Here is a 57671-nt window from a genome sequence, read left to right on the forward strand (position 1 = left end):
GCGGGGATGAGGTGGGGGTAGCGGAGAAATTCCAATCGAACCCGGAGATAGCTGGTTCTCCCCGAAATAGCTTTAGGGCTAGCCTCGGAAATAGAATCGTGGAGGTAGAGCACTGATTGGGTGCGGGGCCCGCAAGGGTTACCAAGCTCAGTCAAACTCCGAATGCCATAGATTTAGTTCCGGGAGTCAGACAGTGAGTGCTAAGATCCATTGTCGAAAGGGAAACAGCCCAGACCATCAGCTAAGGTCCCCAAGTGTGTGTTAAGTGGGAAAGGATGTGGAGTTGCACAGACAACCAGGATGTTGGCTTAGAAGCAGCCACCATTGAAAGAGTGCGTAATAGCTCACTGGTCGAGTGACTCTGCGCCGAAAATGTAACGGGGCTAAACACACCACCGAAGCTATGGCTTGATGCAATGCATCAGGGGTAGGGGAGCGTTGAATGCGGGTTGAAGGTGTACCGTAAGGAGCGCTGGACTGCATTCAAGTGAGAATGCCGGTATGAGTAACGAAAAGATCTGTGAGAATCAGATCCGCCGAAAGCCTAAGGGTTCCTGAGGAAGGTTCGTCCGCTCAGGGTAAGTCGGGACCTAAGGCGAGGCCGATAGGCGTAGTCGAAGGACAACAGGTCGAAATTCCTGTACCACCGTAATCCGTTATGAGCGATGGGGTGACGCAGTAGGGTAGTGACGCGGACGGATGGATGTCCGTCTAAGCAGTGAGGCTGGTGTGTAGGCAAATCCGCACATCGTTAAGGCTGGGCTGTGATGGGGAGCGAAAATTATAGTAGCGAAGGTCATGATCTCAGACTGCCAAGAAAAGCCTCTAGCCAGGAGAAGGTGCCCGTACCGCAAACCGACACAGGTAGGCGAGAAGAGAATTCTAAGGCGCGCGGAAGAACTCTCGTTAAGGAACTCGGCAAAATGACCCCGTAACTTCGGGAGAAGGGGTGCCTCGGTAGGGTGAATAGCCCGAGGGGGCCGCAGTGAAAAGGCCCAAGCGACTGTTTAGCAAAAACACAGGTCTGTGCGAAGCCGCAAGGCGAAGTATACGGGCTGACGCCTGCCCGGTGCTGGAAGGTTAAGGGGAGTGGTAAGCCTTCGGGCGAAGCTATGAACCGAAGCCCCAGTAAACGGCGGCCGTAACTATAACGGTCCTAAGGTAGCGAAATTCCTTGTCAGGTAAATTCTGACCCGCACGAATGGCGTAACGACTTGGGCGCTGTCTCAACGAGAGATCCGGTGAAATTTTAATACCTGTGAAGATGCAGGTTACCCGCGACAAGACGGAAAGACCCCATGGAGCTTTACTGCAGCTTGATATTGAATTTGGGTACGATCTGTACAGGATAGGTGGGAGCCGTAGAACTTTGAGCGCCAGCTTGAAGGGAGGCATCCTTGGGATACCACCCTGATCGTATCTAGGTTCTAACTTGGTACCGTGAACCGGTGCGAGGACAGTGTCAGGTGGGCAGTTTGACTGGGGCGGTCGCCTCCTAAAGAGTAACGGAGGCGCCCCAAGGTTCCCTCAGAATGGTTGGAAATCATTCGAAGAGTGCAAAGGCAGAAGGGAGCTTGACTGCGAGACCTACAAGTCGAGCAGGGACGAAAGTCGGGCTTAGTGATCCGGTGGTACCGCATGGAAGGGCCATCGCTCAACGGATAAAAGCTACCCTGGGGATAACAGGCTTATCTCCCCCAAGAGTCCACATCGACGGGGAGGTTTGGCACCTCGATGTCGGCTCATCGCATCCTGGGGCTGAAGTAGGTCCCAAGGGTTGGGCTGTTCGCCCATTAAAGCGGTACGCGAGCTGGGTTCAGAACGTCGTGAGACAGTTCGGTCCCTATCTGTCGTGGGCGTAGGAAATTTGAGAGGAGCTGTCCTTAGTACGAGAGGACCGGGATGGACGTACCGCTGGTGTACCAGTTGTTCCGCCAGGAGCACCGCTGGGTAGCTATGTACGGAAGGGATAAGCGCTGAAAGCATCTAAGCGTGAAGCCCCCCTCAAGATGAGATTTCCCAATTAGTAAGACCCCTTGAAGACGACGAGGTAGATAGGTTGGGGGTGGAAGTGCAGTAATGCATGGAGCTGACCAATACTAATCGGTCGAGGGCTTATCCTAAGATAAAACGCAATGAGTTTCGGATCCAGTTTTCAGGGTGTAACCTTGAAGGTATGTACAAGTGACATACAACAAATGCATGGCTATTCGTTCACACGATATGTCGTGAAGCGAATAACCGTACGATAGAATTTGTATAACAAATTCATGTTTGGTGGCGATAGCGGAGGGGTTCCACACGTACCCATCCCGAACACGACCGTTAAGCCCTCCAGCGCCGATGGTACTTGGACCGCAGGGTCCTGGGAGAGTAGGACGTCGCCAAGCACGATAAAAGTATGACCTCTATATAAAAAACCGCGATAATCGCGGTTTTTTTGTTTCCCAAAAGATGTGTTTGTCAAAAATCCTGTATGAATGCCATAAGTCAAGACAAGTAAGACAAAAGTAAACCCGTTTTGTTTTTGAAAAAAACATGTTAAACTTTTCTCATAAAAATAAATGTACTTTCTGAGGTGAGTTGAAGTGTTGGAACGTTCTATGGAGAATACAAGGGAATTACACAAAGGAAAGGGAGTGATTTGAAAAAGAGAAGGTGATTATAAATGAGCACTTATCAAACAGTTTTTAGTGATGGATTTGAGCTGAAGTATGCTATAAGAGGTAACGGAAGGCCGATATTGGTGATCGGCAGTAGTGTATATTATCCTCGTTTATTTTCAGACCATTTATATAAAAAGTTTCAGTTTATTTTTCTGGATCATCGAGGGTTTGCAAAACCGAATCGAGCTTTAAAACCAGAAGACTATACTTTGGATAAAGTTATTAATGATATAGAAACAGCAAGACAATGCCTTCATCTAAATGAATTTATCATATTAGGACATTCCGGGCATGCCTTTATGGCTTTGGAATATGCTAAACAATACCCGGATTATGTTCAAAAAGTGGTGCTATTAAATTCAGCACCTACGAACAGCCAAGAAAGACAGCGGCAAAGCTCTTCATTCTTTTATGAAACGGCCAGCCCAGAAAGAAAGGAACGTTTTGAAAAGGACATTGTTTTATTAGAGGAAGATATCAAAAGAGACCCAGATAGAAGATTTGTTCACATGTGTATACGAATGGGAGCCCAAACCTTTTATGATTATGCTTACGATGCGGCTTATATGTGGAAGGATGTATACACGAATATGCCTATCATTGATTATTTATGGGGAGAAGCTTTCGGTAACATGAATTTAATACAATCCTTGGCGGATATCCACAAACCTGTATATATTGGTTTGGGAAGGTATGATTTTTTGGTTGCGCCAGTTTCTTTATGGGATAGGGTCGATGACACCTACGAGAACGTGAAAAAAGTGATTTTTGAATATAGTGGGCATAACCCAATGTTTGAAGAACCTCATTGTTTTGATCAAACATTAGCTAAATGGATTAATGAAGATCACTAGGATTTTTGCTAAATCATCTCTTAGATGCTCAGAAGCCCGTAAAATGAGAATCACCTTCATTTTACGGGCATTCTTATTGAGCGTTATTTACCTTTTGCACCGGTGACAAAATACTATGACTTTGTTATTAGTGACTTGACGGTTTAACTAGGTTCTGTATAATAACCGAAAGGTAATAATGTATTGTTAGTTTTTCGTTGTACTACTATCAGAAACAATCTAAGACTCATGGAACTGAACAATAGTCGTAAAGCAATGATATGGAGGTCGTTATGAAATACGAAATTATTTTATTTGATGTCGATGACACGCTGTTTGATTTTAAAAAGGCAGAGAGTTATGCGCTACATAATACGTTTACCCAATTTGGCTTGCCACAAGGGGCCACGGAGTATAAAGCTAGTTATGATGAAATCAACAGCGTATTGTGGCGAGAGGCAGAGGAAGGACATATTACCTCAGCGCAACTGCGTGTGGAGCGGTTTAAGCGATTATTTACTTTTCATGATCTAGACTTTAATCCAGATGCTTTTAGTGCTGCATATTTACGTTATTTGGGTGAAGGTGCTTTTTTAATGGACGGAGCGGTTGAATTATGTGATATGCTGTCTGATTGTCGCTTGGCGATCATTACGAATGGAATCAAAGAGGTGCAAACCTCCAGAATTCAGCTTTCACCGCTGCGTGATGTATTTGAACAGATAATTATTTCAGAGGAAGTGGGTTGCCAAAAGCCACAAGCTGGTATTTTCGATTACGCATTTACTAAGCTAGACATTTCAGATAAGAGTAAGGTTCTCATGGTTGGTGATTCTTTGACCTCCGATATTCATGGAGGCAACAAATACGGAATGGATACCTGTTGGTTCAACCCTGCTGGGAAAACAAACGCGTCTGGCATTCAACCTACTTATGAAATAAAAAGCCTGATGGAGTTATCGAATCGTGTGCTTTCAAAGCGTCCCATCCTGAATCGTACATCGGCGGAAATCTAGATGAATGAGAAATTGGAAATCAGGATGAATAATGTCGAAATCAGAAGACGGAAGTTAAAGACACCGAAAAGTTGAATGAATTGTTTAGAGTTGTGATTACAGACACGTTCACTTAAGAAGGCATTGGTCATATGCTGGAAGATATAGAGGACGAAATTGAGACTAAGCGAGCGTATTTGGTAAGTGACATGGAGAGTCACGGTTAGCAACACGGGCACCAAAGTGATTAAACAAGGCAGGCCGGAAAATCGGTCTGCCTTGTTTTGATTTTTTTATCGTCACTGGCCAGATTCACAATTAGCAGGAAATAGCTTTAAGGCGGAAAGTAGAGCTGGTGAAGTCTCCAGAGAGATCCGAGACAACAAGCCCAATTTTCATTAGGCGGTCGCCTCCAAAAATTTCGCCATCAAACGCTACGCGGAAGGGGGAACCGCCATCTTCCACTAAGGTATTACCCGTATGGACTGCAGTGCTGCCTGTCGCCCCGTGTTCGATTATATACTTTTTATCTGGGCCAAGTCCTTTTAGAGTTAGTCGCCGGATGGGCCCATTTGGTTCAGCAAGTACGCGGAAGTAAGCGACAAACGCTTCGGATTGGTCCTCGCTAACAAACATCCAGGCCGTGTCGCCTCGGCCTTCAAACGGACTAAGAAGTCGATACATATCTCCCTGCTGTACAAGGGAACGGATTTCTTTATACTGGGCAATTTGTTTGGCAGCGAGTTCTTTTTCTTCATTCGTAAATGCAGTAAGGTCAAGTTCGTAGCCAAAATTCCCGCTCATTGCCACGTCGCCACGTATGGCGAGGGAGGTGTTTCGTCCCACCTGGTGGTTCGGCACGTTCGATACATGTGCGCCCATGGTACTGGCCGGGTACACGATGCTTGTTCCATACTGGATAGCCAATCTTTCAATGGCATCGGTATCATCACTGGTCCATGTCTGCGGCATATAGTAGAGCATTCCGGGATCAAATCGCCCACCGCCTCCAGAACAGCTTTCGAACAAGATGTCCGGGAACTGGGAGGTCAGACGTTCCAACAGATCGTAAAGTCCGAGCATATAACGGTGCGCAGTTTCCTTTTGTCGTTCGCTAGGGGCTGTAGCCGAAGCAATCTCCGTCATGTTACGGTTCATGTCCCACTTGACATAAGTGATTGGAGCGATCGAAAATACGGAGCTAAGCGTCTCGTACAAGTAGTCGCATACTTCCTTGCGGGAGAGATCGAGCACCAGTTGGGATCGGCCTTCCGTCCGCCGCCGACCTTCCGCATGCAGGCACCAGTCGGGATGGTTGCGGTACAGTTCACTATCAGGTGATACCATTTCCGGCTCAACCCACAAACCAAACTGTAATCCTTGTTCATTAACCCGTTTGGCCAGGTCAGTAAGACCGCCGGGCAACTTGTGGCGGTCTTCGAACCAGTCCCCAAGCGAACTGTTGTCGTTGTCTCGCTTACCAAACCAACCGTCATCAAGAACAAACAGCTCAATTCCAAGAGGCCCCGCTTCTTTGGCAATCGCCTCGATTTTATCGGCGTCGAAGTCGAAATATGTGGCTTCCCAATTGTTCACGAGAATCGGACGTTCTTTGTCACGGTAAGCCCCTCGGCACAGACGTGTGCGATAGAGTCGGTGATAGGTGCGTGACATGCCCCCAAGACCTTCTTCGGAAAAGACCAATACGGCTTCAGGAGTCTGGAATGACTGACCCGGCTCAAGCCGCCAGGAGAAGTCAAAGGGATTGATTCCGATACTTACACGAGTCTGACTGAACTGCTCTACTTCTGCCTGTGCGACGAAGTTGCTGCTGTAGATTAGACTGAAACCGTACACATCCCCACGATCTTCAGTCACATCAGGCCGAAGCAGTGCCAGAAAGGGATTCATTTGGTGACTGCTGGAGCCCCGTCTACTCTCGAGCCGAATGGAGCCAGGTCCGAGGTCGCGGCGTTGGATATGTCTTTCCCGAACCCAGGCTCCAGGTAAGTAGAGGGCTTGGTAGTTGGAATCGGCGAAGTCGACAGAGGCGCTCATGGCGTGTTCAATATTCATGGTAGCGCTTCCCTTTTGTTCAAAAAGAGTAGATCTAGCAATGGCACTGTGGTTCGCAAATACAGTATAGAGCAGTGTAGTCTTAAGCCCCGAGTATTGATCCTCAAGGATCAAATAGAGGGTTGTGGCTTCATCATCCGATTCGGCATAGACGGAAGGAAGTCCCTCGAGCTTGGGTTTACCCGGTTCAATACGGTAACCACTATATTTTAGCTCAGTAGTTCGAGTTCCGTCCGCAAGTGCAACCTGGTAAGCCGGTTGACGAAAGTCGCTTGTTCCATACTGGGGGTATTCCTGAGGAAGCGTGTCCAAAGAAATTATACGACTGGAAGAAACGGGAGTGGGAGAGAAGGAGCAACGCTCCCTAAGTTCCAATATACTTGCGAGACTTTGGTCATGATGAAGTTGAGCTCCCCAATAGACATGTGCGGGATATCCTTCTACTAGCTGGATAATATAGCTGCAATCCTTGGACTGCAAATGAAACAAACCAAGCGCTTCGTTAACATGAATGTTCATGATATTCACTCCTCAGGGGTTATCATATTGATTGTTTTACGAAAGGATATTAATCAATGACAATAAGACTCTCAAGTACTAATTTTAGCCTTTTTTGCATGAGCTTTCTCGAATGACAAGCTTAGTCCCGATCACGCTATACGCAGGTGGTTCACGCCCCTCAAACCGTTCAGAGAGCAGTTGCACGGCAGCCTTTCCCATCTGTTCGGGATATGCACGGATAGTGGTTAGCGGAGGCTGCACGAAGGCTGCCATCTCAATGTCGTCGAAGCCAACAACAGCCATATCCTCTGGTACCTTGACTCCAAGTCCATGAAGGGCGCGGAGGGCACCAATAGCGAGCGGATCGCTTGCGACGAAGCAGGCTGTCGGTCGTTCCTGTTGGGCTAGGAGTTCGTTCATCATGAGATAACCATCCGCGGTACTCCAGGAACCTATACGGACGAATTGAGGATTGTACAACCCTTGTTCCCGCATGAATCGTTCAAAATAATGCGCCCTTCGCTCACCGTCGCTCTTACCGCCGATAAATCCGATTTGTCGATGGCCAAGCTCAAGTAGATGTCCGAGTGCCTGATCAACAGCTTGTCTGAAATGAAGTCGTACAGAATCATACTCCAACTGTTCATGGTACTGGTCGACAAGGACAATGGTGTTCTTGTCAGGATGAAGCTTGAATACCTCTTCAGGATCAACGCCGCCCACAACAATCAGACCATCCGCCTTCTGTAAGGTGCCGATGGACGAGCGGCCTCGCAAGGTCTGTCCCAACGTCAGGCCAAGCTCTTCACAGCGCAGTTCGATTCCACGGCGGATCGAGGCGTAATAAGGATCGTCTCTTTCCTCCTCAATAGAACACCACAGCAGGAGGGAGACCATTTTCCCGGCCCGTTCCGTATTCTGCTTTAATTGCCTCAGCCGGGTAGGCTTATACCCGAGTTGCTCGGCAACCAAAAAAATTCTGTTTTTGGTGTCTGAGCTTACGGACAGTGACAGATCGTTATTTAAAACCCTTGAAACGGTTGCGGCAGACACACCCGCTTCGCGGGCAATGTCTTTAATGGTTGCCAAAAGAGCTCACACCTTTTTAGTTAATAATTTTACTAAAAATCGACTTTATCCTAACACATCTCTAAAGTACTTTCAAGATGGACGGTTGAATTTTTTAAACTTTATTTTTGATCTACTACTGTAGAGATTGTTTGTGTTAACATGATGGATATTCTCTTGATGACGGAGGGGTTCTAGGTGAATATTCTGTCACTAGCTCGTAAGTGGTTTGGTCGACTTCGCTTTAAAAGCAAGGTTATAGCGGTATTTCTTCCGCTAATTATTGTTTCTCTGCTTATTCTTGGACTATTGTCCAACCAACTTTTCAGCCGTTCTTTGATAGACCAAACTACCAGCAATGTGGTCGATGAGTCTCAGCTTATCTTGTCTAGGACCGATTACATATTCAGGAGTGTGGAGACGGCGGCCAATATTATGGTCACGAATATTAACCGGATGTATGATTCATACGGTGCCAAACCTGATACTGCCATGGAGCCTATTCAGTTTAGAAACTTGATGCAGAGCCGCCTATCCATTGATTTGTCAATCTTTCGTGAGGTGGATGCCGCTGTCTTCATTGATAACGAAGGGAAGATTTTCGCCTCTTATACCGAAAGCGGGGATGATCGCAAGATCTATAGCATGCTTAAGCGGGTAAGGGAATCTGAAAGTTATGGACAGGCCCTCTGGTTTGATATGGAGAAGAGGGATTTCCTAACACCAGATCCGAGCTCTCCCGTTTTGACGCTGGGGAAGACGGTCATTAATATAGACACCGGCGAACCATATGGAACGCTTTTTCTGTTAGTGAAGGAAGAAGGTTTGTCCGATTACTTTCGTTCCAGCGATCCAGATGCGCCTAAATCTTATTATTTTTTAGATAACGAAATGCGCGTGGCTGTGGCAGAAGACAATGAGATGCTGATGAATCCGGTGAATCCGCAGTTGGGTGAGGCCATCCAACGTTGTGCCCCTAATGCATCCCATGGAACGTGTTCATTCGAGTATGAGCGCAACCTGATAACGGTCACTGATTATAACCGTATGGAATGGAAGTTGGTCAATATTGTTTCTCTTAGCCTGCTTACAGCTGATGTCCGGCAAAATGTTAGATTGTCGCTATTAATCGGTGTGTTATGCCTTGTTTTTTCCTGGCTGGGTGCCAGCTTTCTGTCCAGAATGGTCGTTAGTCCTCTCGAACAATTGACTAAGGCCATGCGAAAAGTAGTAACTGGTGATTTGCAACCTGTTGCGACAGTCCGTACTGAAGATGAAATCGGTACCATTGCGGAAGCGTTTAACTTTATGGTAAGACGGGTTCGGGAACTGCTGGATGAGGTAAGGCAGGAACAGAACCGTAAGCGTGAATATGAGCTTGCACTGATAAGCGCCCAAATTAAACCGCATTTTCTGTACAACACTTTGGATACCATTTATGCACTCAATGAGTTAGATCGTAATGAGGAGGCTAGAGATACTACAAAAGCGCTGGCAGATTTTTATCGAATGGTGCTGAACAAGGGACGGGAACTAATCACTTTAGAAAAGGAAGCTCAGATTACTGATGATTACCTGACGATTCTGCAAATCCGTTATCCCGATGTGTTTCGCTATGAAGTGGATATTCCTCCCGAGTTTGAAGGTACACCGATCCCGAAGCTCTCGCTTCAGCCGCTTGTCGAGAATTCGATTTACCATGGCCTTAAGAAGAAAGGAACAAAAGGTTTTATCCGCATTTTTGCCTTTAGACAGGGCGATAAGGTGGTCGTTCGAGTGGAGGACAACGGTGTGGGGATGAACGAAATACAGGTTCAGACCATTATGTCCAGACATTTGCCGGAAGAAGGAATACGATCAATCGGCACCTACAGCGTTCAGCAGCGGCTGAGCCTGTATTTTGGCGAGGAGTATGGGATATCCGTGCAAAGTGTGCTCACGAAGGGAACAACTGTTGACCTGTCGCTGCCGATGCTGCCAAAGGGGAGTGAACACCAAAATGTATAAAGTGATGATTGTCGATGATGAACCGCTGTTCCGAGACTTTCTGCGTATGAAGATAGATTGGGAAATTCATGGTTTTCGGGTTTGCTGCGAAGCAAGGAACGGACAGGAAGCACTTCAGGAAGCCGAGCGGCATCAGCCACATCTCGCCCTCGTAGATATCAATATGCCCTTCATTGACGGAATTGAATTAGCCAAGAGGTTGAAAGTCAAGTTCGAACGCATCGTTATTGTATTCATATCTGGACATAACGAATTTGAATACCTACAGAAGGCGGTTCGAACCGGAGTACAGGATTATTTGTTGAAGCCGTTCAATGCAGAAGAAATGCTCTCGATGTTGGAACGCATTAAGCCGAAGCTACCGGTGCTTCCACAGGAGAGCGAAAGTGCAGAGTTAAGGGGACAGGGCGGCGAAGTGTTGCATAGCAGAGCAGGTATGCCTGATTTGGGCCATCTACGCGATGCGGTTGTGCTTGACCTCCGAATGAAAGACAGTGAAACGCTAGAGGAGGTCCGTAAGGCAATCCGTCAGCTTAGTAAATATAAATGGGGAGACGAATACGCAGATGCGATGCTTATGGGAATCGTATCTTTAGCCCTTTCCTTTGCCAGTGAACGAGGCATTCCTTATGACCGGCTATGGGAAAATGGAGGAGACAATTCTCCTTACGAACGGCTGCGAGAGTTAGATTCCTGGGAGGCTGCTGAAGGTTGGATGCTCGCTCTATACCGCAAGCTGATCCAACTGATGGAGAATATGCGTCCTACGAAGGCTTCCAATTTATTTGTGGCGGCGATCAACTATATTGAGGAACATTATGCAGACTCAGAGCTGTCTGCTGAGCAGGTTTCGTGCGGAGTATTCGTCGATCCCAGCTACCTGCGCCGCGTATTTCGCAAGGAGTCTGGCTTTTCCATAGTGGATCATATTACACACATCCGAATGAAGAAGGCTAAGGAGCTTTTGCTGAAAGGAAATCGGAAGCTGTCAGAAATCGCTGAAAGTGTAGGATACAGTGACCCCAATTATTTTGGCAAATGCTTCAAGAAACGCTTTGGCATGACACCCACTGAATATGAGCAACTCAAAAAAAGGTAGCGCCTGTCCTGCGAGGCAGGACAACTTCGATTTAAGCCTGGCGGTTTTCCTATATACGGAGAACCGCTGCTCTATTTGTCCCGTTTTTTACTGGTTATGCCCGTTTTATTCCTTAATCAAGAATAGAAGCGGCAGTATACTGTAGTCATGCAAATGAAAGCGCAAACATAAAACACACTGCATGAGGGGGATTAAGCAAATGAAAAAAACTTACAAAAGTTGGAGTGCAGCTTTGCTAGTGCTCACTATGTCGATTGGATTGATTGCTTGTGGGGAAGATAACTCGACCTCTTCCAAGAGCGAGGCAGGGGACGGTACGATCAAATTAAAGGTGTATGCACAACATTTTGATGACGATACCATAAAGCCGTTCGATTATGCGGTGGAAGAGCTTAAAAAGAAGATGCCAAACGTAGAAATTGAACTGGATCCTGCCGTACAGGACGGAGGACAGAAGCTTAAAACTTATGCGGCAACGGGCAATATGCCGGATGTCTATTTAGCGGATTGGGCTGTCCTGCAAACTTTCGCAAAATCGAAAAATGTTGAGGTGCTGGACAACTATGACACAACGGCCGAATTCAAGAAGAATCTTAATCCGGGTGTTGAATCGCGTTTAGTAGCTCCAGACAATCATGTATATGCTTATCCCGAAACCGGCATTGAATTCCAAATGATCTATTACAACAAGTCAATTTTCGAGAAGGTAGGAATTAAAACACCGCTTAAGACGATTGACCAGATGACCGATGCAGCGAAAAAGTTGAAAGCTGCTGGTTACGTACCTATGTCAATCTTTGCCAAAGAAAAATGGATTACGACCGCTTTCTATAATGGGCTGGTTACAAGGGAGCAGCCGCGTGGATTTGGAGCACTTGATGAGAAGGGTGTAAAAGCATTGCCGGAAGCATTCGTAACAGCGGCACAGCAGATGAAGCAACTGCAAGCAGCCGGATTATTCGATGCAAACGCGACGAACACCAATTATGATCAGGCTTCGTCCCTGTTTTATCAGGGCAAAGCTGCCATGTTCGTGAATGGACAATGGGAAATTTACAGCTCACAGGAAAAGCTGGGCGACCAGGTCGACTGGATATACTGGCCTGCAAAGGATGAAGCAACCTACGAGAAATCCAAATATTTCATTGACGGCTCAGGTTCTCCGCAGGGCTACGCAGTATCATCAAGTAGCAAAAATAAGGAAACAGCCGTAAAGGTAGCGGCGTTCCTTGCCACAAAGTCAGCCGAATACAGATACACTCAACTTGGAAGCCCAATTGTTTCGCAGAAAGTGGATAAGCCAATCGCCTCCAATGTTCCAGCAATGATGCAGCGAGTTGTCAAAGAGTTGCTGCCAAATGCGCAGGAATATGCTCAACTTCTGAGTAGTACAAAAATTCAGAACACTATTAATGACAATACTCAGAATTTGATGGTAGACAACTTTTCTGAAAACGATTTTGTGAACAATCTGAATAGCACATTGGATAAAGAAAACTGAGAATTCAGGAACTCGGCTGCCCTTGGCGGCATAAGTCGCTAGGGGATGCTGTTCCGAAGATAAGGGGTGGAAGCAAGACATGAATAAATATTTGGGGAACAAACCGGCACTCGCACTGTTTCTCCTCCCTGCTTTGATACTGTATAGCGTAATTTTGATATATCCCGTTCTGCAAACCGTTCTTCGCAGCTTTTATGATTGGGATGGACTGAGTACGCTGACCTTTTCGGGACTGAGTAATTATCGGGAACTGTTCTCCGATCCTCTACTTGCTACTTCGCTTAAGAACGGATTAATATTTGCCATTGTTCTGGCGGTCTTTCAGATCGGACTGGGAACACTATTAGCGCTAATCTGTGCTGACCCGCGCACACGCGGGCGAAAAATACTGAAAACGTCTTATTTTATCCCAGTTGTCCTATCGGTAACCGTGGTGTGCCAGCTGTGGATCGCAATCTATGACCCAACTAACGGATTGATCAACCGACTGTTTGATCTCTTGAACATCCCGTACCAGCAAAATTGGCTGAGCTCCCCGACAGCATCGATTATTGCCATTGCCTTCGTTAATGCCTGGCAGTTTATGGGTTATCAATTTGCGTTGTTATATGCGGGAGTTAAGTCAATACCCGAAGACTACTTTGAAGCCGCCACGATTGACGGTTGCAGCAAATGGAGAGCGCACTGGCATGTCACGCTTCCACTGATGAGGGAAACGTACAAATTCTGCTTCATTATTGCGATTACCTCTGGAATAGGGGCCTTTGTGCAGATGCTGATTATGACAAACGGAGGGCCCGGCACTACAAACTATACATTGACATTCATGATTTACCGTTATGCTTTTATGGAAAGCAATTATGGGTATGCGTGTGCTGTATCCGTGCTGCTTGTACTAATCTCACTACTGGCAACTGTAGTTATCAATAAGCTGTTCGACCGCGGACAAACCGCCTGATAAGGCGTGTATTGAAAAGGAGAACGAAATGAGTAAAACTGCTTTGAGCAAGTTCAGACAAGCTGTTCTGCAGATACCGCTGTGGTTGTATTTTATTGTCTCGGTCTACCCGTTGTTCTGGATGGTTTCCTACTCGTTCAAGAACAACGATGAGATCTTTGTCTCTAACCCATTTGGACTGCCAACGCATTTTCGTTACGAAAATTACATCAATGCGTGGACGCAATTTAATATTCCCCGTTACTTTCTGAACAGTCTGGTTGTGTCAACGATTTCGACTTTGTTCATCCTTTTGCTGGCTCTGATGTTTGCCTTCGCAGTGGCTCGTATGAGATGGAGGTTTCGTTCTGCTGTCCGAACTTATATGATCATAGGAATGTTTATGCCACTGCAGGTTATCATGATACCGCTGGCGATTCTGGTTCGCGATTTTCATCTTACGAATACGTACGGAGCTCTTATTCTTCCTTATATCGCAATTGGGCTTCCTTTCTCGTCAATGATTTTCTATGGATTCCTAACAGCAATTCCTAAAGAGATTGAAGAGGCGGCATGCATGGATGGAGCTAATATTTATAGACTGTTCCTGAAAATCATTATGCCACTTGCATTGCCTGCAATTGCGACGGTAGCCATTTTTCAATTCTTGAACAACTGGAATGAGTTCACTTTGGCCTATATTCTAATTTCTGATGAAAATATGAAAACATTGCCTCTAGGCTTACTTTTCTTCCAGGGTTCCTACAGTACGGATTGGGGAGCCATGGGAGCTGTTATGACTATGGCCTCCTTACCGATGGTACTTGTCTACCTGTTCTTGAGTGAACAAGTGGAGCGGGCGATGACGGTAGGTTCCGCTGTAAAAGGATAGAAAGGATAAACTGCCCGGGGTTGAGAATCAGAAAAAGATTCTCAACCCCGGGCAGTTTTGTTATGTACATACGTTAGTTCAATCCGACGATGGTCTGTAGGTAATCAGAAACCTTACAGCAAAGAAATGTTTTTGTAAGATTCAACTGTTGTTCGTTATGTAGAAGCTAATTATGCTGGTAAATAGCTAGGCAAGGAAAGAAGTGAGCAGTTTGAAAGATCCAAAGCAAAGTTTCAATGAAATATTAAAAAATCGTAAAAGAACTATTATAACAGTCATAGTTGTCGTTATTATAATTACATTGTTAATCACTCTGGTATTTGGCACCATGCATATTATCCGGGGTTCTATATACACTACCACGAAAACCTCTTAAATCTACAACCAAAGGGGATTAGATTGTTGTTATTGCTTGAATGATCAAATAAAGGCATTATAGAGAAATCAGTTGTTAAAAATTCAAGCACTAAGAAGGTAGAAAACACGATGCAAAAGATATTAATAGTAGAAGATGACCCTCAAATCAGCTCCTTGCTCCAATCCTATCTTGAGAAATATGGTTATCAAGGAATTATTGTTTCAAATTTTGATCAAGTTCTGGCTATCTTTGAAGAGGTAAAGCCTGATTTGGTACTACTTGATGTGAATCTACCTCGTTTTGATGGATTTTATTGGTGCAGGCAAATACGGACTCAGTCTACATGCCCCATCCTTTTTGTGTCTGCACGTGATGATAAAATGGATCAGGTCATTGCTTTGCAAAACGGAGCAGATGATTACATTACGAAACCATTTTATCCCGAAGTACTACTGGCCAAAGTAGAAAGTAATTTACGGCGTGCCTATGGTTCCTATGCCGTTGCTCCACCATCACGATCCTTAACGGTGTCAGGCTTGACTTTGTATCCCGACATTATGGAACTTGTATACCATGACAAGCAGGTAGAGATGAGCCATAAAGAAGCGGCCCTACTGGAGCTATTGATGACATATCCTAAGCAGGTTGTAGGGCGAGTTCATATCTTAGAGGCTTTATGGGATGATGACCAATATGTAGGGGAGAACACTCTGAATGTTTATGTCACTCGTGTCCGCAAAAAACTGAGCGAGCTGGGACTAGGGGATATCATAGAGACGGTTCGAGGGGCTGGCTATCGGCTTCACTTGACTGAGGAGGAAGAACGGTGAAGCTTTTTTGGCGCGACCATTTTTCGCTGGTCATTTTTAATATCATCCAACTTTTTCTTGTGTTAAGTATCTATTGGATGGATGGTTACCGTAACTGGTCGACGGCCCTATATTCCGTCTTTTTTGGGTCCATCCTATTGGGGGGCTATTTGCTGTTCCGGTTCGTTATGTATTCTGGTTTATATCGCATATTATCCACTACAAACATTAAAGATTTAGATGAGCTTATTCAGATGAAGGTACTTAATCCGTTAGCCGCTTCTTTACAACATTTGCTTTTGCAATATTATCGATTGTATCAGTCCCGAATTCATCAGTTAGAGCATCAGCAGCGCGATCATATTACGTTTATCAATCAGTGGGTTCATCAGATGAAAACTCCTCTTTCTGTTATTCATTTAATCCTTAAAGGAAGAATAGACCCCGAATCGGATCAGATTCACGATGAGATTGATCGAATGGGAAAAGGACTGGACATGATTTTGTATATGTCACGATTGGAATCCTTTGAACCTGACTTTCATGTGGAGCCTGTTGTATTACGAAAGCTGGTTAGTGATGTGATTTATGATAACAAAAGATTATTGATCCGCAACGAAATTTATCCTTCCAATGAAGTGGACGAGCAGTTGAGTGTGATTACCGATGCCAAATGGCTAAGATTTATCATTAACCAATTGGTGACCAATGCGGTAAAGTACTCTTCAGGTCATGCCCGCAGTCTGAAGCTGATGTCTGACGTAAGAGAGCATGTCATTGTGTTGGAAGTAAAGGATGAGGGGATTGGTATCCCTAAAAAAGACATAGAACGGGTATTTGAGGCTTATTACACAGGTGAAAATGGGCGGAAGTATCGTGAATCAACCGGGATGGGACTCTATTTGGTGTCTGAAATCTGCAAAAGACTGAATCATGATATTCAATTGAAATCGACGGTTGGTAAAGGGACGACGGTTCAAATCCTGTTTTCCATTGGCAAATGAGAAACCTTACAACACATTTAAGGTTTTTGTAATGTTAATCGGTCGCTTCACTTATCTGGATGGATTATGATCATAGCATAGGAAAAGAAAGGAATGAACGATGGAGATTGTACGAATGGATCAAGTTACCAAAATATACTATGGCAAGGTTCCCTACCGAGCTCTTAACAATATCCATTTAACGATCAAACAAGGCGAGTTTGTTGGTATTATGGGGCCGTCTGGTAGTGGGAAGACTACATTATTAAATATGATTTCGACCATTGATATGCCGACTTCTGGCGAGGTTAGCATTAAAGGAGAAAATCCACATCTGCTCAAGAAGGATAAGCTGGCTTTATTTCGCCGCAAAGAACTGGGCCTTGTATTTCAAGATTATAATTTGCTGGAAACCCTCACTTTGGGAGAAAACATACTGTTTCCTCTGATGCTGAATAAAAAAGGGTTAAAGGAAATGGAGCACAAACTGGAAGAGGTAGCGAAAAAACTGGATATTACAGATGTTTTAGACAAACGGCCTTATGAGGTATCGGGGGGACAAAAACAACGTGCAGCCATAGGCAGGGCTATGATTCATTCTCCTTCGCTCCTGCTTGCAGATGAACCAACCGGAAATCTCGATTCCAAGTCTTCGCATGTTGTAATGGAAATGCTGAGCCTTGTCCACCGTGTAGACTATTCTACAATTGTGCTGGTAACACACGGCGCCTTGGAAGCCAGCTATTGCGACCGGGTAATTTTTATTAAAGATGGTGAGTTATATAATGAAATCCGTCGTAGTCATAGTCAGCAAATATTTTTTCAGGAAATCATAGATATGCTCTCCTTTTTGGGGGGAAGTAGACATGCACATGAGCTTTCGTCTGTTAGCATGGAATAATCTCAAACGCAATGCGCGTGCTTACGTTCCTTATTATTTAAGCAGCTCCTTGATGATTACGATTTTTTTCGTATATGCGGTATTTATTTTTCACCCGGATGTCTCGAATGTAATCACAGCAGCTAATGTAAAAAAGGGATTACAGGTTGCGGATTTGTTGATTTTTGTATTTTCCTTTTTTTTCGTATTATACACAAATAATATCTTTGTTGCTGCACGTAAGAAAGAATTGGGTATACTCACCATTTTAGGAGCAAGTCATAGGCAAATTTATTTTTTGATAGCTATTGAAAATCTAATTATAGGCTTTTTATCATTGGTTACTGGTATGATTGGGGGATTTGTTTCAGCGAAGTTTTTTCTGCTTTTGGGCTCCAAAATCACAGGAATATATTTGAGATTTTATTTTCCCTGGAAGGCACTGGCTTTTACAGGAATCGGCTTTATGTTTTTGTTTATATTGATCTCACTTGTGTCTGTTTTCTTTATCCGACGTTTTAAACTACAGCAGCTTTTTAGCAAGGCTCCTCAGCTCAACAAAGAGCCTAAAGCTTCATGGAGTCTGTCCATTCTTGCCGTAGTATTAATCGGAGCGGCTGTATATTTAATGAAGCTTGATTTTTCACCCTACATTTATCTGGCACCTTATCGTTTAGGGACCCTTTCCTTTTATATATTGCACTATTCGGTTGGAGACACCTTTAAATATACAATTATAATGGGATCTCTGGGTATTTACTTATTTTATACTCAATCATGTGTACTATTCATTCAATTGCTTAGAGCTAACAGGAAATGGTCTTGGAGCGGATCGCGTTTGTTATGGTTATCTGAGATCACATATAAAATGAGGAATAATGCCGGGCTTTTTTCATTGATTACCCTCATTTCTATCATTTCCTGTGTAGGAGCCGCATCAACTTTTGACTCCATGCAACAGCAAAAAAGATTTCTTAGGGAGCAATCTTATTCATTTGCATTTACTTCTGATGTTGTAAGTTCTAACGAGCTTGAAAAAGAGATTGACCAAAATCTGTATACGGCTGGAGTGGATTATGGAAAAGGTGAAGTATTAGTCTTCCCTTTTCGGGAACAGATTGCGCCAGTGATGAAACAATCCAACTATGAAGCACTTGCTTCCAAGTTTAAGAAGCTAAAACAGGTACCTACGCTTCGGGAGAATCAAGGTTTTTTCATTATCGATCCAAACGAGATGCCTCTCGAAGAAAAGAAAACCCTTTTTGAAAAAAAGCTAACTTACAAGCAAGGGAAATCTCATATGATGAATCTTGAGATTATGGATACTAAGACGATAGATCATAACCTGAAGTTTGATGGAAATATCGTCTCTGAACTAGGAAGGCTACTTGTTGTTTCTGATCGAACTTACGACTATTTAATTGAACATCGGTATTTCAATGATCCGTTGGCATTTAAATCTACTTATTATTTTGTGCCAAAATGGAAGAATGGCCAGCTTTCCTTAGAAACTTCTGAAACTCAACAAGAGGTATGGTTGTATTCTGTGTTGGCCAATAGGGTGAATAAAGGGGTGCTTAACTCTAGGGCCGTAGACTATTTGACATCGGAGATGGATCTGGTTATTAGTGAATTTATTGGCGGATTTATCGCCATTATTATGTTGGCAAGTACAGTAAGCCTGCTGTATTTCAGACTATATGTAGATCTTCAGCGAGATGAAGAAATATACCGAGCTTTATCGAAAATTGGACTAAACTCAAGGGAAATGAGACAATCGGCTTCCAGACAAATTGCATTCCTGTTTCTTCTGCCATTAGTCGTATCGTCTATGGGAATGGTGCTTTGTTTAGTGATGTCAGAACCATCTGTAATATATGGAGTACCCGTTCATCTTACGCTGATTCAGATTATGCTGTGCTTCTGGGCCATCCAATTTCTTTCCTTTCTTATTGTACGTTCTCTGTATCTTCGTCAATTAGATTTAAAGATACTATAAGGAACGGTACGTTGTGTGTAAAAAGTTGCAGAAGGGCAGGACGGTGTTCCTCCTTTCTGGAATGTGCACCGAATAGAAGGTAAGGTCTCAAGTGGGATACAGAAGAAAACACATAATTCATATAACAACTTATTTAAGAACCGACCTTAGTCGTTACCATATTTTTAAAGTGGGGATATCTATGAAAAAACGTATGTTCATTTTATTGCTGCTCGCCTTGTCGGCCAGTTCTTTATCAGAGTCCTTTGTTCAAGCAGAGGAGGCGCAGCAGCAGGTTACCAAAGCAAGTGTGAAATTAACACTGAGTCAAGCCCAGCAGTGGGCACAATTCAATAGTTTTAGCTTGAAGGAAGCCCAGCAGACGATAGATCGCAACCGGATTATGCTAAAAAATGCAGGCAAGAATCTGGACTTCATTCCGGCAGGTCAAGGCAACGGTGAAGAAGATGCGGCTAGTAGTTCAGCATGGAAGGGGTATGCTTCATCGACAGTTTCTTATTTGGAATCCAAAAAGCAAATCGAACTTGCCCAAGATCAGACAGATTACACTGCAATGAAGAATTATTATGACGTACTTCTGGCTGATAACAAAGTAAAGAGTAGTGAGGATGCACTTTCGCTTGCGCTATTGGAGGAAAAAGCTGCTGAAGCGAAGGCCAACCGTGGAAAAATTTCTCCAGGTGATCGAAGTACGATTATTCAGACTCGTATAGAGGCTCAAAAGAATGTAGACATTGCTAAAGCTGCACTGCAAAAAGCGCAGGATTCGCTTAATACACAAATGGGACAGTCACAAGGAAATTTATATGAACTGGTGGACAGACCCGTTTACCGGAAAATGGATAACACGAATCTGGATACGCTAGTGTCGCGTGCCATCTCAGCGAGTCCTTCGGTATGGAGACAGGAGGAGGCAGTCAAGCTAGCAAAAATGGAAATTAAATATTACACGTGGAACTCGGGAACGGATGACTATGAAATTAAACAGATAGATGTAGATTCAGCACAAGGTGGACTGGAAAATACCAAGGATCAACTGGCAGAAACACTGAAAAGTATGTACTTTAATTTACAGCAAAATGAAGAACAATACGAACAAATGCGAAGTAATCTACAGAACCTTAGTAAAGTGTTGGACATTTCTCGCAAAAGAAAGGCACGTGGATTTGCAACAGGTACGGAGGTCGCCACGAATCAGTTGAAAGTAAAGCAAATCGAACGGAATATGGATGAACTCATTGTTCAAATGACGCTGCTGCAACATGCTTTAAACAAGCCGTGGAGTGTATAGGATTTAGCAAAAATACAATTTAAGGGGATATAACATTGTCGGAAACAGAAAAGAAAGATAAAAATTCATTACAAGTATTAAGAAAGAAAAGAAGAGTGAAAAGGAGCATAGGTATTCTGATCTTGCTCATTATAGCGGGAATTGGCGGTACGCTCTACATGAAAAGGGGCCAGGAAAAACCTGTGGAGGCTCCGGCGAATCAGGTCGTACAGGTACAGAAAGCTAACATAACCGAGTCGCTTAGCGTGACTGGAACCGTTCAGGCTTCCAAGGAAGTAAATATTAATTTTACAAATATCGAGGGTGCCAAGCTCGTCGCTGTCAATGTCAAAGCAGGAGATAGCGTCAAGGCAGGTCAGGTGCTAGCACGACTAGATGATTCAGATGCCAGGCTGCAAATTAAGGATGCCGAATCTAATGTCGCAATTGCAAGGGCCAAACTGGACGAAGCCAAGCGCGGACCCAAAACAAATGATATCGAGCTACAGAAAGCAAATGTCTTAAAGGCACAGATGGCGATTAAAACAGCCAATAACGCGATGGAATTAGAGGAAGCTGCTGCGCAAAAGGAGGCAGCCAAGGTGACTTTGGATAAAGCCCAGAAGGATTATGATGACCAGGCTTATCTGGTTCAGAATGATGCGGCAGCAGAAAGTGACCTGGCGACAGCCAAGCAAAATCTGGATAAGGCAAAACTGGATATGAGCAATGCAGAGCTGCAGTACAAGAAGGCACAGACCAAGCAAACTGAGGCGATCGAAGAGGCGGAAATGGGCTATAAAACAGCATTAATACAATTAAAGGCTGCACAGTCCCCACCTGAAGCTTCCAACATCCAATCTGCACAAGCTTCTTTATTGCAGGCTGAAACGGCATTAGAGCAGAAGAAAAGTGTTCTAAGTAAATTACAGGTTACGGCGCCGTGGGACGGGATTATTTTGAAGGTCAACGGCGATGTGGGCACTAGTCCTACTGCACCTTTTATTGTCATGAATAACTCCAACACAGGGGTTATGAAGGTTCTTGCCAAGGTGAACGAAAGTGATATTGCTAAATTAAAGACCGGACTTCAGGCGACAATGCACTCGAATTCATTCCCGGACAAACAATTTAAAGGCGAAGTACGCTTTGTTTCTCCAGAGCCGGTGACGGAAGCCAATGTGACTACATACAAAATTGAATTGTCTTTGGATAGCCAAAACATAAGGCTGCAACCGGGGATGAATATGGATGTATCTCTACTGTTAGCTGAACACAAAAATGCGCTGTCTGTGCCATTGTTTGCCTTGAGGTCTGAAGGCGGTGTGGATGGAGTATATGTGGCGAAGAACACAGCGAATCCGGCCGATTATGAGTTTAGACCCGTGAAACTGGGTGTCTATACAGCGGATCAGGCCGAAATCAAGTCCGGTGTCAAGGAAGGTGAAACCATTGTTATTCCTCCTCAGAACAGCAGTGCTGACCCGAATGGCAGTGGAGGGGGGCAGACACAATGAGTGAAACTCAATCCAATAACACCGTTATTGAAATTAAAGAGCTGAAAAAAAGGTATGAAGTAGGCGGTCAGGAGATTCAGGCTCTACGCAGTGTGAACTTATCTATTAGCGAAGGGGAGTTTGTTGCTATCATGGGACCCTCTGGTTCAGGCAAGTCCACCATGATGAATGTTATTGGTTGCCTGGATCATCCGGATACCGGTAAATACTATCTGGATGGTTACTCCATATTGGATGCTCGTGAGAACGAACTTTCAGAGATTAGAAATCAGAAGCTAGGATTTGTGTTTCAGAAATTCTATCTCCTGCCTCGTACTACAGCTTTAGCAAATGTGGAGCTGCCTATGATGTATGCAGGTGTTCCTGCCAAGGAGCGTCGGGAAAGAGCTATAGAGGCGCTTCGGATGGTGGGTCTTGCAGAACGGATGTATAACAAGCCTAACGAGCTTTCTGGCGGTCAGCAGCAGCGGGTTTCCATCGCCCGAGCTTTGGTGAATCATCCGGTCATTCTGCTGGCAGATGAGCCTACGGGTGCACTGGACACGAAGACGAGCATCGAGATTATGGAGCTGTTCCAAGGCTTGAATGAGCAAGGAAAAACCATTGTCCTGGTTACTCATGAACTGGAAGTAGCGGAATATGCCAAACGATTGATCAGCTTTCGGGATGGTAACATTGAGCGAGATGAGCCTATTGCAAATAGACGAATTTCATCAAGGGTGGTAAGTCTATGAATCTGATGGAAACGATCCGTGTATCGATGAACAGCTTAACTACCAACAAGATGCGCTCATTTTTAACGATACTCGGTATTATTATCGGGGTGGCAGCGGTGATTGCCATTATGGCCATCGGGAATGGCTCAAAGGCCAGTATTAAGGAGGAAATCAATAAGTTAGGAAATAACGTACTTTTGGTTGCTCCCGTCATGCCAATGACTGAGGAAGAAATAAATCAGGATACCTTGCCCTCATTTACGTGGACAGATGTCGAGGCATTGGAACAAAAGAGTTCGATTGCAGCAATGATGCCCCGTATTTCAAGCAGTTCAAAAGCTGCATGGGGGCGATATAACTATAATGCAACCATTGTAGGGACATCTGCTTCATTTTACAAGGCCAAAAAGTTTTCCTTTGCCGAGGGCAGAACATTTACCAACGATGAGATGGATAAACGTAGGAATGTTGCCATTCTGGAAAGCCAAGCGGTTGTGCGTCTTTTTGGTGGAGATACCAAAGGCGTATTGGGACGAACGTTTCAAATCAAACAGATCCCTTTCAAAGTAATCGGAGTATTGAATTCTCAGCCTGTTACGAATTTAAGCTACAGTACAAATGATCAAATCTACATCCCGGCTACAACCATGATGAACCGTCTGGGTGAGAAAAACATTACTGGTCTGGAGGTATCCGCCAAGTCACCAGGCTTGATGGGTCAGGCTCAATCAGACATATTGGAAAGCTTGCGTGTGACGCATCAGCTAAAACCTTCGGAACCGGATCAATTTCAAGTAATGAGTCTGTCCGAAGCAGCAGGTGCAGCATCCGGTGTAGATAATATCATGACCAGCTTGCTGGGAGGTGTAGCTGCGATCTCACTTGTGGTAGGGGGAATCGGAATTATGAATATTATGATGGTGTCGGTTATAGAGCGCACGAAAGAAATTGGTATTCGAAAAGCTATTGGTGCCAAGCCAAGAGATATTATGATTCAATTCCTGTCCGAAGCGGTCATTTTTGGTCTGCTAGGGGGGATGCTCGGGGTTGTTACAGGCGTAGGCGCCTCCAAAATAATCGAAGCAACAGCACGCATGACCATTGAATTTACAATCTCGCCGATCCTATATTCGTTTCTTAGCTCTGCAGGTACAGGCATTCTATTTGGGGTATATCCGGCTTATAAAGCAGCAAGATTAAAACCAATAGATGCATTGAGATACGAATAATTGAATGGGCACATGGTCGCAACATAAAACGTGAACTGCTTCTAGATTTTTGGAGGAATATATACTATGGAAAAAAGCTATGTGCAAAATAGAACCAGAGCTCATCGAATGAAGAGGAAGAGAAGAAGACTACTGTTTATTATTCTCATTTGTATGGTTCTAATGATTATAAAACTCTTTGACATCTTCAGTAGTAAACCACAGCCAGTAAAAACGATTGAATATGCAGAAAAAATAGAATCAGTATCAACCGACAAACTAAATAACAAATCCAAAGGGAGCGAATCTTCTCTACAAAATGTTTCGGATGTTGAAGATGCAGCATTTGTTGAAAAGTACTTAAATCAGCAAATGCAAGGGCAGCGACCTGAGGGGATCGACGGTAAAAAAGTAGTCTATTTATCTTTTGATGATGGTCCATCGGTTACCGTAACGCCTAAAATATTAGATATTCTTAAAAAAGAAAGTGTGAAAGCAACGTTTTTTGTGGTAGGAAAAGCAGTAGAGGAAAATGAAGTGACTAAAAAAATAACAAAAAGATTGGTTAAGGAAGGACATGCGATCGGAAATCATACCTACTCACATGACTACAGTTATTTGTATCCGAATCAGACTGTGAATTCGAGCAGTTTTATGAATGATATTGAAAAAACAAATCAAGTTTTAAAGCAAATATTGGGGCAGAATTTTTCCACAAGAGCGATTCGATTTCCAGGCGGCCACATGACATGGCAGAGAAATGATCCCGATGGTATGGAAGTACTGGACAAAGCACTACAGGATAAGGATTACCATCAGATTGACTGGAATGTGTTACCTAAAGATGCAGAGGGTGCACGTAAGAATGCTGAGCAATTAATTAGTGAATTCATGAGAAATATTGGGACTAGAGAAAAAGCAGTGGTACTCATGCATGACACTTATGGGAAGGAAGAAACAGCCAAAGCCTTGCCTGAAATCATAAGATATTTAAAAAAGCAGGGATATGAATTTAAGACTATCAAGTAACGTACCGATTTCAATCAAAGCAGAAGGGATACGCAATAATATGGATGTTAAAGATCTGGAGGATCTATATTTATCTTGCAAATCAGACCTCTTTGGCTATCTATTGAGGATATTGCATAACAAACAGGATGCTGAAGATTTGTTGCATGAGTGTTTTATTCGGTTTATAAGAGCTTCGCCTGACTTGCCCCAAGATCGTATTCGGTTTTACCTTTTGAGAATTGCCAAAAATTTAGCTATAGATTTAATCAGAAAACGAAAAAAGATGGAGGAATACATTTTACGTAAGGGGCTGCTCCACTATCACTGGGATATCCTTGATTTTGAAATTCAGGAGGAGGTCAATCAAATTCTCTTGATGGCAAGTAATACCGAGCAAAGAACGGTACTTGAATTGCGATTAGTCCAAGGATACTCCATAAAGGAAACGGCTAGAATTTTAAACAAGAGTGAGAATGCAGTGAAGTCTTCGCTTCACAGAGCTTCCCAACGTATTAAATTGAGATATATTTCTTGAACTGATTGGATGAAAAGAGGAGTAGACATAGAGTCTGCTCCTCTTTTCGCTCAATACAGAGATAAAACAATAAGATCGATATTTTCCACCATAATAGATAATAAATATCCCCTTTTTTTGGATTGTTTCTATTTATAATGAAAGCGCACCCATAACAATCAAAGGAGCTGATTTGTTTTGACACGTAACAAACGCTTAAGAAGATTGTCCACCGCCATGTTAACGGTGCCTATGCTCACGATGTTCGCTTCAAGCGCAATGGCAGAGCAGGAATCGAACGGACATAAGCCTCCGGTTTCTACTGGAAGCGGCGTATTTTATGAAATTTATATCAATTCTTTTTATGATTCGAATGGAGACGGACATGGTGATTTGAAAGGAATCACACAAAAGCTTGATTACTTAAACGATGGAAAACCCCATTCGGGTAGGGATTTGCAGGTCAGCGGCCTCTGGCTTATGCCCCTAAATCCATCTCCAAGCTACCATAAATATGATGCAACTGATTACTATCAGGTGGACCCACAGTATGGGAGTCTAAATGATTTCCGCACCTTGATGAAAGCAGCGGACCGAAAGGGCGTTAAGGTGATCATGGACCTTGTTATCAATCATTCAAGCAGCGAGCATCCATGGTTCAAGGAGGCCAGTGCCAACCCGCAAAGCAAATTCCACGACTATTACGTATGGGCGGATGAGAACACAGATTTGGAAGAAAAGGGCTCGTGGGGTCAGCAGGTATGGCATAAGAATCCGAATGGCGAAGGGTATTTCTACAGTACGTTCTGGTCGGGCATGCCGGATCTGAACTTTGACAATCCCGAAGTCCGCAAAGAAATGATCAAAGTCGGCAAGTATTGGCTGCAGCAAGGTGCAGACGGGTTCCGACTTGACGCGGCGATGCATATTTTTAGAGGACAGACGAAAGATGGTGCGGATAAGAACATTGCCTGGTGGAGTGAATTTCGTTCCGAGATGGAGAAGGTAAATCCAAATGTATATCTGGCAGGAGAGGTATGGGACAAACCGGAGACCATAGCTCCTTATTACGGACAGCTCCACTCCTTGTTTAATTTTGACCTGGGCGGAACGATTTTGAAGTCCGTGAAAAACGGCCGAGATCAGGGTATCGCGGCATTCGCCGAGAAAACGCTGCAACTGTACAAATCATATAATAAGGCGGCACTCGATGCTCCGTTCCTGAGCAACCATGACCAGACTCGTGTCATGAGCGAGCTAGGCGGGGATGTGCGAAAAGCCAAGCTGGCCGCTTCCATTCTTTTAACGCTTCCGGGTCAGCCGTTCCTCTATTATGGCGAAGAAATTGGTATGAAGGGAGAGAAGCCTGATGAGTTTCTTCGTGAGCCTATGCGCTGGTACAAGGGAGAGGGCCCTGGTCAAACGACATGGGAGAAACCCAAATACAACAAAGGCGAGGTATCAGTGGAAGCGCAGCTGAGAGACGATGATTCCCTGCTGGAAAGCTATCGCACACTCATCCGTCTGAGGGAAAAACATGAAGCTTTACGCAGCGACAGTCTGCAACCTATACAAGCAGGCTCTGCCAGCGTGACCGCATTTAAACGTACTTCAGGCAAAGAAGCACTGTATGTATATCATAACCTGTCTGGAGAGCCGGTTACCTTGCAGATGAAAGATTCCGATAAGGGTAAATGGAAAGTGGTCTTCTCCACCTCAAAGGATGTGAAGGTGAAGAAAGGAACAGTTAAAATTCCGGCTTACAGTTCTCTGATTACCGAAGAAGACAGAAAGAGCTGAATATACGCAAAATTACCGTTCAGATGAAGCAGGGCATATATCGTTGAATCCAGTTTGGGGTGTTAACAGCACCCCTTTTTTCTATTGAACCGGAAACGTACGTGTTCTAACTATACCGATTTGACGTAAAGCACGCCCCTTAGAGTACACACAGGGAAGGAAAAATGACATTCTCCAGTGTATATTCCAAGGGGCATTATTTAATACCCTCAATCATAGTAAAGATCGGACGATTCCATATGATTATAAAGGGGGTATGCCTTCCGGTATGTTTCGACTCTTGCTCTTAGCAAGCAACTGCTCATCAAACGGCAAATTCTCTTTGATCGCCCACAGATCGTCATAGCTGAGAATACAGCGATCAGCTCTGGACAGATCCTGCCGGCCGGAGCCGGGGTTATGGAAGCCGATACAGTACATTCCTGCACTTTTGGCTGCCTGGACCCCGTTATGTGAATCCTCAATAACGAAGCAATGGGCCGGTGCAATGCCTAGCTGCTCGGCGGCGTATAAGAAGATGTCCGGTGCCGGCTTACCCTGCAGTACCTCTTCACCGGTGATTCGAATGTCAAAGTAACGGCCAAGTCCTGTCTTTTCCATAATGAGATCAATCAGCGCCCGCGGAGAGGAAGAGGCCACCGCGACCGGAATCCCTTTCTCTTGCAGCCAGTCCAGCCACCGCTCCAGTCCATCGATCGCCGCAAGGCCCTCGTGTGCAATCATTGTCTGCATCACATTTTTTCGGTGATAGGACAAGGCCTCTTCCACCGTATTGGTGAGCTGATGCCTGTCCAGCACTTGACGCCACATGGATTCGAGTGTCACTCCGACATAGGTGTGATGCTCTTCTTCCGTCATGGGCGCACCGAAATGGGCAAAGGAGCTGCGTTCGACCTCAAAGTAGATCGGTTCGCTGTCTACTAACACCCCGTCCATGTCGAAAATGACCGCTTTGACTGGAACGGACGCGGATAGGTCTCCTGTACATTCATTATTCGTCGGTGTAACATGATGGATGCTCGTCATGTCCATTCTCCCCCTTGTTAGTAGCTAAATTTAGTTGTCGGAGCCACTAGATTGCAGCACAATCTTGATCGCCTGAGACGAGGGCTGAAGTGTCCGCTCGCTGATATTGCATCCAAGCGTCTTAAAGGCTTCATGGTAGTCATCCAGCGGATACGAGTGGGTAATGATTTTTTTGGCGGGAATGATTTGCTGCTCAATCAGGTAATGCGCCGTGGAGAACGTGCCCAGAGAATCAATCGAACCGATGATTTTAAGGCTACGGTCAACTACCTCTTTCGGATTAAACGAGCTTATCCCATCTCTCAGCCCCACCAGCATCAAATACCCGCCGCTCGCAAGCTGGCTTAGTACCTCAGTGCCGACCACTCCTGTGGTGTCCACAATCATGTCCACCTGATTTTTTAACGGAGCCAGCTTATGAATGGCCGATTCCAGTGTGGCGTGCGCGGACCACCGTTCGGGGGCAATAGAATCCGCTATGGCGAGCCGCTCCTCCGAGATGTCAACAAGGCAACCAGTTACGCCTTTCGAAGCAAGAGCATAGCTGTACAGAATCCCGATCGGACCTGCGCCTATAATAACGGTTGTGAAGTTCGGCAGCAGGTTAATCTGGTTGATTCCGGTCAGCATACAGCTCAGCGGCTCGGTCAGCGTCGCTTCTTCGTAGCTGATATGGTCCTTCAACTTGTACAAAAAACGGTCCTCAGTCACATAATAATCGGTGAACGTACCGTCTGCGCTGACTCCGGTCTCTGTTACGGATTTGTGTGTGCAATGATTTTGTCTTCCTGTCCGGCACATTTCGCATTGGCCGCAGTAGTAAGTTGGATCAATCACCACTCGGTCTCCAGGCTGCAGTGAACTGACGGCTGGTCCTACAGCGATCACATCCCCCGCTGATTCGTGCCCCAAAATCGTAGAAGGCACGGCATGATATTTGCCACTGATGATACCTAGATCCGTACCGCATACGCCAGTCGCCCGAATCCGGACGAGTACATCGTTATCTTTTTTTATCTCCGGGATAGGTCTTTCCTCAAGTGCGACATCCCAAGCTGATTTATATACAAGTGCGAGCATGTATAATTCCTCCTTTTGCTTATTGGGCAGATCGTTAGTGAAGGGTAGCAAGAACGGCGTCAAGCCGTTTAACAATTTCGGCAATCTCATCTTCGGTAGCCGTGAGGGAAGGTCTGACTTTGACCACATTCCCATAACCGTAACGGGAACCTCTCAGAATTAATTGTTGTTCCTCAAATGCGCGATCGATAATCCCGTTGCTTTTCACTGCATCCGGGGCATCGTCCTCGTCTACAATTTCCAGTCCCCACATCAGTCCGACGCCACGAGCCTCACCAATGCAATCATACTTGTCGGCCATCTCCGTCAGTAGGGATCCGAGCAGGCTTCCTTTGGACCGGACGGCTTCCAGAAAACCGGGCTCGGTTACAACCTCCAATGTGGATTTGGCTGCCGTGACCGAGATCAGATTGCTGCCCGAAGTAAAGGAATGTTCGTGCTTCTCCAGGACATCGAGACGAGACTGCATCAATACCGCCGCAACCGGGACTCCAATACCACCCAGACCCTTAGCGAGAGTAATAATATCCGGTTGGATGTCAAACAGTTCACTTGCGAACATGTAACCTGTCCGCCCGATTCCGGTCTGCACTTCGTCTGCAATCAGAATCATCCTATGCTCGTCGCATAGCTGACGGAGGCGCTTGAAATATCCTGCAGGCGGGATGATATTACCTCCGTTGCCCAGAATGGGTTCAATAATCATGCAGGCCACAGACCCTGAGCTTCCATACTCAATGGCGTCCGATATAGCGTCAATACAATGATGACCACACTTGTCTGGTGAAGAATTAAAAGGACAGCGATAACAGTAGGGGGCAGGCACATGCAGAGAATTTGCTGCAACTGAGTTAGGGAAATTCTTGCGACGAAAGGCATTACCGGAAATGCCTGTTGCAAACTGGGTTTGTCCATGATGTGATAGATGCAGACTGATGATATCGGTTGCTCCGGTGTATTTTTGGGCCAGCTTCACAGCACATTCGTTCGCTGTGGAGCCGGTAATATCTCTCATCCATCCGGCGTCTATGCCGTTCGGGGCATACTGGATTAGATGATCTAGGACTTCTTCGACATAAGGCTCTGTAAAAGTAGAAGACATGTGTGCAAGATTGCCGACTTGCTCCTGTACTTTGCTTACGACATGAGGGTGGTTATAACCGAGCGACAAGTTGAAGGTGCCGGATACGCCATCCAAATACTCCTTACCCGAATCGTCAATTAGAGTAATGCCTTTACCATATCTGAAACGTTCTTTGGTCAACGTATGCACGATATTTCCCCTCCATATCAGAATATACATTCTTATTAAGTCATCTTTATAAAGTCTACCACCCTATCAGAGCATATCGAGGCTGAACTCACCTCCCCAAAATAAGAAATCCACCTTCCTTGCCCTCATGGACAAGGGAGCATAATCCGGTGCTTCTGCGATAGGCCTCACCTCCCCTAAGAACTAAAACAATATCATCCTTCCTTGCCCTGATGGGCAAGAGAGTCAACGACTCGGCTGCCCCGATCATTCCACAGATGCGTGAGAATAAGTGCCAGCAGCAAAATCAGAGTAAACCCTCCTAAAATCCAGAGGCTAGCCGCCACTGGCCATTCGCTCATGCTCCAGCCAATTACATATTGAAGCACCGAGCCGCCAATTCCGCCCGACGCAATCAGAATGCTGGTCGTCCGCTCGGTCATTCCTGGAATCAGCACGTTGGCATAGACAAGCGCGATACAGAAGAGTCCAGACATGAATAGACCTGCACCGAAAATTATAAGGTATGTAGCCCATTGGCTGGATATAAACACCATGGCAACTAGGAAACAGAAAGTACCGATTGCACTCCATAGCAGGTAAGGAATATATCCTGCTGACTCTGCAATCCTTCCTGAGAACATACGACCAATGATCATTGCAATCCAAAGCACGCTGACACCCAGCGAGGCTACGGATCCTTGAAGATGTAGCGTCTCTGTCAGAATAGAAGGTAGGAAGTTCATGAGCCCCAGTTCAAGACCCATATAAACAAAGAAGAATATAATGAAGATTCCTAGCAATACACGATGCTGTCCAGAGTAACGGGCTTGTTCAACTGAACGTTCAGTAGTTCGGATGTCTGCTTGGGTAAGGTGAGAGGAGGCGGATGCAGGCATGGTAAGCCACAACAGCGCTAAGATAAAAGTGAGAAGGGAGATGGTGTAAAAGGTTAGATTCCACATTCCAAGCCAGATATACAGGCTAACGATCGCCGGAATAAGCAGTGCACCAAGTGCAAAATAGACATCCAGCTTAGACATGGCCACGGCTTTTTGCTCCTCCGTGAACTCAATGGTAAACGCTCCGATGGACGATTCAATGATGCCTGAGCCGAAACCAACCCAGATGGCCATTGCGATGACCCAATTCCATGAGGGTAGTACACCCAAGATAATGCACGCTGCCACGATACTACCCAGGGCTATGGATAACATGGACTTGCGACCCAGATGCAGAGCCATGAAGGGGGTGAGCAGAACACCGACAAGAAATCCGAAAAACTGCAGGAACAGCAGTAATCCACCATCGCTGTACCCCCGTCCATAGTGAGATAGTAAAGTCGGCAGTAATGCCCCAAGCACCACACTGGTGACGCCGATTAACAGATAGAAAGCACAACTTAAAGCGAATAGTCTCTTCAAGGCCTGTCCCTCCAGTAGGTCATATTTTTTATATGAGTATTTTTTTTACTAGAATATACCATCACATTGGAAATGTATATATATTTTTATATAGAAAATGTAAAAAATTAATTTGACAATTTTACACGTATTTAACTTCAATTATGTTTAATCCAGTTAAGGTGAAACCTTTATCTAAAGAAACTGCAAGCGGCAGGAGGGAATAAGATCAGTCCAAATTGTTCTCGAACGCCAAACGGCTCATAATTAAGTCATAACTTTGAGTTTGCAATAATGTTAGTAAGGATACCTAGTAAAGATGCCTAACAGTTGCTTTACTTCATAGCAACTATGATTGATAGGGTAGAAAAACGAATGTTAAACGCTTACAATTCAAAAGGGAGAGGGAATTTTATTCGCTAGTTGAGAAGGAGAAGCATGAAGAAGGGAAGAAAGGAATGCAGTGCAGCATAATTATCATTAGTCATGTGCACGGCTTTTTGAACTTTACTGCAAAAGGAGTCTACCAAAATGAATTTTTATTTAGAAATCCCGGAGCTTGACCGACATTTTCCTTTCCGGAGTTTTATTAATAAAGGCGACGTGCTTTGCTATCCTCATTGGCATAAAGAAATTGAAATTATTTATGTGACCCAGGGAACCTTGGATCTGGGAATTAACGATATTTCGATACGCATGAAACAAGGTGAAGTTCAGTTTATAAATGGGGGTGATGTTCATTATTTCTTGGCCTCTCCCGACAGCGAACGGGTGGTTATTCAATTTGATCTGAGCTTTTTTCAAGAGGTTTCCACATTAAGTGATCAGAAACGCCCTCTAAGATATATATTTACGGAGATGGAGCAATCAAGCTGGAACTGGCCAGAAGAAACAGCAGCTAAAATGCTTCCTCTGATTCAAAGCATTTATGATGAGAACGTCAACCGACACGAAGGCCATGCTTATATGATCAAAGCCAAGGTGTTTGAGATGTTGACTCTTATTATGCGTGAAGTGCCGAGAAGCATAACCCCAAGGCTTCCTGAACTCTCAGAAAGAACCTTAACACAATCCAAGGACACTCTTTATAAACTGGAACGTATTTTTGAGTATGTGGAATGTCATTATCATGAAACCATCTCGCTGAAGAATGTCGCTGATTATATGGGGTTCAGTCCTTATTATTTCGCCAGGCTGTTTAAGAAGAATACGGGGATGACCTTTGTAGCATTTTTGAATGATTACAGACTAAATAAGGCAAAATGGATCTTGTTGAATGAAAACAATCCGATTACTGAGGTCGCAGAGGCGGCAGGGTTCAGTAGTGTAAAGACGTTTCATCATCTCTTTAAGGAAGCGACAGGAACATCACCATTGAAATACCGCAGGACAATATTCGGGAATAAAACAGCAAGAAATGAGGAGGAAAGCTTTTCATGAGATTTGTATGATAGAGCTATCCGACGAAGTTAAGGGTGAGTTACGAGGACATTAAAATTTATTGACATGAGCACCCACTTGATAGGCGGTGGGCTTAAATCAGGAGTGGAGGAAGATGAAAATGGACAATCGTATATACAATGTAGTCATCATCGGTTATGGAGGCATGGGAAGCTACCATGTTCAATTGATCGAATCTAATCAGCAACTTGCCGTTGGCGGTGTATATGATATTGTCGATTACCGGATGGAACTGGCTGCGGCTGCCGGCTATAAAACCTACGCGAGCCTGGACGCCGTTCTGGCCGATGAGGCCGTCGATATTGTTTTGATAGCAACCCCTAATGATGTTCATAAGGAAATCGCGATCCAGGCGCTACAAGCCGGAAAGCATGTCATTTGCGAAAAACCGGTTACGATAACGAGCGCGGATTTCTTGGATATTGTTGAGGTGGCAAAGAAAGAAAATCGTGTGTTTACGGTACATCAGAACCGTCGATGGGATGAAGACTTCCGAATTATCAAAGATATAATTGGCAATAAGACCGTGGGCGAGCTCTTCCAGCTGGAATCGCGAGTTCAGGGAGCTAATGGCATTCCAGGTGACTGGCGGCAACTAAAGGCGTATGGAGGAGGAATGCTACTGGATTGGGGAGTACATCTGTTGGACCAGCTGCTTCAGATTACGGACAGCAAAATAGAAAGCGTAGCTGCTACCCTAAGCTATATTTTGGGGACTGAAGTGGATGACGGCTTTGCCAGCTTTATTGAGTTCAAGGACGGCCTGACAGCAGTCATTGAAGTGGGTACAACCAATTACGTAAAGCTGCCACGCTGGTATATTAAAGGAACCGAAGGAACCGCAGTGATTCGAGATTGGGATTTGAGCGGAGAGATCGTCACCCGAAATCCAGATGTTGCTCACGTGGAACCCAAGCCGATTCAAGCAGGTCAAGGATTGACGAAAACGATGGCGCCGCCGTCTGAGGAATCCACCCTTAAGTTCCCGATTGAGAAAATACCTGCTGCTGCAGAAAGCTTTTATGAGAACTTTGTCTCCACCATCGAAGGAAAAGCGGAGATTGCGATCAAAAATGAAGAAGTACACCGTGTATTGGTGCTAATTGAAACGATTTTTGAGGCGGCAGCAACCAAAAGCGTGATTCGAAGAACTATTTAGATTTGCTCTATTTTTCGATCCATCATAAGAGAGATATATAGGAATCTGGAGAGAAACAAACAGATTTATTTAATGAAATTTTGGGATGCATTTAAGTAATCAGTAAACCTTTGAAATGGTGAGCAAAATAGTTTTGCCCACCATAAAACTCAAGCGGGTATCGCTCCACAACCGAATTCTATGGCTTGATCATTTTTAAGTTGCTTTTTACATAAAAATTAAATCCGCTATTTCCTCCTTAAATCAACACATTTCACTCTAAATCTTCCATGAAAACATAAAATAATCCATGAAAGAGCTAGAATAATCAGTATTAAGGGAATGACATTCCTAGGAGTGTCGGTGATTTGGGGTTTTAAAAACACACTCATAAACATATGGGTGTGTTTTTTGGTGTTGAGAATGAGTCGTTCATGCATTAACAGAATTTTATCATGATTAAGTAATTCGCCAAATCACTCATCATTGATTGAAAGTAGCCCAGATAACAATATGATGTAACATTTTCCACAGCTTATTACATTAATGTAGACACCTTAACGTACTTAAGAGTATTCTTATGTGTACTTAAGAGGGACCTCATCGCAACCAAAACCAATGAATATGTAAGTATATAAAGGAGGCCCATATATATGAAGTCTCATACCTCTGAGCGTATTAAATTCCCGCCAGGATTGTGGGCAGGATTATGTCAGTTAGGGTTTGGCGCCCACGACGTAGCACGCAAAGCACGATTGCCGATCACCATTATTACTGAACCAGTAGTCACCACCGCCCAATATTTCGCGATCTGGCAGGCATATTCTGATCTCATTGGTGACACAGCCCAAGGAATCATCAGACTTGTGACCGTCTTTGATACAGCAAAGTACCCACCGACTGTCTTAGCGACTTACCACGCTCGGGACTATCGCGACGCTCTAAACCGAATGGCTCGGTACAAACAACTGTGTCCCCCGGAAAACCTACATATCACGGAGGAGGGCGAGCACTGTACAATTGATCTGGAGTGGCTATCTCCCGAGCAGTCTGGTCCGCCGATGCTGGTTGGTAGCACGCTGGCTTGTCTTCTGGAGATTGGGCGCCGGGGCACAGGTCAACCTTTGAAAGCGCAGCTTGTTGAATTTTCGCACTACATGGGCGATATACAAGCCCTTGAAGCTTATTTCGGCTGTCGTATCCGGATTGGTGCAAAATGTAACCGATTGACGCTACATCGAAGAGACCTGGACCGCCCCTTTGTCTCGTACAACGAAGAGTTGCTGGAAATCTTGACTCCTGTTCTGGACCGATCGTTGGATGAACAGCAGCGCAGCCGTTCAATTACCGAGATGGTCAAATGGATCATGAAACGCAGCCTTACAAGAGGGCGCCCCGACATTCAGGCTGTGGCGAAGGAGCTCAGTATGAGCGATCGTACCTTGCAGCGCCGTCTTACTGACGAAAATACGAGCTTCAAGATTCTATTGACAAAAGCTAGACATGAGCAGGCACGAGAGTACTTGGCAGACCCCTCGCTCGATATTAAAGAGGTAGCATTCCTGATTGGGTACGAAGATCAAAACTCGTTTTACCGCGCCTTCCGCCAATGGGAGGGGGATACGCCTTCAAATTGGCGGACTGAACATTTAGGTACAAACTCGATATCAGGAGCACGCTAGGACTGCCTAATGAGTTTTGTCATTTGGCGTGTTAAACAAGAACTTTGGCGCAATATGCTAGTTACTGGACAATCCAGACAAGATAATATAATCACTATCCGGAGCACGAGACTGTTTAAAAAAGGAGAAGTGTATTATGGATATGGGATTAAAATATAAAACAGCTTTAGTTACAGGATCAACGAAAGGCATAGGTAAAGCAATTGCCATTGAACTAGCCAAAGAAGGTGTTAATGTACTAATTAATGGACGAAATTATGAAGAGGTAGAACGAACTGTAAATGAAATTAAGTCAGATTTCCCAGCTACCTCCCCTCAAAATGCTACAGCCGATATTGTGGATATTGGACAAAGAGAAGCCTTATTTGAAAAATACCCCGAAATTGATATTTTAGTTAACAATATGGGTATTTATGAAATTATGCAATATGTGGACGTAGACGATGAAGTATGGGAAAAATACTTCCGCACTAACGTTCTTGCTGCAAATGGACTATCAAAATTTTATTTACCTAAAATGTTGAAAAATGATTATGGTCGCCTTATTTTTATTGCGAGTGAAGAAGCAATTATGCCTTCAGGACAAATGCCTCAGTATGGTATGACAAAATCTATGTTGTTGTCATTGTCAAAAAGCTTATCTAAATTAACAATAGGAACAGAAGTTACAGTCAATACGATCATGCCGGGACCAACGCTCTCTGAGAATGTGCACCAAATAATTGAGAGTATGTATCCTCATGAAGATATGACTTTTTCAGAAAAAGAGAAAGATTTTATGGTTACAAACCTGCCTCAATCTGAAATACAGCGATTTATCAAGCCTATTGAAATAGGAAGACTAGCTACATTTGTATGTAGCCCTTATGCATCTGCATTTAAAGGTTCTCCAATCCGTATGGATGGAGGAATGGTACCGACTATTTTTTAGCGTTTGTGGAGAAACTTGCTGAAATTACGCTGACATTGCGGAACATTATGATAAGATGAAGTCAAATTTCACTCGAGGGTAGGATGAGGATCATGAACCAATTTGCTATGTATGGAAAGTTGATGGCACTTCCAGGGCAAAGGGATGCTCTTGCAGGCATCTTGCTAGAAGCGGCCGATCTGTTGAAGTCGAATACTGACTGCTATTTGTATATAGTCAATGTGTCAGACGACGACCCGAATGCGGTGTATGTGACCGAAGTGTGGAAAGATGCAGATGCTCATGCAGCCAGTCTTAAGAACGAAGAGGTACTGGCGTCGATACAACGCGGCCGACCGTTGATTGTCGGAGCGGAGCCTATTAAACTGCGTGCCCTAGGCGGAAAAGGCCTGTAGGGTTATCACTCAAATAACGAGTATTCTAATCACATTAATGAAAATTATTGTTGCATATTACGCTGAAGGAGTTCAAGCAGCTAAGTTATGTTTTTAGATATTTAAAGGTCGGAGGCTACATTCGATGTGCAATCCCAGATGGTTACTTTCCGGATGAATGGTATCAAAATATAGTCAAAATCGGAGGACCTGGGAAAACGCTTTTGTAACAAGTGAAAGGTCAGCAGATAAAATTGGCCTTGGTATAATAAGGGTAATTCACTAAGGAGAGATTTTATTGTCTAGAGCTGTTCTTTATTAATCCAATTCCATAAAAAGGGATTTTCATGTACTTACTATTTCTCTGCCCAATTTTTGTATTACGGGTGGGATTTGAAAGCTTCGGAATTAGTTAAGAACAACGGATATTACCAGGTCCTTAGGGATACCTGTTATAATGAGTCCAATCCGTGTTGTTTCAGCGCGGATTTTTTTGTGGCCCAAATAGCAGTTGATATGAGGGTAGGAATGACGTATGTTCATTCCTGCCCTTTTCTAATTTTTAGCAAAGGGGGATAGAAGGGAATTACTCACTCCATCAGTTCTAAGAATTTGTTATTGAAGTTAGGATTTCAAATTTGTCACAAGGATGAAGAATTGCTTTATTGGAAATATCAAATGAAGAAAGTAGGAGGGGTTTAGCAGAAAGGAATGCGAATACTGGAGGGTGAAGTTCGCTAAAGTAACTGAGAACGATAGTTCAACGCTATTTTCTCATTAATATCATCATTTTCTTTTGAAATGCCGATATGAAATTGAGTCTAGAGAACTATTTTATACATAAATTTTACCTAAAGGAAGTGGAAAGAGATGTTGAAAAAGAAATGGCTTATCGCCCCGTTGGTTGCGACGACACTGTTTTTCGGTCAATCTGCCTTCGCGGCAAACACGTTTTCTGATGTGGAAGGAACAAAATATGAATGGGCTGCCGAATCAATTCGTTCCATGGTCGATAAGGGCATTGTCAAGGGCTATGAAGATGGGACCTTCAAGCCAAGCAAAACCATAACGAAAGCGGAATTTGTACATATGTTTCACAAGCTTTTTCCAGAAATTGATCGTTCTTCCGGCGAATCTTCCGATTTTGTGGATGCGCGTAAACACTGGGCGAATAAAGATTTTGCAGCAATATTCAACGGGGACTATGTTTGGCCGTATGCTGAAAGTGTTGGGGGAAAATATCCAAACTATCAATTCTATGTCAAGCCTGACAAACCACTGACCCGCTGGGATGTGATGATGATTGCCTCTCTTCGGACGAATTATACCAATCAGACGCTTCATCCTGAGATTGAGGAAGTGATCTCCGCAGCTGCGCAGTACAAGGATATGAAAGTTCGTCAAGCCAATTACAATGATAATTTCTCGGCCTACTATCCGGTGCTGTACATCGACAAGACTGGAGAAGAGTACTCCTATGATGGAGATTCCCAGGATCAAAAGGCAGAAGCATTCTACACCCTAACCAAGATGGGGGTCCTTACCGCTAATGAAGGATACCTTCACCCAAAAGCGCTAGTCACACGGGCTGAAGCTGTTACCATTTTACAGCGTTTGTACGAGGCCACAACGAAGTGATTTTTAGGATCAATGATGATCAGATAAAAGCAAAAAAAGATTCAACAAATGCCTTCATTTACACCTCTACACCTCAAAGGGTAGTGCTGTTAGGTTTTGATAAGCCGAATTCAGAAAATAAACAAATCTAAAAGTATGTTGATGAATATGTGGGAAAATTGAGATTTCAAACCGCTGATCTGAACTGAATATCTACCTGCAAGAGGCTTGTCATTTTCGGACAGATGTTCAGTTTGACGCTGTGTTCTCCAATGCACCTTGCACTGGATCAAGGATGCTCTTGGATGTCACATCTGCTGACAAAGAGTCCATCTACCCGCCATTGAGGCGAAGATTAAGCCAAATCTTAACCAAGGAGGTCAGTGGATGATCGACACTATCCGCTTGCTCATTGTAGTCATTAAGGAAACTACATAAGGAGATAAACGGCTTTGCAGTTTTCTACTTATTTAGCTACGTATCTATGACGATGCCTAAACGTCGATTACTGGAAGGACAATAACTATGTATATGAAGTCGCCAAATTGGCGGCTTTTTTATTTTAACGACAGATGCCAGTTATTAGCTTTCACGAAAAAAGCATCCGCAGTTTCGCGCGGAATGACTGCAACGCATTACAAGTTGGTTGCCAAGCAAGAAATATAATCACAATCTATTACTTGCGTTTATAAAATATATGTATTATATATCACTGTACTTTAATTCATTTTAATGTTTATATTAAATTAATAGCCTTAATCTATATTTTACTACACTCATCTATGATGCTGAAGTTTCTAAGTATCAAGTCTGAACTTCCAGCACACTCCAGTTTTTTTTTACACTTCCCAGACTACAAACACACTTTTATTTCTAACTACATCTTGAAACTCAAAAACGATTCACTTTTACAGTCAATTACTGTTTTGCTGTATCTATCTTAAATACATAGGAATGTGAACATCTGAATCCCAAAAAACATTTTTGTTTTACCGCCTTTTATGGTGAGGAAAGGGGTTAGACATGAGTAGCATGACTTTGCTTTTTTCGGGACAAGGGTCTCAGTATGTCGGGATGGGAGCGGCATGGCAAGGAGGTTTTTCAGAGGCAGATCTCATCTTTGAAGAAGCTGCTGATATTTTGGGATATGATTTGAAAACTTTATGTATGGAAGGACCCATCTCCCAATTATCAAGAACATCTTACACCCAGCCTGCACTACTCACGATCAGTGTAATCGCATTCAAACGTTACATGCACGATGTTGGGATTATTCCCGAATTTGCGGCAGGGCATAGTTTGGGTGAGTATTCTGCATTGGTAAGCAGCGGAGTCTTGTCGTTTGGCGATGCTTTGCGGGTGGTACAAGAACGGGGGCGCTTTATGGAAGAAGCCTCAGAGGCCGGAGTGGGTTGCATGATTGCTGTTCGGGGAGCTAATTTAAAGCTGCTAGAAGAGCTGTGCGATCACTATGCAGTAACCAGTCAGCCTATTACCATCGCTTGTTATAACTCTACTTATCAATACGTCGTTTCTGGTCATCATGACTCTGTTGCTACGGTGGAAGGGCAATTAGAGCAACGTGGGTTCCAAATTACCCGTTTGCAGGTAAGCGGCCCTTTTCACAGCTCGCTTATGCAGCATGCTGCTGATCGATTAGCATTGGAACTGCAAAAATATACGTTTCATGAACCGCTGTGGCCTGTCATTTCTAATGTTACAGCAATGCCATATACGGATGCCAACAGCATTCGTCAAGGTTTGCATTTGCAAATGATCCATCCAGTGCGTTGGATACAAACGATGCAGTATATGGAGAAACATGGGGTGAAGCAGGGAATTGAATTAGGACCGCGAACGGTGCTGAAAAACTTGGCGAAGGAAACCAACATCGCTTTTGAAGTTCTTTCCTTGGACAGAGACTTGGATCGGATTGAACTGGAACGTCGTTTTTCGCTCCGTGATTGGTTGGTCAAACCACTGGCGGTGGCGGTGTCTACACCCAATGCTAATTGGAATGAGGATGAGTATCATAATGGGGTTATTTTACCTATTCGCAGGTTGGAGGAGTTACTCAAAAGCATAGAATCGGGCAGATCTTCTTCTGCTTATAAACTAAGACGCGAAGCGCTGGAGTGTATTCGCCTGATATTGCAAACCAAACAAGTATCTGCAGGAGAGCAGGAGCAAGTTTTAGACCTTTTAAGGAGGGATCAGAATGGAGCAGTTTCAAACATTAATTGAAATCATTCAGGACCGAGCCAGTAGAGCTGAAAACGGGATTATTTTCATTTCGGGTGATACACAGGAGGAATATGTAAGCTACAGTCAACTTCTGGAGCAAGCACTGCAGGTGCTTTATCAATTGCAGGAAAAAGGAGTACAGCCTGGAGATAAGCTGATTATGCAAATTGAAGAAAATCACACCTTTGTGAATGTGTTTTGGGGCTGTCTGCTCGGAGGAATCGTCCCCGTACCTGTAAGTATCGGGAATAATGATGAACATAAAATGAAGCTGTTTAAAATCTGGAGTACCCTTACTTCCCCTTACATGATTGCGGATCATAAGGTATTAGAGCAGCTAGAAAAGTATTCTCACCAGCATGAGATGCTGGATTTCTTTGATTCTGTAAAAAAAGCGACCTTTTCTAGCCATGATTTTGATTATTCCGATCAGAACAAAGGGATCATTCATGATTCCAGACCGGAAGATTTGGCGTTTATTCAATTTTCCTCTGGTTCGACAGGTGATCCCAAGGGAGTCATGCTAACGCATGAGAATCTCGTATACAATATTCGGGATATCGCCAGTCAAACGGGAATGACTTCAAGTGACGCGTATCTAGGCTGGATGCCGCTCACACATGATTTGGGATTGATCGCTTTCCATTTAACCTGTGTCATTGCTCATGCTAAGCAGCTTATTATGCCGACAGCACTTTTTATAAGACGTCCGTCTTTATGGCTAAAAAAGGTGTCGGAACATAAGGTGACTCAAATCTGCTCTCCTAACTTTGGCTTTAAATTTTTCCTGGATCAATATAAATCTAAAACGGCGGATAACTGGGATTTGTCAAGTGTTCGCATGATTTTAAATGGGGCTGAGCCCATATCGGTGGAGCTTTGCCATGTGTTTATGGAAGCCATGAGTGCACATGGATTAAAAAAAAATATCATGTATCCTGTATACGGCTTGGCAGAGGCAAGCGTAGGTGTTTCTACTCCACCTTTGGATAAAGATAATTTTGTTACTATTCATTTAAATCGGCAGCAACTGCATGTAGGTGAACCTATAGAAGAAGTAGATTCAACTGATAAACGTTGTCTTACATTTGCGGATTTGGGCTACCCCATGGCCAGCACCTCTGTTCGTATTTGTGATGAGCAAAATCAGGTGCTAAAGGATGATGTAATCGGATACACCCAAATTAGCGGCAAAAATGTGACTGCCGGGTACTATAACAATCCCGAGGCTACCGCAAAGGTCAAGACAGAAGATGGCTGGCTCATTACCGGAGATTTGGGTTTTATGAGAAACGGACGATTGGTGATTACAGGCAGAGCCAAGGATATTATTTTCGTGAACGGCCAGAACATTTATCCGCATGATATCGAAAGGATTGCGGAGGAACTGGACGGGGTGGATCTAGGGAAAGTAGCCGTCTGCGGTGTACATGATGCACAAACTAGACAGGATCGTATTGTTGTTTTTGTGATGCACACGAAAAAAATAGAGTTATTTTTGCCACTAGTCCAAAGGCTGAAAAGCCATTTGAATTATCGGGGAGGATGGCATATTCAAGATGTAGTTCCAATCCGCCGTATTCCCAAAACTACTAGTGGAAAGGTTCAGCGCTACAAGCTGGCTCAGAGCTACGAGCAGGGAGAATTTGATGTAGTTTTGGCATCCCTGACCGAGGCCGCTCGAAATATACAGGAAGGGAACTATGCCCCTGTGCCTCAGGGTGAAATCGAGCAAAAACTGATTGGGATCTGCCAAGCTATTTTAAATGTACAATCAATTGGGAAGGAAGACAGCTACTTTGATATCGGCGTAACTTCCTTACAACTCGTTCAGATCGTGGACCAATTAGAGGAACAACTCGGGATTCATATTGAGGTAACGGACTTCTTCTCTTATCCGACTATCGCCAAGCTAGCTGGATATATATCCAGTCAGAATTTAGGTCATAAGGTGATTATAGCACCGCAACTGGAATCCAAAGAGGAGTCGGAGGACCGGGATATCGCCATCATCGGTATGTCAGGTAAGTTTCCTCAAGCGGAAACATTGGAGCAGTTTTGGACGAATGTGGCATCAAGCGTTGACAATATCGGCCCGTACAGCGACGAAAGAAGAAAAGATGCCGAAGATTTCATTTCCCGTCTGAATACGGAAGGAAGGAATATGCAAATCGCAGAAGGCGGCTATCTGGATGAAGTAGACAAGTTTGATTACTCCTTCTTTAAGTTGACTCCACGGGAAGCCTCACTCATGGATCCGAATCAACGTTTATTTCTACAGACAGCCTGGAGTACGATTGAGGATGCGGGGTATGGAGGGAAGCAGCTGGCTGGCAAAAAGGTCGGTGTGTATGTCGGTTTTTCCAAAACCAGCTTTGAATACGAGCGTTTGTTGTCCGAGGTGGAACCAGGCGCGATTCCAAACTTTGCCATTGGTAATTTATCGTCCATTATTTCCAGCCGGATTGCGTATTTGCTTGATTTAAAAGGCCCAGCACTGACCATTGATACGGCATGCTCCTCGTCACTCGTGGCGGTGCACCTGGCATGTAAGTCGATTTTAAATGGAGACTGTGAGATGGCTTTGGCCGGTGGAGTGAAGACTATTTTGCTGCCGTTGAAAGCTGGTATTGGCATGGAATCCTCCGATGACCGGGCACGAGCATTCGACGATCAGTCGGACGGCACAGGCTGGGGAGAAGGCGTTGGAGCCGTTCTCTTAAAGCCGCTTCGTCAAGCGGAAAAAGACGGAGATCACATTCTGGGTGTGATCAAAGGAAGCGCGATTAATCAGGACGGCAGTACGATTGGAATTTCTGCGCCCAATGCGCTGGCTCAATCAGAAGTCATTTCGCAGGCGTGGCGTGATGCACGGATTGATCCCGAGACAGTGAGTTATATTGAAGCTCACGGTACTGGCACCAAGCTGGGTGACCCCGTTGAGATTAAGGGCATTACCCAGGCTTTCCGCAGATTTACACAGCGCAAGCAGTTTGTGGCGATAAGCACGGTCAAAACGAATATTGGGCATTTATACGAAGCTGCTGGGATTGCGGGATTGATCAAATGTGTGCTGTCGATGAAGCATCAGCAGATTGCACCGCTCGTTCATTTTCGCACACCCAACCGGAACATCCATTTCGAAGAATCTCCGGTGTATGCCAACACTAGACTAAGGGAATGGAAGACAGACGGATTTCCGAGAAGATGCGGGGTGAGTTCCTTTGGCTTCAGCGGGACAAACTGCCACGTGGTGCTGGAAGAATATATAGCGAAAAAGGGTGCGGATCAAGAAGCCACCGACCGAAAAAATGAATCATCGCCATTGCTGCTGACACTGTCCGCGCGAAGTGAAGGAGCTTTAAGCGAGTTGATTGCACGGTACGTGGATCGCTTTGAACATGAGGAAGAATTGCAGATGGAGGATGTCTGCTATACGGCTAACACGGGCAGAAGCCACTTAACATACCGAGTGGCTGTGATAGCCGAAGGAGCGGAGGCTCTGAAAGCGAAATTACTTCAGCTTCATGAGCAGGGCAAGGCCATTGAAGGTGTATACATTGGAAAAGTAGATAGCAGTGGTGGTACAAAAACAGCCGTCGGAAGCTCAGACACTTTGCAAGCACTGGAACAAGTAGCAGTGAAGTACGTACAGGGGGCACAGATAGACTGGGACACGCTATACGCAGGTCACTCGTACAAAAGGGTTTCTTTGCCTACGTATCCGTTTGAAAAGAAAAGGTGCTGGATTCATGTGCCAGAACAGATTCGAGCGGAGCAGACTGCATCCGTTTATAAAAATACAATAGTAAGGGAGTCTGAAATTATGGAGAATGAGTATTCGACGTCAGCGTCGTTTACTGAACAGCATAAATCTTCCATTCAACAAAAGTTAGCGAAAATGATCGGTAATGTATCACAACTTAGTCTTGAGGAACTGGAACCGCAAACACATTTTCTAGAACTAGGGCTGGACTCCATTAATTTGTCCCAGGTCCGCCACAGTATCAAGGATACATTCGACCTGGATATCCCAATGAATGAATTTTTTGAATCGCTGACCACGCTCGAACTGTTGACTAGCTACGTTGCAGATCAGGTGAGTATTTCCTATTCAGACGAGACAGCAGCAGTTGGTGCTGTGGAAAGACAACCGAAAATACCCCTTAATCGGGTAGATGCTACTACAGTATCAACTTGGACAGGGCAGGAATCCAGCGCAATTGGTACATCGTCTCATGGAATAGTTACGTCCGGGCAAGAGCCATCTCAAAGCACAACGGTTATAGAGACTTCTGCGAGTGTCGAGAAGATTTTGCAGCAGCAGCTGCATGTGATGTCACAGCAGCTTGATGTGCTCCGAACTCAACCGGGAAGGGCTTTACCGTCAGAAAATATAGAAAGCGCAGAGAGCATTGAAACCAAACAGGAAGTCGCAACTGCATTAGCTACTGTTCCACCGGTACTAGCTGTTCCGAAGAAGGCAGTCCATGAAGCAAAACCGTTTACGCCATATAAAAAGCTGGAGGTCAAAGCCCATGAATTGCTTTCACACCGACAAGAACAACATCTGCAAGAGCTGATTGAGCGCTATACTGCTCGGACGCTAAGCACCAAGCAATACACTCAGCAGTATCGGTCTGTCTACGCGAATAACCGTAATGTAGCTGGCTTCCGGCCTATTTTAAAGGAAATGGTCTATCAAATTGTATCTCAACGTGCAGACGGGTCCAAAATTTGGGATTTGGATGGGAATGAATATGTAGATTTGACCATGGGTTTTGGTGTTAATCTGTTTGGACACAATCCAGCCTTTATTCGTGAAAAAATTGAGGCAGAGCTAAAGAACGGCATGTGTGTCGGACCCATGTCCAACATGGCAGGACAAGTCGCCGAAAAGATTTGCAAGCTGACCGGTGTAGAACGGATCGCCTTGTACAATTCCGGCACCGAGGCGGTTATGGTTGCCCTCCGTTTGGCGCGTGCTGCCACCGGGCGAGCTAAAGTAGCCATTTTTGCTGGCTCCTATCACGGTACATTCGATGGGGTGCTTGCGTTGGGTAGCGCTGGCAACAATAAGGAGCATTCCACACCTCTTGCTCCTGGCATTTTGCAGCACATGGTTGATGATATCGTTGTACTTAACTATGGAACGGACGAATCGCTGGATTATATACGTACCCATGGGCAGGAGCTGGCTGCTGTGCTAGTGGAGCCGGTGCAAAGTCGTCGTCCTGATTTTCAGCCGAAGGCCTTTTTACAGGAGGTTCGCCAGATCACGGAGCAATCTGGTACAGCTTTTATTTTTGATGAAGTGATTACAGGCTTCCGAATTCAACCGGGAGGCGCTCAAGCGTGGTTTGGGGTACAAGCTGACCTTGTGACTTACGGTAAAGTTATTGGCGGAGGGATGCCAATCGGTATCGTAGCAGGGAAAGCCGCCTTTATGGATGGGATTGACGGAGGCTCCTGGAGCTTCGGAGACGATTCCTATCCTCAGAATGAGCATCGCCGAACCTTTGTAGCCGGTACGTTCTGTCATCATCCGCTGGCGATGGCGGCATCTTTGGCGGTGTTGGATTATTTGGAAAACCACGGGGAGCAGCTGCAAAATCGGTTGAACAGCCATACTTCGGCGTTGGCAGCAGAGTTAAATAGTTACTTTACCGATGAGCAGATACCCATAAAAATTGTTCACTTTGGCTCACTATTTCGCTTCGTACTCAAGGGTGATCTGGAGCTTTTCTTCTATCACATGCTGGAAAAGGGTATTTACATCTGGGAAGGACGGAACTGTTTCTTGTCGACCGCTCATACGGAGGAAGATATTGCGCGGATCATACAAGCTGTCAAGGACAGTGTAGATGAGCTGCGTAAAGGGGGCTTCTTGCCTGATCTGACCCCGATCGGGAAAGGCCCAGGTCCAGGTAAGCGAAGTGTGTCTATAGCCGACCCTTCAGAAGTATCGACAGTGGACGTGGATGAAACGGTCATCCCACTAACCCCAGATCAAAGGCAGTTCTGGTTCGCTTAATGTCAAGAAACGAAGTGACTTCTTGACATGCGAACGTATATTAATGTGAGACGTTAAGTGAATTGGCCAATCCCGTATTGATTTTGCCGAAAAATTGAATAAAGTGCACTTCGACGTCTTTACGCTTCAAATTTGATGAAATGTCAGGTTCTATTCTTAGGACTTGGCATTTTTAGTAGTGAGGGCATCAGTTATGTAAAAGCCAATCGGAGAAAATCACAATTGGACTGTGAGGCAGCGCTGAATCAACAGGAGCCAACAAAGGTCATATTTTGCAGGTGGTTGTAATCGCTCGTAAAGGGCAGAGCAACCATATTAAAGCTTTTGAGTCTTTAATTTGAGCTTTGAATGTCGTGAATTTTAAAGTTTATGAGGATGCATGCCAGCGAGTAAAAGAAAAAAATGAGTTTTTAAGAATCAAAACTGGAAAAAAACTATATCCTGCATAATAAGTTAGATAAGCGCATTTAGCCATTGATGGTTTAATAAAACAAATTAGATCCTCGCTTTAACAGATGGATAATTATATTTTATTAGTATGAAGATAGTTTTCTTATACAGTGGACCGTTCATATTTACCTTCTTATGAGAACTTTATCTTGTACCCATAGCTAGGTCATATCGTGTTTTTTAGGCTAGCCCATAGTTGGAAAGGATAAAATTAATTCCTTGAATACCCCATAGTAAAGGAGTCTGAAAAGATGGTGAATGAGTATTTCTCGACGGAATCTGCTTCCAATCCGCAAAAATCTACGATTACTAATAAACTGTCAAAAATAATCGAAAGTGTATCCCAACTCAGTCCAGACGAATTAGAGCCGCAAAAACATTTTTTAGAACTGGGTTTAGACTCTATTCTTCTGTCTCAGGTTAGACACAGCATTAAAAGTACGTTTGGCTTGGAAATCCCGATGAACGAATTTTTTGAATCACTGACTACGCTAGAGTTGCTGACAAACTATATTGCTGATAGGGTAGCCTCGACCTCTGAAGAATTGACCCGGAATTCGGAGGAGCTTCAGTTGACTGCGTCGTCCAGTGTCACCTCTTCGGTGCCTTCCGTCTTGCCGGGCTGGAGTCAAAAATCCACTACCCCTATAGAAGATCCCGCATCCCATGAAAGCAAGCTATCAAATGAGGATATATTTGCGGGGAGAGAACGAATTTTAGAAATGCAACTTCAACTCATGTCGCAGCAGATGGAAATACTACGTCAGTCTCGTCTTGCACCAGTGGCAATGTCTGAATCGCATTCACTACAAACTGCTGTCGAGCCTCAGACATCCGCGATGCAGGAGGTAGCTGCCACAGTTACTTCTATTTCCTCCGTCCAGGCTTCCGTCTCAGCTGTTTTGCCAGACGGAAAAGAATCGAAAGCATTTGTTCCCTATCAAAAAATAAATGTGCAAGCCCATAATTCACTTTCACTTAGGCAGGAAAAGCATCTGCAAAAGCTGATTGAACATTACACGATGCGCACACGAAAGACTAAAGAGTATACTCAGCAATACAGGTCTGTATACGCCAATAACCGGAATGTGGCCGGATTTAGGCTTGCTCTCAAGGAAATGGTGTATCAGATTATATCTCAGCGTGCAGAGGGTTCTAAAATTTGGGATTTGGACGGTAATGAATATATTGATTTGACGATGGGGTTTGGGGTCAATTTGTTTGGTCACAACCCATCCTTTATTCGTGAATCGATAGAAAAGGAAATACATAACGGAATGTGCCTTGGACCGATGTCCAATATGGCCGGGCAGATTGCCGAAAAGATTTGCAAGATGACAGGCATGGAACGAATTGCGCTATATAACTCGGGGACAGAGGCGATCATGGTCGCTCTTCGGTTAGCTCGGGCTGCCACCGCACGGGATAAGGTGGTGATTTTTTCTGGTTCCTATCACGGTACTTTTGATGGAATATTGGCATTGGGGGGGACAACGGATGACAGGGAACAACATTCCACTCCCCTGGCACCTGGTGTACTACAGCACATGGTGGACGATGTCGTTGTGCTCAGTTATGGAACGGACGAGTCACTCCAATATATCCGCTCCCATGCCTATGAACTGGCTGCTGTTCTCATAGAGCCAGTGCAGAGTCGTCGCCCTGATTTCCAGCCCGCAGCTTTTCTGAAGGAAGTACGTCAGATTACGGAGCAATCCGGGACCGCGTTCATTTTTGATGAGGTAATTACAGGCTTCCGTATTCAGCCGGGGGGCGCGCAGGCGTGGTACGGGATTGAAGCCGACCTTGTAACTTACGGTAAAATCATTGGGGGCGGGCTTCCCATCGGTATCGTGGCAGGGAAAGCATCGTTCATGGATGGAATTGATGGAGGAGTGTGGAGCTTCGGAGATGACTCTTATCCACCGCATGAGCAACAGCGGACGTTTGTAGCGGGAACTTTTTGCCATCACCCCCTGGCTATGGCAGCTTCCCTGGCCGTACTAGAGCAGTTGGAGAAGGACAGGGGGCAATTGCATAACGAGCTGAATAGTCGTACGAAGGCGTTCGCAGCAGAACTGAATCACTATTTTACGGAGGAACAGATACCTATAAAGGTCGTTTACTTCGGTTCCTTGTTCCGTTTCATCCTTAAAGGTGACTTGGAACTATTCTTCTATCACATGCTGGATAAAGGAATTTATATATGGGAAGGCCGGAACTGTTTTTTGTCAACGGCTCATACTTCGAAAGACATAGAGCGGATTGTACAGGCAATTAAAGAGAGTGTTAATGAGCTGCGCAAAGGAGGATTTCTGCCGGATCTGTACCCTCATGAAAACCATCTAAACAAGCCTTTTATTCCTGAAACTGCAACTGCAGACCTTAAGGAATCGACGATTATGCTGACTCCGGATCAGAAGCAGTTATGGTTCGCCTCGGTCTCGGATTCAAAGGAATCGCAGTCGCTTCATGAGACTGTTTTACTGCGCTACCGGGGTCCGCTACATCTTAAGGAATTTAATGAAGCTGTCCATCGCATTGTTAAACGTCACGAAGCCTTACGCACCTTCATGGGAGAGGATGGAGAAACGCAGATCATCGCCCCGGCAATGACCCTCAGCATTCCGCTGCATGATATCAGCAGTCTTTCTGTAGAGGAGCAGAAACACGATATCCGTGCTTGGATGGAGAAGGATAGGGAGACCGTATTCCCAATAAGTGCGGGCGAACCTTTATTCCGCATCCGGCTTTTAAAAACGTCGAATGAGAAGCACATCGCTGCATTTACATTTCATCATCTCATTGCAGATGGCTGGTCCATCGGAGTGTTTTTCCATGAGTTGGAACAATTTTATTCCGCTTGTGTACAGGGGGAACACTGCACGCTTCCCGACCCTGTTCCGTTTCGAGATTTCGCAGCATGGCAGCAAAACCAGTTAGAGGTAGGTGGAGCGGCTGCCCTTGCTTTTTGGTCAGATGTACTTGCGAAGCCATTGCCCGCCCTTGACTTGCCGTCTCTCCAACGCAACATCAGCTCTCCTTCTTCGCGCGGAGCACGGCACACCATTGTGGTGGATGCACCTCTGGTGAAGCAACTGAAATCAGTCAGTATTCGGCTTGGCAACAGCATGTTTGTGACTTTATTATCTGTTTTCCAGCTTTTTTTACACAGAGTGACAGGCCAGAATCAAATCATGGTAGGTATTCCAACCGCAGGGCAATCTCATATGGGTGTGTCCCCGCTAATTGGCAACTGCGTTAACTTGCTCCCAGTGATTTGTGAGGTAGACTCTGGAGCAACGTTCACGGAATTCACACAGACGGTCAAGCGAGTAATGCATACGCTGGATGCTTATCAGAAATACAGCTTTGCCGGACTTGCCCAGATAGGATTAAGGCATTTGCCCGTCCTTAAGGTGTTGTTCAATATGGATAGGCCCATTCCAGAGTTTCACTATTACGGACTGGAAACAGAATTGTTGGAGCATGAAATATTGTCCACTCAATATGAGTTGTTTCTGAATGTTACGGAGTCTGGTCAGCAGTTACGGCTTGATTTTGACTATGCAGCGAGTCTTTTTCAACAAGACACTATGGAAATATGGGCGCAATACTTTTTACATCTGCTGAGCTCAATTGTGCAAGAAGACGGAATGCGTGTATCTGCGCTGTCTTTGCTTCGAAGTACGGAAAGGGAGCGGCTTCTGGAAGTGTGGGCGACATATGCGGATGCTAAAGGGAATTATCCTTGTGTCCTGGACAAATATAAAAATCCGTCTCCTACGGGTACCATCGGACAAGTATATTTGGCCACATCTGCTGGTTTACTGGGAACGACGCTGGAATGGGCTTATATCGAGGTTGGAGGGAGAATTCGACATATCGGTGCAGCCAACCGAGATGTTCTTATTCGCGGTCATCAAGTGAATCTTGAGCAGATAGAGAAACATCTTTTGCGAGCACTAGATTTGGATGCCTGTGTTTTGACGGCACGGAAAGACGGTGAAAGCAGTAACTCTTCGTATCTAGTGGCTTATATAGTGGACAATAATTCTAATTCGTGGGATATAGCGAAGCTGAAAGAGAGTGTTAGCTCAATACTTCCTGATTATGGGCAACCTCGCTTTTGGGTTCTGATGGATAGCATCCCTCTTTTGGCTGATGGGAAGCCGGATTTTCAATTATTGCCGAAACCAGAAGATATCAGGATAGAGGACTCGCAGAAGCAGGTTTCTGACAGCAATATGACTGAGGACAAACTGATATCCATATGTAAGGAAGTTTTGAATGTATCTGATATCAGATACAACGATAATTTTTTTCAAATGGGTGGAGACTCCTTAAAAGCGACTGTTCTTCTAAGCAGAATTAACAAGGAATTCGAAGTATATATTCCGCTGGTACAAATTTTACAACTGCAAACGGTTGCACAACTGGCGGCACATGTAAAAGGAGGACAAAAGCGAAAGTTTGAGCCGCTTGTTCCGGCAGATTTACAGCCCTTTTATCCGGTATCTCCCGCTCAAAAAAGAATGTATGTGCTGGATCAACTGGGTGGAGGTGCAGCGTATCATGTATCGGGTCAACTGCATATAGAGGGAGAGTTACACGTTTCCAGGTTCATTGATGCAGTGAAGGAGGTTTTTTCACGGCATGAATCCTTTCGGACGTATTTTGAGATAGTAGACGGGGAAACCGTGCAGAAGGTACAGGATGTGCTTTCACTGGACATTCCTGTTACTCAAATTTCCGAAGAGGATGCTAATCACGCCCGTGAACTGTTTATTCAGCCATTTGACCTCAGTAAGGCTCCTTTAATTCGTGCTGAGTTATTCGCAATCCATCGTGACCAGTTTATGTTGCTGATCGATATGCACCATATCATTTCAGACGGCTTCTCAATGGCAGTATTAATGGATGAGATCAGCACGCGGTATCAGGGTATGCCACTTGCCCCCATTGACGTTCACTACAAAGACTATGTCGTTTGGCAAAAACAACATTATGCCGGAGACAGCCAAGCAAAGGATGAAGCATTTTGGTTAGACACGTTGGACGGCGAGCTCCCTGTATTAGACCTGCCAACTGACTTTGCTCGTCCGTCAAGTCAGAGCTTCGCAGGGGACAGCCTTACCTTCATTGTGCAATCCAAGCTGACGGATAGACTTAATCAATTGGCAAGAGACACGGGAGCAACGCTCTTTATGGTGCTTTTGGCAGCTTATAATGTGCTGTTAAGCAAATACTCCGGGCAAGAGGACTTCCTCGTAGGTACACCGGCAGCGGGTAGAGGGCATGCGGATACGGAAGCGATGATCGGCATATTTGTGAATACTTTAGTTATCCGTAATCGACCGCTGGCGTCTCAGCCATTCAGTGCTTTTCTGGAGGACGTAAAACATAACACTCTGCTTGCGTTGGAGCACCAGGAATATCCATTTGACCAACTGGTCGACAAACTAGATCGAGTACGCGATGTAAGCCGCAATCCCATCTTTGATACGATGTTCAGTCTGCAAAATAAGGGAACAGAGGTCATTGAACTCAGCGGACTTCGTTTGCAACCGAATGAGTTTAATGCAGGTGTATCGAAATTCGATCTTTCATTACATGTAACGGAAACTCAAGACCAGTTAACTTTCACCTGGGAGTATGCGACCAGCCTGTTTAGGCTGGAGACAATTGAGCGATTTGCCCTCCATTATATAAAAGTGTTGGAAATCGTAACTCAAGATGTCGGAATTCGCTTGGCTGACATGGATATGCTGACAGAAGAAGATAAGCACTTATTACTATATGAGTTCAACAACACCTCTGCCTATTTTCCGCGGGATGCAACGATTCATGGAAGGTTTGAGCAGCAGGTTAGCAGGACTCCAGATGACATGGCAATCATATTTGGAGATAAGTGTATGACTTACCAAGAGTTGAATGAGCTGGCGAATCGTTTAGCGCGAACGTTGCGGGCGGAAGGAGTAGGACCAGATCAGCCGGTGGGGATTATCGCTCAGCGTTCACCTGAGATGATGATTGGCATCTATGCAATTCTAAAAGCGGGTGGAGCTTATGTACCCATTGATCCGGGATACCCACAAGAAAGAATTCAATATATGCTTGAAGATTCGAAAACACAACTGGTGCTGACACAACCACAGTTTGCAGAAGAGCTGAAGCAATATGCGGACTGCAAGGTAATGGTGTTGGATTATGCTTCCACGATCATGGCTTTGCAAGCATCCAGGTCGACGGAGCCTACGACCGACTGCATGAGTAGCTGGCATGAAGATGCCTCCAACCTTGAACCTATAGCAGAACCCAACCATGCGGCCTATATCATTTATACATCCGGTTCTACAGGGAAACCGAAAGGGGTTATTGTTGAACACCGCTCAGTCGTGAATCGGCTCTGCTGGATGCACAATAGATACGGCCTAAGCGCAGAAGATACGATTTTGCAAAAAACTGCCTTTACTTTTGACGTATCCGTATGGGAGTTGTTCTGGTGGTCGATGGTAGGCTCTAAAGTAAGCTTATTGCCAATCGGCGGAGAAAAGTCTCCCGAACAGATCTTGAACACGATTAATGAAGACAAGGTAAGCACCCTTCATTTTGTACCCGCGATGCTGCATATTTTTCTGGAATATCTGGAGCAGCAGCCAAGGGAAACAGTGCAAGCAAAATTGAAAACGTTAAAACATATATTTGCCAGCGGTGAAGCATTGCCTCCTCAGCAGGTGGCGCGTTTCTATCGAATTATGTCAGGGATTGGAAGCGCAAAACTAATTAACTTATATGGTCCAACAGAAGCTACTGTAGACGTTTCATTCTTTGAATGCGAGCCTGTGGAAGAGCACTCGGTGATCCCGATCGGTAAACCGATTGACAATATTCATTTGTATGTTGTACAGGAAGGTACGGAGCGATTGCAGCCGATTGGAGTGGCGGGAGAACTTTGTATCAGTGGTATAGGAGTAGCCCGTGGTTATCTTAATCGACCGGAATTGACCAAGGAGAAGTTCGCTACTAATCCGTTTAACAGCGGAGCGGAGGGTTATGAGCGGATGTACCGCACAGGAGATTTGGCGCGTTGGATGCCTGACGGCAACATTGAATATTTGGGGCGGATCGATCAACAGGTTAAAGTAAGAGGATATCGTATTGAACTGGGCGAGATTGAAGCGCAGTTGCTGTCTGTAGACGGAATCCAGTCAGCAGTAGTCATAGCACGGGAGAACAAAGACGGCTACAAGGATTTGTGTGCATACTTTGTGGCTTCTGAGCCATTAAGTCCGCTGAACGTGCAGAATGCGCTCAAGCAGAAGCTACCGTTTTATATGATTCCAGCATATGTGGTGCCTATGCAGCAGCTTCCCCTTACGGCCAATGGAAAAACGGACCGAAAAGCTTTACCTGAGCCGGACCGACATGACTCTTTACAGACGGATTATGTTGCTCCGAGAACAGATGTGGAAAGGGCGCTGGTCGTGGTATGGCAAGACGTTTTGGGAAGTGATCATATAGGCGTTCGAGATCATTTTTTTCTGCTTGGCGGCGATTCTATTAAGGCCGTTCAGGTTGCCTCACGTCTGCGTCAGCATGGTTATTCCCTTGACATTTCTCTCTTGATGGAGCACCCGTTCATTGAGGATCTCAGCAAGCTTGTGACAACTTTATTCCGCTACACAGACCAGAATTCAATACATGGAGAGATTCCAATAACATCGATTCAACGGCAGATGCATGAACTGGGTACATTTTACACCTTACGGACGGCAACATCCATGCTATTTGCAGGCAACCCGCATTTCGATGAGGATCTGTTACGGTTTGTGCTGCAAACATTAACTACTCATCACGAGGGATTACGGCTTGGTCAGGCGTCGATCGACGAACCGTCAACCCTTGTATACCGAGATGAAAATGAAGAATGGTTCACACTTGATGTGTTCTCACTTGCAGATGATGACCATCAAGCTAGCAAGCAATTACAGAGCGAATGCTTCCGGATTCAAAACAGTTATGGAATGTTTGAGGGACCCAGAGTACGCGCAGGCTTATTCCGGATGTCGGGCTCCGACCAGTTCTTTCTTTCTGTAGATCCGCTAGTGGCTGATCCTACATCTTGGCGTATCCTGCTTGAGGATTTCACAACTGCCTATGAACAAGCTCTTAACGGGGAACCGATAGTGCTTCCTGACAAAACAGATTCTTACCGCTCCTGGATGCGGTGGCTAGAAGACTATGCAGACAGCAAAAAGCTGGCCAAAGAGAAACTCTACTGGCTGGATAAAGTTAATTTCGATGGCGAATTTATACCGAAGGATCATAAGGCACCTGTACATTCAGAAGCACTTCGTCCAGTAGAGCATTGCATCATACAGCTTTCGGACGAGAAAACAAGCCAGCTGTTAACACGGGCTAACCGAACCTATAATACGGTGACCGCTGAGTTACTGCTTGCTGCATTGGGACTGACTATAGTGGAATGGTCTGGACAGTCTAAGATTGCCATTGGATTTGAGCATTATGATCGGGAGCAACAAACTGTGACTTCGGACAAACCGGACCTTTCAAGAACCGTAGGTCAATTCGGTTCCATATATCCGCTTGTTCTGGATATGGAGCCTGGAGAAGACAGTTCTCTTTTGCTCAGAAACGTAAAGGAGACGGTCCGGCAAGTACCCAACCAGGGTTTAGGATATGGATTACTAAAATATGGAGCTGCATCCTCTGGCAGATCAGAATTTAATGCTCAGTATTACCCGGAAATTGGCTTCCGCTTGATTCATTCTGAACCGGTCAGTTCCTCTCACTTTCATACTTCGCCTATGGATGCTGAATTATGGTCCGGCCAGAATTGTAGCGTTTCTGATTTAGCCTATCCCCTCTATCTGGATGGGCGGCTGAAAGACGGTAAGCTTTCCATCTGCATGCTTTATAACCGTCACGCGTTTGAAGCAGATACTATCCGAATGCTTCAGTTGCGTTTTGAACATCATTTGTCGGGCATTATTCAGCATTGTCTGGACCAATCCAGACGGCAACTAACACCATCGGATGTGGGAGCACGTGGTTTGGATCTAGATGAGTTTGAAGACATGAAGCAGTTTTATGAGAATCTATAACGATTCGTCCGAGGAGGATATCCATGATCAAAGGACTTGAAATTGAAAAAGTGGTCAACTTGACTCCCTTACAGGAAGGAATGCTCGTTCATGCGCTGATGGAACCAGAATCACAGGCTTATTACGAGCAATTACGTATTTCTATTCGGGGAGATCTGGATTGGAATGCCCTGCAAGAAAGCTTTCAGCTGTTGGTTCAGCGTCATGAAAC

At 44.8% G+C, this 57671-nt stretch carries 34 protein-coding genes, 2 rRNA genes and 1 pseudogene (2 of these 37 only partly in view); 31 read left to right on the forward strand and 6 right to left on the reverse strand.

Annotated features, from left to right (window positions below):
• The 4 genes from ACYCS5_RS27275 to ACYCS5_RS27290 all read left to right on the forward strand — a co-directional run.
• Positions 1 to 2123: ribosomal RNA gene (locus ACYCS5_RS27275) — 23S ribosomal RNA — on the forward strand (it extends 823 nt beyond the left edge of the window).
• A 150-nt stretch (positions 2124 to 2273) separates the two neighbouring features.
• Positions 2274 to 2390: ribosomal RNA gene (rrf, locus tag ACYCS5_RS27280) — 5S ribosomal RNA — on the forward strand.
• 278 nt (positions 2391 to 2668) lie between these two features.
• Positions 2669 to 3520, forward strand: a complete 852-nt coding sequence (locus tag ACYCS5_RS27285) for an alpha/beta fold hydrolase (protein ID WP_029518502.1) — start codon at positions 2669 to 2671, stop codon at positions 3518 to 3520.
• Between the two features lie 272 nt (positions 3521 to 3792).
• Positions 3793 to 4515 (forward strand): YjjG family noncanonical pyrimidine nucleotidase, encoded by a 723-nt coding sequence (locus ACYCS5_RS27290; protein ID WP_165150576.1) that lies wholly within the window; start codon positions 3793 to 3795, stop codon positions 4513 to 4515.
• Positions 4516 to 4812: 297 nt separating this feature from the next.
• Here ACYCS5_RS27290 and ACYCS5_RS27295 read toward each other — a convergent pair whose 3' ends face one another.
• Together ACYCS5_RS27295 and ACYCS5_RS27300 are read right to left on the reverse strand one after the other, a co-directional pair.
• A complete protein-coding gene (locus tag ACYCS5_RS27295) occupies positions 4813 to 7089 on the reverse strand; it encodes an alpha-galactosidase (protein WP_165150578.1) in 2277 nt (758 codons plus the stop codon).
• A gap of 84 nt (positions 7090 to 7173) precedes the next feature.
• Positions 7174 to 8160, reverse strand: a complete 987-nt coding sequence (locus tag ACYCS5_RS27300; protein WP_029518499.1) for a LacI family DNA-binding transcriptional regulator — start codon at positions 8158 to 8160, stop codon at positions 7174 to 7176.
• A 177-nt stretch (positions 8161 to 8337) separates the two neighbouring features.
• Here ACYCS5_RS27300 and ACYCS5_RS27305 point away from each other — a divergent pair, with 177 nt between their 5' ends.
• The 16 genes from ACYCS5_RS27305 to ACYCS5_RS27380 all read left to right on the forward strand — a co-directional run bounded on the left by ACYCS5_RS27305 (position 8338) and on the right by ACYCS5_RS27380 (position 27640).
• Positions 8338 to 10146 (forward strand): cache domain-containing sensor histidine kinase, encoded by a 1809-nt coding sequence (locus ACYCS5_RS27305; protein WP_459760451.1) that lies wholly within the window; start codon positions 8338 to 8340, stop codon positions 10144 to 10146.
• A complete protein-coding gene (locus tag ACYCS5_RS27310) occupies positions 10139 to 11245 on the forward strand; it encodes a response regulator transcription factor (RefSeq protein ID WP_029518497.1) in 1107 nt (368 codons plus the stop codon). The genes ACYCS5_RS27305 and ACYCS5_RS27310 overlap by 8 nt, the downstream gene beginning before the upstream one ends.
• A 199-nt stretch (positions 11246 to 11444) precedes the next feature.
• Complete coding sequence (locus ACYCS5_RS27315) at positions 11445 to 12746, forward strand: ABC transporter substrate-binding protein (protein WP_459760452.1); 1302 nt, start codon at positions 11445 to 11447, stop codon at positions 12744 to 12746.
• A gap of 79 nt (positions 12747 to 12825) precedes the next feature.
• Complete coding sequence (locus ACYCS5_RS27320; protein WP_029518495.1) at positions 12826 to 13704, forward strand: carbohydrate ABC transporter permease; 879 nt, start codon at positions 12826 to 12828, stop codon at positions 13702 to 13704.
• Positions 13705 to 13732: 28 nt separating this feature from the next.
• A complete protein-coding gene (locus tag ACYCS5_RS27325; RefSeq protein WP_029518494.1) occupies positions 13733 to 14575 on the forward strand; it encodes a carbohydrate ABC transporter permease in 843 nt (280 codons plus the stop codon).
• A gap of 486 nt (positions 14576 to 15061) precedes the next feature.
• The gene (locus ACYCS5_RS27330; protein WP_069011312.1) at positions 15062 to 15763 is read left to right on the forward strand and encodes a response regulator transcription factor; all 702 of its coding nucleotides are present in this window, start codon (positions 15062 to 15064) and stop codon (positions 15761 to 15763) included.
• On the forward strand, positions 15760 to 16746 hold the full coding sequence (locus ACYCS5_RS27335; protein ID WP_165150582.1) for a sensor histidine kinase: 987 nt from the start codon (positions 15760 to 15762) through the stop codon (positions 16744 to 16746). Before ACYCS5_RS27330 ends, ACYCS5_RS27335 begins: the two co-directional genes overlap by 4 nt.
• Positions 16747 to 16846: 100 nt before the next feature.
• Positions 16847 to 17626, forward strand: a complete 780-nt coding sequence (locus ACYCS5_RS27340) for an ABC transporter ATP-binding protein (RefSeq protein WP_165150584.1) — start codon at positions 16847 to 16849, stop codon at positions 17624 to 17626.
• Positions 17592 to 19604: an ABC transporter permease gene (locus ACYCS5_RS27345; protein ID WP_165150586.1), complete on the forward strand. Its 2013-nt coding sequence runs from the start codon at positions 17592 to 17594 to the stop codon at positions 19602 to 19604. The genes ACYCS5_RS27340 and ACYCS5_RS27345 overlap by 35 nt, the downstream gene beginning before the upstream one ends.
• Before the next feature lie 181 nt (positions 19605 to 19785).
• Complete coding sequence (locus tag ACYCS5_RS27350) at positions 19786 to 20895, forward strand: TolC family protein (RefSeq protein WP_459760453.1); 1110 nt, start codon at positions 19786 to 19788, stop codon at positions 20893 to 20895.
• Between the two features lie 35 nt (positions 20896 to 20930).
• Positions 20931 to 22391: an efflux RND transporter periplasmic adaptor subunit gene (locus tag ACYCS5_RS27355; protein ID WP_459760454.1), complete on the forward strand. Its 1461-nt coding sequence runs from the start codon at positions 20931 to 20933 to the stop codon at positions 22389 to 22391.
• Positions 22388 to 23125, forward strand: a complete 738-nt coding sequence (locus ACYCS5_RS27360) for an ABC transporter ATP-binding protein (protein WP_029518487.1) — start codon at positions 22388 to 22390, stop codon at positions 23123 to 23125. Before ACYCS5_RS27355 ends, ACYCS5_RS27360 begins: the two co-directional genes overlap by 4 nt.
• Positions 23122 to 24336, forward strand: a complete 1215-nt coding sequence (locus ACYCS5_RS27365; RefSeq protein WP_029518486.1) for an ABC transporter permease — start codon at positions 23122 to 23124, stop codon at positions 24334 to 24336. Before ACYCS5_RS27360 ends, ACYCS5_RS27365 begins: the two co-directional genes overlap by 4 nt.
• Before the next feature lie 66 nt (positions 24337 to 24402).
• Entirely contained in the window at positions 24403 to 25344 is a 942-nt protein-coding gene (locus ACYCS5_RS27370; protein ID WP_340932180.1) for a polysaccharide deacetylase family protein, read from the forward strand.
• 40 nt (positions 25345 to 25384) lie between these two features.
• Positions 25385 to 25861, forward strand: a complete 477-nt coding sequence (locus ACYCS5_RS27375) for an RNA polymerase sigma factor (RefSeq protein ID WP_029518484.1) — start codon at positions 25385 to 25387, stop codon at positions 25859 to 25861.
• 177 nt (positions 25862 to 26038) lie between these two features.
• Complete coding sequence (locus ACYCS5_RS27380; protein WP_029518483.1) at positions 26039 to 27640, forward strand: alpha-amylase family glycosyl hydrolase; 1602 nt, start codon at positions 26039 to 26041, stop codon at positions 27638 to 27640.
• A gap of 243 nt (positions 27641 to 27883) precedes the next feature.
• Here ACYCS5_RS27380 and ACYCS5_RS27385 read toward each other — a convergent pair whose 3' ends face one another.
• From ACYCS5_RS27385 to ACYCS5_RS27400, 4 genes are all read right to left on the reverse strand, one after another.
• On the reverse strand, positions 27884 to 28666 hold the full coding sequence (locus tag ACYCS5_RS27385) for an HAD family hydrolase (protein ID WP_340932183.1): 783 nt from the start codon (positions 28664 to 28666) through the stop codon (positions 27884 to 27886).
• A 30-nt stretch (positions 28667 to 28696) separates the two neighbouring features.
• On the reverse strand, positions 28697 to 29746 hold the full coding sequence (gene gutB1 / locus ACYCS5_RS27390) for a 2-amino-2-deoxy-D-mannitol dehydrogenase GutB1 (protein WP_029518481.1): 1050 nt from the start codon (positions 29744 to 29746) through the stop codon (positions 28697 to 28699).
• Between the two features lie 34 nt (positions 29747 to 29780).
• Positions 29781 to 31049 (reverse strand): aspartate aminotransferase family protein, encoded by a 1269-nt coding sequence (locus ACYCS5_RS27395; RefSeq protein WP_209018357.1) that lies wholly within the window; start codon positions 31047 to 31049, stop codon positions 29781 to 29783.
• A gap of 164 nt (positions 31050 to 31213) precedes the next feature.
• Complete coding sequence (locus ACYCS5_RS27400) at positions 31214 to 32422, reverse strand: MFS transporter (RefSeq protein ID WP_039275002.1); 1209 nt, start codon at positions 32420 to 32422, stop codon at positions 31214 to 31216.
• Positions 32423 to 32932: 510 nt separating this feature from the next.
• Between ACYCS5_RS27400 and ACYCS5_RS27405 the strand changes: the two genes are divergently transcribed.
• The 11 genes and pseudogenes from ACYCS5_RS27405 to ACYCS5_RS27455 all read left to right on the forward strand — a co-directional run.
• Positions 32933 to 33841 carry an AraC family transcriptional regulator gene (locus tag ACYCS5_RS27405; RefSeq protein WP_029518478.1) on the forward strand — a complete coding sequence of 303 codons (909 nt, stop codon included), beginning with the start codon at positions 32933 to 32935 and terminating at the stop codon, positions 33839 to 33841.
• A 115-nt stretch (positions 33842 to 33956) separates the two neighbouring features.
• A complete protein-coding gene (locus ACYCS5_RS27410) occupies positions 33957 to 35021 on the forward strand; it encodes a Gfo/Idh/MocA family protein (protein ID WP_039275006.1) in 1065 nt (354 codons plus the stop codon).
• 632 nt (positions 35022 to 35653) lie between these two features.
• Complete coding sequence (locus ACYCS5_RS27415; RefSeq protein ID WP_069011330.1) at positions 35654 to 36682, forward strand: helix-turn-helix transcriptional regulator; 1029 nt, start codon at positions 35654 to 35656, stop codon at positions 36680 to 36682.
• Positions 36683 to 36818: 136 nt separating this feature from the next.
• Entirely contained in the window at positions 36819 to 37613 is a 795-nt protein-coding gene (locus ACYCS5_RS27420) for an SDR family NAD(P)-dependent oxidoreductase (RefSeq protein WP_165150594.1), read from the forward strand.
• A gap of 92 nt (positions 37614 to 37705) precedes the next feature.
• Positions 37706 to 38008 carry a putative quinol monooxygenase gene (locus tag ACYCS5_RS27425; RefSeq protein ID WP_165150596.1) on the forward strand — a complete coding sequence of 101 codons (303 nt, stop codon included), beginning with the start codon at positions 37706 to 37708 and terminating at the stop codon, positions 38006 to 38008.
• A 58-nt stretch (positions 38009 to 38066) separates the two neighbouring features.
• Positions 38067 to 38202: pseudogene (locus ACYCS5_RS27430) on the forward strand (class I SAM-dependent methyltransferase); the annotation flags it as partial.
• 655 nt (positions 38203 to 38857) lie between these two features.
• Positions 38858 to 39625 carry an S-layer homology domain-containing protein gene (locus tag ACYCS5_RS27435; RefSeq protein ID WP_340885371.1) on the forward strand — a complete coding sequence of 256 codons (768 nt, stop codon included), beginning with the start codon at positions 38858 to 38860 and terminating at the stop codon, positions 39623 to 39625.
• A gap of 1002 nt (positions 39626 to 40627) precedes the next feature.
• Entirely contained in the window at positions 40628 to 41848 is a 1221-nt protein-coding gene (fabD, locus tag ACYCS5_RS27440; RefSeq protein WP_165150600.1) for an ACP S-malonyltransferase, read from the forward strand.
• On the forward strand, positions 41823 to 47882 hold the full coding sequence (locus tag ACYCS5_RS27445) for an aminotransferase class III-fold pyridoxal phosphate-dependent enzyme (protein WP_238438021.1): 6060 nt from the start codon (positions 41823 to 41825) through the stop codon (positions 47880 to 47882). Before fabD ends, ACYCS5_RS27445 begins: the two co-directional genes overlap by 26 nt.
• 704 nt (positions 47883 to 48586) lie before the next feature.
• Positions 48587 to 57460: an amino acid adenylation domain-containing protein gene (locus ACYCS5_RS27450; RefSeq protein WP_425312666.1), complete on the forward strand. Its 8874-nt coding sequence runs from the start codon at positions 48587 to 48589 to the stop codon at positions 57458 to 57460.
• Positions 57461 to 57483: 23 nt separating this feature from the next.
• A protein-coding gene (locus ACYCS5_RS27455; RefSeq protein WP_340885378.1) for an amino acid adenylation domain-containing protein crosses the window boundary here: on the forward strand, positions 57484 to 57671 show its 5' portion. Its footprint extends 4438 nt past the window's final position; the window shows 188 of its 4626 coding nt (coding positions 1–188); it begins with the start codon at positions 57484 to 57486; its stop codon lies beyond the right edge, outside the window.

This window comes from Paenibacillus sp. SEL3 (assembly GCF_054602585.1).

Excerpts from the sequence above, each read along its gene's own strand:
- ACYCS5_RS27285 (WP_029518502.1), top strand. The coding sequence starts at position 2,669 with ATGAGCACTTATCAAACAGTTTTTAGTGATGGATTTGAGCTGAAGTAT.
- ACYCS5_RS27290 (WP_165150576.1), top strand. The coding sequence starts at position 3,793 with ATGAAATACGAAATTATTTTATTTGATGTCGATGACACGCTGTTTGAT.
- ACYCS5_RS27295 (WP_165150578.1), bottom strand. The coding sequence starts at position 7,089 with ATGAACATTCATGTTAACGAAGCGCTTGGTTTGTTTCATTTGCAGTCC.
- ACYCS5_RS27310 (WP_029518497.1), top strand. The coding sequence starts at position 10,139 with ATGTATAAAGTGATGATTGTCGATGATGAACCGCTGTTCCGAGACTTT.
- ACYCS5_RS27315 (WP_459760452.1), top strand. The coding sequence starts at position 11,445 with ATGAAAAAAACTTACAAAAGTTGGAGTGCAGCTTTGCTAGTGCTCACT.
- ACYCS5_RS27320 (WP_029518495.1), top strand. The coding sequence starts at position 12,826 with ATGAATAAATATTTGGGGAACAAACCGGCACTCGCACTGTTTCTCCTC.
- ACYCS5_RS27325 (WP_029518494.1), top strand. The coding sequence starts at position 13,733 with ATGAGTAAAACTGCTTTGAGCAAGTTCAGACAAGCTGTTCTGCAGATA.
- ACYCS5_RS27330 (WP_069011312.1), top strand. The coding sequence starts at position 15,062 with ATGCAAAAGATATTAATAGTAGAAGATGACCCTCAAATCAGCTCCTTG.
- ACYCS5_RS27340 (WP_165150584.1), top strand. The coding sequence starts at position 16,847 with ATGGAGATTGTACGAATGGATCAAGTTACCAAAATATACTATGGCAAG.
- ACYCS5_RS27345 (WP_165150586.1), top strand. The coding sequence starts at position 17,592 with ATGCACATGAGCTTTCGTCTGTTAGCATGGAATAATCTCAAACGCAAT.
- ACYCS5_RS27350 (WP_459760453.1), top strand. The coding sequence starts at position 19,786 with ATGAAAAAACGTATGTTCATTTTATTGCTGCTCGCCTTGTCGGCCAGT.
- ACYCS5_RS27360 (WP_029518487.1), top strand. The coding sequence starts at position 22,388 with ATGAGTGAAACTCAATCCAATAACACCGTTATTGAAATTAAAGAGCTG.
- ACYCS5_RS27365 (WP_029518486.1), top strand. The coding sequence starts at position 23,122 with ATGAATCTGATGGAAACGATCCGTGTATCGATGAACAGCTTAACTACC.
- ACYCS5_RS27370 (WP_340932180.1), top strand. The coding sequence starts at position 24,403 with ATGGAAAAAAGCTATGTGCAAAATAGAACCAGAGCTCATCGAATGAAG.
- ACYCS5_RS27375 (WP_029518484.1), top strand. The coding sequence starts at position 25,385 with ATGGATGTTAAAGATCTGGAGGATCTATATTTATCTTGCAAATCAGAC.
- ACYCS5_RS27385 (WP_340932183.1), bottom strand. The coding sequence starts at position 28,666 with ATGACGAGCATCCATCATGTTACACCGACGAATAATGAATGTACAGGA.
- gutB1 (WP_029518481.1), bottom strand. The coding sequence starts at position 29,746 with ATGCTCGCACTTGTATATAAATCAGCTTGGGATGTCGCACTTGAGGAA.
- ACYCS5_RS27395 (WP_209018357.1), bottom strand. The coding sequence starts at position 31,049 with ATGTATATTCTGATATGGAGGGGAAATATCGTGCATACGTTGACCAAA.
- ACYCS5_RS27405 (WP_029518478.1), top strand. The coding sequence starts at position 32,933 with ATGAATTTTTATTTAGAAATCCCGGAGCTTGACCGACATTTTCCTTTC.
- ACYCS5_RS27410 (WP_039275006.1), top strand. The coding sequence starts at position 33,957 with ATGAAAATGGACAATCGTATATACAATGTAGTCATCATCGGTTATGGA.
- ACYCS5_RS27415 (WP_069011330.1), top strand. The coding sequence starts at position 35,654 with ATGAAGTCTCATACCTCTGAGCGTATTAAATTCCCGCCAGGATTGTGG.
- ACYCS5_RS27420 (WP_165150594.1), top strand. The coding sequence starts at position 36,819 with ATGGATATGGGATTAAAATATAAAACAGCTTTAGTTACAGGATCAACG.
- ACYCS5_RS27425 (WP_165150596.1), top strand. The coding sequence starts at position 37,706 with ATGAACCAATTTGCTATGTATGGAAAGTTGATGGCACTTCCAGGGCAA.
- ACYCS5_RS27435 (WP_340885371.1), top strand. The coding sequence starts at position 38,858 with ATGTTGAAAAAGAAATGGCTTATCGCCCCGTTGGTTGCGACGACACTG.
- fabD (WP_165150600.1), top strand. The coding sequence starts at position 40,628 with ATGAGTAGCATGACTTTGCTTTTTTCGGGACAAGGGTCTCAGTATGTC.
- ACYCS5_RS27445 (WP_238438021.1), top strand. The coding sequence starts at position 41,823 with ATGGAGCAGTTTCAAACATTAATTGAAATCATTCAGGACCGAGCCAGT.